The following is a 55,477-nucleotide window of genomic DNA, read 5'->3' as shown; positions in this document are numbered from 1 at the left end:
CTCCTCTCACACTACTTCTCGTTGATCTTTTACATGATTCGCCCGTTTGCGGGAAGATGGCGCACCGTTTTTGCGCCAGAAAGCTTTTGAACAGGCGGGTTCGAGTGCAAGTAAAACAGCCCGCCGTTAATGAAGTGAACCTCGATGCGCGGTTCATACTGCCAGCGCAGCTCGTCCATTCGCCGCTGTTTTTCTTCTTCCGGCGTGCTTTTTTTCCACTCTTCCTGATTGATTTCTTCCCGTGGTGTCACCTGAATGCCATTTGCACGTAAAAAGTCGAGGATTCGCCCGCCAGATGAGCGGTATTCGTCAATGGTTTGCGCTGCTTCGACAACAGGCTCCGCGACAGGAGGAGCTTCTGTTTGCGGGAGGGGAACGATGGCTTGCGCTGCTTGCGGCTCCTCGGCTTTTTCCGCTTCTTCGTCGTCCGCATCAGCCTGCTCCGCTTGCGGCTCCCGCTTCGCCAGTTCTTCGTAGTAGGCGGCGAGAATGTCCAGTTCTTCCGCCAAGCGGGCTTTTGCCTCGGCAGCCCACGCTTGGTCTTCCTTGGCGATGACCGCTTCGGCTTCCTGGCGAGCCATCTGGAGCGCATCCTCTACGGAAATTTTCCGATCAAGCGTATAGAAATAGTCCGGGATGGCAGGGGAGAGCGGCAACTGAAACAAGTACGTCGAAAAGTCGTGCACGACCCGCGGCTGGTGCAGGTTGACCCCGAGGTAGAGCATGAGATCGCGCCGCTTGTCGCACAGAAACGACACTTTTAGATTGATGCCCAGCCACGGAACGAGCGGCGTAGAACGGCGTTTGCCCGTGGCGGGGAGCGAAGCGGTATTTTGCTCGTACATGCAGACGAATTGACCGTGCTTTTTCGCCGAGGCAAAAATTTGCTGCATGCGCCCGGCGCCGAGGTGCAGGTGTTCGGCACGCAGCCCATCCGGCATGCGGTCGGGATGAAAGGCGAAGGTGAGCACGAGCGGCTGGTACGCCAGATTCATTTTGTCGACCCAGCTCCAGTAAAAAGGCCGGTTGCCGATATCTTTGTCGACCTCGACAGGCAGTTTGACCGTCAAGTAGTCGGGGTGGGATTCGACGATGTGAGCAGAAAAAGTCGCGAGATAGCGCTCTACGAATTGCCTGACCTGGTTGGCTTGCATCAGGGAACCTCTTTTCTTGTTGGCTAGTTGGGGGCATCCAGACTACTGCTCGGCGGCTTCCGAGAGAGCAGGGGCGACGTGCGGCTGGCGGCTTGCGCGAATCGCGTGCCCCATGTTGTCCAGCTTCAAAGCCATTTCGCGCGTGGATGCGGAGTCCATAATAATTTGCGTCAAGTTTTCTTCCAGCGAGGAACTCAGGTTGAGGCGTTCGACGATATCATCGAGTTCGCCGATGACCATTTCAAACAGATCGATTTTTTCGTACAGCAGTTTGAGAATATGTTCTTCGATCGTCCCGACCGTGGACAGATTGTAAATGTGCACATCCCGCTTTTGCCCGAGACGGTGAACGCGGCCGATTCGCTGTTCGACACGCATCGGGTTCCACGGCATGTCGTAGTTGATCACCTGATTGCAAAATTGCAGGTTGATCCCTTCGCCGCCTGCTTCTGTCGCGATCAGCACTTGTGCGCGGTTTTGAAACAGATCGGTCATCCAGTCTTTTTTGCTGCGCTTGAAGCCGCCGCGAAACGGCACAGAGGTAATTCCGTGGTCATGCAAATATTTTTGCAAGTAATTTTGCGTGGCCCGATATTCGGTGAAAACGATCACTTTGTCGTTGATCTGCTGAATCAGCTCGACCGTTTTGGCCGCCTTGGAATGCGTCTCGATCCGCTTGATCATCTCCACCAGTTCCAGTATTTGCGCCCGCAGCAAAGACTCCTCGCTGGTGCGTTGATGCATGTTGTACAGCGTCATGAAGGAGGCTTCCTTGCTGGAGCAAACCTCGCGCTGGAGCGTGATGAGAGCGAGCGAATTGAACAGCCCGGTTCCCGTCTTGTACTGATCGTGGACAAAGCGCGTGACGCCCTCGTACAGCTTCATCTCCTCCTGCGTCAGCTCGATGGGAATCGACTGCACGCGGCGGCTGGTGAACTGGATGCCGCCGTCGCTTCGCTTGTTGCGAATCATGACCTTTTCGATTTCTTCGCGCAATTTTTCGCTGTTTTTCGATTGGCGCTTTCCCTCGACGTAATTGGTGGAAAACGACGTCGAGTGGCCCAGATGCCCCGGTTTGAGCAAATTGATCAGGTTGTACAGCTCGTCCATCTCGTTCTGGATAGGGGTGGCGGTGAGCAGCAAACAGTATTTTTTGCGAATTTCCTTCACGAATTGATAGTTTCGGGTTCGCTTGTTTTTGAGCTTGTGCGCTTCGTCGATAATGAGCATGTCGTAGTCGATATCGAGCACATGGCGGCGATGCGGGTCGCGTTTGGCCGTGTCGATGGAGGCGACGACGACTTCGTGCTGACGCCACATGTACTCTTTTTTTTGCGCGACGGCAGGAATGCCGAATTTTTGTTGCAGTTCTTTTGTCCACTGAATGACGAGAGAGGCGGGAACGAGGACGAGAATTTTTTTCGCCAAGCCTCTGACCATGTATTCTTTCATGATCAACCCTGCCTCGATGGTCTTGCCCAATCCGACTTCATCCGCGAGAATCGCGCGGCCGCGCATGTCATTCAGCACGCGTTCCGCCGTCTGGAGCTGATGGGGAAAAGGCGAGAGCAGCGGCAAGTAGTTCAGGCATTGCAAAGAATCGAACTCGCGAACCGCCATCGCTTCTTCTGCTTCCAGCGCCAGCTTGAACAGCTCCCACTTGTCCCATGGACCATCTTCGTGCAGCCGCTCGGTCAGCGGCGATATCCAGCTCGTGTCAAATGAAACAGGAACATTCGGCATATACGTTACTCCTTTACACAGCTCTGCCATAACTTTCATGCGTTTTAATAAAAAACTTAACATTATGGGTAATGTTCATCACTTTGTTAAGTATTTCTTGATCTGACTGTTAATTTGCATATTTTCAACTGTCGACTCTCATGGTAGGATATAGAGGAAGTTCGTTCATTAGTATGGAAATCATAGCAAAAACTTATGTATGACCATCTAACCAACGCGAATGATAGTAGCAGGGAGAGACTGCGTGAACCACTGCAGCGCCGAAGGAGCAAGCCGGTAACGGTGAATCTCTCAGGCAAAAGAACCTCTACTGGACGCAACTCTGGAGAGAGCTCGCATGTCGAGCCACCAAAGGGGAAACTTGCAAGCCCGGTGATCCCCGCCGAGCTTGATTGGCAAGGTAACTCTCAGGTACCAAGGACAGAGGAGGAGAAATGGGCACCTTTCTTTTGGTGTACCCGTTTTTTCGCCTCTGTTTTTTCATGGGGAAAAATGCCGACTATCTGCCTTTAGGAGGTGCCACACATGTCCAATCTGAAAAGAACGCCACTGTTTGATTCCTATGCAAAATACGGCGCCAAAACAATCGACTTCGGCGGTTGGGAGCTGCCTGTACAGTTTTCCAGCATTGGTCAGGAGCATGAAGCTGTTCGCACGAAAGCAGGTTTGTTTGATGTATCCCACATGGGAGAGGTGGACGTAAAAGGCGAGAGCGCGCTCGAATACTTGCAGCGCGTGACAACCAACGACGTTTCCAAGCTGGCAGTGGGACAAGCTCAATACAGCGTGCTTTGCTACCCGGACGGCGGTACGGTCGACGATTTGCTCGTTTACAAATACGCAGACGACCATTACCTGCTTGTCATCAACGCTGGCAATATTGACAAAGACTATGCATGGCTGCAGGAGCACCTGATTCCGGGCGTCACGATCGAAAATATCTCGCCGCAAACGGCGCAGATTGCGATCCAGGGGCCTTTGGCTGAATCGATTTTGCAAAAGCTGACCCAAACGGATCTGTCCCAAATCGGCTTTTTCCGTTTTGAGCGCGATGTAGAGGTTAGCGGTATTCCGGCATTGGTATCCCGTACAGGCTACACGGGCGAAGATGGCTTCGAGATTTACTTGGCTGCGGATCGTGCGGCAGAGCTGTGGGACGCCCTGCTTGAAGCAGGCAAAGAAGACGGTCTGGTTGCTTGCGGACTGGGTGCGCGTGACACGCTGCGCTTTGAAGCCAAGCTGCCACTGTACGGTCAGGAACTGAGCAAGGACATTACACCGATCGAAGCGGGTATCGGCTTCGCGGTGAAGGTAGATAAAGCAGTGCCGTTCATCGGCCAAGAGGTGTTGAAAGCGCAAAAAGAAAACGGCGCGCCTCGCAAGCTGGTAGGGATCGAGATGATCGATCGCGGCATTCCGCGCACGCACTATCCGGTCTATGTCGGAGAAGAGCTGGTAGGAGAAGTGACCACAGGGACACAATCCCCGACCTTGAAGAAAAACGTTGGTCTGGCCCTGGTCAAAAGCGAGCACACGGCGATTGGCACAGAGGTTGAAGTGGAAATTCGCGGAAAACGACTGAAAGCTGTTGTTGTTGCCGCTCCTTTTTATAAACGTGCGAAATAACCAAGCATAAGCCCACAATACATCCTATTTGAGGAGGACAACGTTCGTGAAATACCGCTACCTGCCCCAAACTGATCAGGACAAGCGCGAAATGCTCGAAACTCTGGGCATTTCCAGTGTAGAAGAACTGTTTGCAGACATTCCGGAAGAGGTGCGTTTCAAAGGTGCGCTGAACATTCCAGAAGCTCTGTCCGAGCCTGATCTGGTCAAATACTTCACTCGCCTGGCTAACAAAAACGTCAACTTCAGCACACACGTCAACTTTTTGGGTGCTGGCGTTTATCAGCACTATGCGCCAAGCACAGTCAACCACATGCTGCTCCGCGGAGAATTTTTCACGGCTTATACGCCTTACCAGCCTGAAATCAGCCAAGGCGAGCTGCAAGCGATTTTTGAATTTCAGACAATGGTGTGTGAACTGACAGGAATGGAAGTAGCGAACTCCTCTATGTACGACGGAGCGACTTCCTTGGCAGAAGCGGCTATGATGGCGGCTGGTCACACTGGAAAAAAGCGCGTCATCGTTTCCCGCGCTGTGCATCCGGAAGCGCGCGGCGTTCTGAAAACATACGCGTACGGTCAAGGCGTAGAGCTGGTTGAAGTCGGCATCAACAGCGATGGCGTAACCGACACACAAGCTCTGGAAGCGCTGATTGACGAAAACACAGCGGCTGTGATCGTGCAATATCCTAACTTCTTCGGAAACGTGGAAGACTTGGCAGCAGTTGAGCCGATTGCTCATGGCAAAGGCGCCCTGTTCGTCGTTTCTTCCAACCCGCTTGCACTGGGCGTATTGGAAGCGCCAGGCAAACTGGGCGCTGACATCGTAGTAGGCGACATGCAACCGTTCGGTATCCCGGCATCGTTTGGCGGACCGCACTGCGGATATTTTGCGACGACGAGCAAGCTGATGCGCAAAATGCCAGGACGCATCGTCGGGCAAACGAAAGACGAGAACGGCAAGCGCGGTTTCGTACTGACGCTGCAAGCTCGTGAACAGCATATCCGTCGTGAAAAAGCGACTTCGAACATTTGCTCCAACCAGGCGCTGTTGGCACTGGCGGCTGCGATCACCCTGACTGGACTCGGAAAACAAGGCGTACAGGAAATGGCGATGATGAACCTGCAAAAGGCGCATTACGCGAAGCAAGCCCTGCAAGCCAAAGGGCTGGAAGTCGTCTTTACTTCCCCGTTCTTCAACGAGTTCGTGGTCAAGCTGTCCAAGCCAGTAGCAGAAGCCAACAAGCAACTGCTCCAGGCAGGAATCATCGGCGGCTACGATCTGGGGCTGGATTACCCTGAATTTGCAGGCCACACCTTGCTCGCAGTAACCGAGCTTCGGACCAAGGAAGAAATCGACACATTGGCGGCTGAATTGGAGGCGATCACACGTGCGTAACGACCAGGAGAAAGCACTGATTTTTGAAATGAGCAAACCGGGCCGTGTGGGCTACAATCTGCCGGCATTGGATGTACCGGAAGTAGAGGTCGCAAGCCTTTTGCCAAAGCACCTCATTCGTGAAACCCCTGCTGAATTGCCAGAGGTATCCGAGCTGCAACTCGTTCGCCACTACACCGAGTTGTCCCGTCGCAACCACGGGGTAGACAACGGCTTCTACCCGCTCGGTTCTTGCACGATGAAATACAATCCGAAAATCAACGAAGACGTGGCTCGCTATGCCGGCTTCGCGCAAACTCACCCGTACCAGCCGGAAGAAACCGTACAAGGCGCACTGGAGCTTTTGTACAACCTGCAAGAAGAACTGGCTGAAATCACCGGAATGGACGCCGTTACCCTGCAACCGGCTGCCGGAGCGGCAGGCGAGTGGACGGGTCTGATGATGATCCGCGCTTACCATGAAAGCCGTGGAGAAGCTCACCGTACAAAAGTAATCGTGCCGAACTCCGCGCACGGTACAAACCCGGCGTCTGCGGCTGTAGCAGGTCTGGATACCGTTACGATTGCTTCTGACGAGCGCGGTCTGGTAGACATTCAAGCTCTGCGCGATGCGGTTGGCTCTGACACGGCAGCGCTCATGCTGACCAACCCGAACACGCTCGGTCTGTTCGAGGAAGACATCGTCGAGATGGCGAAAATCGTCCACGAAGCAGGCGGCTTGCTGTACTACGATGGAGCCAATGCGAATGCGATCCTCGGCATTGCCCGTCCAGGCGACATGGGCTTTGACGTCGTGCATCTCAACTTGCACAAAACATTTACCGGACCACACGGCGGCGGCGGCCCTGGTGCAGGACCAGTCGGCGTGAAAAAGGTTCTCGAACCATTCTTGCCAACGCCAATCGTGGCGAAAAAGGAAGACGGCAGCTTCTACTGGGACAGCAACCGTCCGGAATCGATCGGCCGCGTAAAAGGCTACAACGGAAACTTCGGCATTCTCGTTCGCGCTTACAGCTACATTCGCACGATGGGTCCAGAAGGTTTGCTGCAAGTTTCGCAAAATGCGGTGCTCAGCGCCAACTACATGATGCGTCGTCTCGCTACGGCGTACAACCTGCCGTTTGACCGCGTCTGCAAGCACGAATTTGTCTTGTCTGGCGTGAACCAAAAGAAACTCGGCGTGCGCACGCTGGATATCGCAAAACGTTTGCTCGACTTCGGCTACCATCCGCCAACGATCTACTTCCCGCTGATTGTCGATGAGTGCCTGATGATCGAGCCGACTGAAACCGAGACAAAAGAAACGCTCGACGAGTTCATCGACGTCATGCTGCAAATTGCCCGCGAGTGTGAAGAAACACCTGAGCTTGTACAGGAAGCTCCGCACACGACCGTGGTAAAACGTCTGGATGAAGCGACTGCGGCACGCAAGCCGATCCTGCGCTATCAGCCACAAGCTTAATAACTCTCTTTGGGAAAAGCCGCCTTTTTACAGGGCGGTTTTTCTTTCCGAATGATGCTATCATGAACAGATGGGGTTGATCCGACTTTCGGGGAGAGAAGACAAACATGAGCAAACGGATAGTATTTACTGGCGGCGGGTCTGCCGGGCACGTCACGCTCAACCTCGCCCTCATCCCGCATTTTTTGCAGCGGGGCTGGGAGGTGGCCTACATCGGCTCGACAGAGGGGATTGAGCGGGAGCTGGTCGAGAAGCTGGACGGCGTGCGCTACATCGGGATTGCTACAGGCAAGCTGCGCCGATATTTTGCTTGGAAAAACTTCACGGACCCGCTGCGTGTGAGCAAAGGGGCTTGGCAGGCGTACCGTTTCCTCGCTGACTGGAAGCCGAACGTAATCTTTTCCAAGGGCGGCTTCGTCTCCGTCCCGGTTGTGTTCGGCGCCTGGCTGAATCGGCTGCCTGTCGTCCTGCACGAGTCTGATTTGACGCCAGGACTGGCCAATCGCCTGTCGCTGCCTTTTGCCGACAAAGTATGCGTGACTTTTCCTGATACATTGAAGCATCTGCCAGCAGGCAAGGGAATGCACGTAGGAGCCATTGTGCGCGAGGAACTGAAAAAAGGCCGAAAAGAGCAAGGGCTGGCCCTGTGTGATTTTTCTCCGGGGAAGCCTGTGCTGCTCGTCATGGGCGGGAGTCTCGGGGCAAAACGTTTGAACGAAGTGATCAGGGGAACGCTCGATGAGCTGCTCAAACAGTATTCCATCGTACATATTTGCGGCAAAAACCAACGGGACGAAAGCTTGCAAAAGAAAGGCTACAAGCAGTTCGAGTACGTCCAGGAGGAGCTTCCCGACCTTTTGGCGATGACGGATTTGGTCGTCTCGCGCGCGGGTTCCAATGCGATTTACGAGTTTCTCGAACTGCAAAAGCCGATGCTGCTTGTGCCGTTGTCTCTTGCAGCCAGCAGGGGAGATCAGTTGTTGAACGCACGTTCATTTGAGCAGCAAGGCTTTTGTGCCGTCTTGCAGGAAGAGGCGCTGAACGAGGCGAGCTTTTTGCAAGCGTTGAAAAGCCTTGCCGAAAAGCGAAGCGCCATCGCGGAAAAGCAGCGCGTCGCGATCGGAAAACCAAAAGACGCCTTGGCGCAAGTCGTCGCGATCATCGAGGAAGCGGCTCATTGAAACAGCGCATCCAAGTCTTGCCGCCCTTTTGGGAGAAGCGTACAATGAAATCGTTGTGAGAAGGAGGTACATACATATGGAACAGTGGCGCTATGTCGTAACGGAGCCGATGTCTCCGGCGATGAATATGGCTGTAGACGAAGCGATTTTGCAACTGCACAGCGAAGGCAAGGTACCGCCGACCGTTCGTTTTTATACGTGGGACCCGGCTACTTTGTCGATTGGATATTTTCAAAAGGCGATCAAGGAAATCAACCTGGAGGAAGTACAGCGGCGCGGACTTGGCTTTGTGCGCCGGGCAACAGGCGGACGCGCCGTTCTCCACGATCAGGAGCTGACGTACAGTGTGATCGTGTCCGAAGATCATCCGCGGATGCCATCTGGCGTGACAGAGGCTTACAAAATCATCAGCCTCGGATTGCTGCACGGCTTCCAGAACCTGGGGCTTGCCGCAGAGATGGTGTCGCTTGCCAGCGAGGAGGAAAAAGAAAAGTACAACTCGCCAGGCTCGTCTGCTTGCTTTGACTCGCCATCGTGGTATGAGCTGGTCGTCGAAGGCAAAAAGGTAGCGGGCAGTGCGCAAACGCGTCAAAAGGGAGTCATCCTCCAGCACGGCTCGATCTTGCTCGATATGGACGTCGATTTGCTGTTCTCGCTGCTGCATTTCCCGTCGGATCGCGTCAAACAGCGGATGATGGACAGCTTCCGCCAAAAAGCGGTGACGATTAACGAAGTAAGCCCGCGTCCTGTCAGCTTGCAGGAAGCGATCGAGGCATTTTCCAAAGGCTTTGCCTCCGGTCTGGACGTCGAACTGGTGCCGTCCGCACTGACAGACGAAGAGCGGGCGCTGGCAGAGGAACTCGCCGCCACCCGTTATGCGACAGACGAATGGAACTTGCGCCGATAGACGATAGCCGACAGGTGACAAACGTACAGAAAAAAGCTCGCCAGTGTGAACAATCGCTGGTGAGCTTTTTCGTTTTCCATCTGTTTCGTACGGTTAGACGAGTACGCTGTCGTGAATGTGCTGTTCAAACAAAGCTTGCAGCCTGGATGTAACCGAACCTGGCTGACCGTTGCCTACCGCTTCGCCATCGACGGAGATCAGCGGCATGATTTCTGCGGTCGTGCTGGTGAGGAACAACTCATCCGCTTGTTTGAGGAAGGCGATGTCAAACGGCTTTTCGTGAACAGCGATGCCGTTTGCCTGGGCCAGATCGATGACGACCTGACGGGTGATGCCGTGCAGGATCAGGTGATCAGCCGGATGCGTGTACAGCACGCCGTCTTTTACTGCGAAAAGATTGGACGAACTGCATTCGGTAATGATCCCGTCGCGGTGCAAAATCGAGTCCTGTGCGCCTTTGTCCTTGGCGTACTGTTTGACGAGCACGGCTCCCAATAGATTGAGAGTCTTGATATCACAGCGCAGCCAGCGAATGTCTTCTACGAGGGAAGCGGTCCAACCCTTTTTCAAATCGTCGACTGGCCGAGCTTTGGGGCGCACGAAAGCCATGATGACCGGAGTGATGGCACTTGGGATGTCGTGGACGCGAGGAGCGGCGCCGCGAGAAATTTGCAAGTACAAGGTGGCATCGTCCTGGTCGGTAATGTTGTTTTTCGCCATCAGCTCTTGAGCCAAATCGGTCAGTGATTCCGGGCTCCACGGCAGCTCCAGCTTGATTTCCCCCGCGCTGCGGAACAGGCGGGTCAAGTGGGCGTCCCATTGATACATGCGCCCTTTATAGATTCGTACGACTTCATAGATGCCGTCCCCGAAGTTGTATCCGCGATCTTCCGGATGAACCGCTGCTTGCCCCTCTTCCACCCATTTGCCATCTACATAAAGCATGGTGAGTCCTCCTCTACTGATTCCAGCCGCTTTTTTCCAACGGTTTTTTATTTGATTCAACATTAGCAAATCGTACCTCTCAGGGTCAATTTGAAAAGCGGATTTCCGCTATCAATAATTTAGCAAGGAGAAGCGTTCATCTATTAACTTTTTAAATGGGCGGCTCCTTTCCGACAAATCGACGAGTTCCTCGTGTCGCTGTGCATGTCCAGGCAGATTTGGGCAGAAGGAGAACGAAAGCTGTCCGCCGCTGACGGCGCGTGCTGGTATTTGACTAACTATTCTGACTAGACGCTTGTGGAGCAGTCTGTCCATAATAAAAGCAAAGAGCGCCAGGAAGAGGGGAGAACGCCATGCGATCCGTTGGTTATTGCGCACTAGGAGCACTGCTTGTTTGCGGGAGTTTGCTGTCCTTGCCCTTCTCTTCGCAACAGGCATATGCGAATCAGGTTCAGACAGATGCAGAGCTGTTGTACAGCCATGTAGAGCGCTTGGCGAAAGCAGCGAGACCGCCTGCGACCGAGTCGGAGTTCGCAGCAGGGGTATACGTGGAGAATCTGTGGCGCGCCTATGGCTATGAGACAGAACTCCAGCCTTTTTATTACCATACATACAAACGCCCAACGGTCTTGTCGCTTGCGATCGACGACTGGAAGCGCAGCTGGGCGATCAAAGGATTGACTTTTGCCCAGAACGGGACGGCAACAGCGGACATAGTCGATGTCGGCTACGGACGCGCCAATGATTTTGCCAATGGAGCGGCGAGAGGGAAAATCGCGCTGATCAAGCGGGGAGAAATTCCGTTTGGCGAAAAGGTCAGACAGGCAGCGGCAGCAGGAGTGGTAGCGGCGATCATCTGGAACGATCGCGAGGGGGAGTGGAAGGCGACACTGGGCGAGCCGCTGGACATGTCCGTTCCGGTCATCGGCTTGTCACAGGCGGACGGCAGCCTGCTGCAAGAGCGTTTGCGGGATCAGCAGCCGCTGCGCGCAACCGTGAAGGTAGACGGAAGCCAGACGAGCAGACATACGTCCTATAATTTCATCGCGACGAACAAAGCGACAGCCGCAAACACGGAGCGCCAGGTACTCCTCCTGGCGAATCATGACTCGACCGCATCGTCCGCAGGAGCCAATGACAACGCATCCGGCGTAGCCGTCTTGCTTGAAGTGGCGCGTCAACTGGCCGAGAGCCGCTTGGATGCGCAGGTGAAGCTGGTCAGTTTGGGAGCGGAGACAGCCGGGGAACGGGGCGGGCAGGCATTTTTTGATTCACTTGCGGCAAAAGACAAGGCGAAGATCGTGGCTGCCATATACGTGGATGCAGTGGGCAGGGACGGTCAACTGACCGCAGTGCCTGCACAATCGACCTCCACGCAGACAGGCAGCGTGTTCACGCAAGCCGGCGTGCAAGCAAGCGCATTGGAGCAAGTGGGCGCGCGTCAGCGAAAAGAGCTGCAATTGCTTGCCGGGACAGGGATTCCGGCGGTCTTGCTTACACGTCTGCCAGCGCAGGAAGAAGCGAAGGACGGGCTTGTCCAGATTCAAAAAGAGCAGCTTGCGCAAGCGGCGAAAGTCATTTCATCTGTGGTCGGCAGCCTGACCGACTCTACTGCTCCTGCCGAACCGCGTCCGTCCGTGCAAACGGGCAGACAGCAGGAAGCGGGAGAAGATCTTCAATAGGCTTGGTTGAGGCTTGGTTGCGAGCGCATCGTAAAAACGAAGGCAAACGCAGGGCGTCCAGGAAAAGACACGGGGCGCCTTTTGTGTGCAGACGATTCTCGCCATCGCCCTCGCAAAAACTCCCGGCAAACTTTTTTCGATCAGCGGGGGATTTTGCGAATTTGTCGAAAAATGTGGAATAACAAGTCATAGCCACCCATTGGAAAAAAGTTTATAATTTTTAAGAATCCTAAAAAATTTCGTCCATTGTATATTGTTGCAGTTACATATTTCTGAAAATTATATTCAATCCAATCCATGCTAGTTACGATGATCCATCCTACACAGCAAATATTCAGCAAAGAACAGCGGAGGTTGTGATGATACCAATAGGCTCAAGTCATTTCGCCCTTTCCTTAACTCTCATCATCGGTTGGATTCCACTCAGTGTCTTTTTGCTCTACCTGTACCCCAATAAAATCAATGTGTGGTCGTTCTGCTTGTTGAACCTGCTGTATGCGCTTATGCTTGTACTCCAGTTCTATCGCATGTACAGCCAGATGAGGGAAAAGGATAGCCGGAAGCAGGAAGAAATCACGCGAATGAGAATCGAGCTGGATGAGACGAAGGAGCTGCTTGATGCCTTGCTGCAACAAACTCCAGACGCTGTTTCGATCGTGGGTCGGGACGGGAAATTCATTCATGTGAACAAGGCGTCAGTCGAACAATTCGGCTACAGCGCGTCTGATTTGCTGGGCAATGCCATTCCTTGCGTGCCGCAGGAGCATATCGCAGAAATGGAGCGGTGCCACAGCGAAGTGCTGAACGGGAAGTCCATCGTCGGCTACGAGACGGTTCGCGTCCATCAAAGCGGCTCGCTGATGCACGTATCGCTGTCATACGGCCCTGTTTTGGACAAAGCAGGGAAGGTCAAAGGGATCATTTGTTGCTCCCGTGACATAACAGAGCGAAAGCGGATGGAGCAGGCTCTGCAAGACAGCCAGGCTCATTTCCGTCTGATCACCGAAAACATGACCGAAATGATTTACCTCGTAAAGTGGGATGGGACGGTTGCGTATGTCTCTCACGCGCACACGACATTTTTGGGGTACTCCAGCGAGGACATGATCGGGATGGGGCCAGCCGTCATCGACAAGATCATTCATCCGGAAGATCAAAAAAAGGTCAGCGATCTGTTCCGGCTGAGCTGGCGAAAGGAAGAAGAGGCGAGCGGGATTTATCGGCTGCGGCATAGCCAGGGGCACTGGGTCAACGTCGAGTCGCGCTTCAAGCCGATCAGCAACAGCGATGGAGTGGTGGACAGCATGTTGATCGTCTCGCGTGATGTGTCCGAGATTACGAAAACGAAAGAGCTGTTGCGCCAATCGGACAAGCTGTCTGCGATCGGTCAGCTGGCGGCGGGAATCGCGCATGAAATTCGCAATCCGTTGACATCGCTGCGCGGGTTCATCCAGCTGTTGAATGCTTCTATAACAGGCGTGCAACGCAACTACTGCCAAATCATGCTGTCCGAGCTGGACCGGATCAATCTGATTGTCAGCGAGCTGCTGGTGTTGGCGAAGCCGCAAGCGGTGAGCTTTCAGCAAAAAGACTTGTCGGTGATGATCCACAACGTCCTGTCCCTTTTGGAAAGCCAGGCGAACTTAAAAAATATCCAGATGTACGCTTCGACTGAAAAAGCGATGCCGCCAATCGCTTGCGAAGAAAACCAGATCAAGCAAGTGCTGCTCAACATTTGCAAAAATGCGATGGAAGCGCTCCCCGATGGCGGCGAGATCTACGTTCAGAGTCGGCGGATCAGTGAGGAGCACATTCAGGTCAGCATCCAGGACAACGGCTGCGGGATTGATCCGGAGCGAATCCCGCGCCTGGGAGAGCCTTTTTATACGACGAAAGAAAACGGAACGGGCCTCGGCCTGATGGTCAGCCAGCGCATTTTGGAGGATCACGGCGGAAGCCTGCAGATCGAAAGCGAAAAGGGCAAGGGAACGACGGTGAACATTTTGCTTCCCGTATGTGTGCCAAGCGTCCATCAGGTCTGACGTTTCCAAATAAACCAGCCAATCAAAAACAAGCCGCAGTAAGTAGCTCCGCTTGCCACGACAGAGACGCTCCAGGGCAAAAAAAGCGGCAGCAGGGCGAACACCCCGACCAAAAGCAGCATCACGAACAGAAGCGGTGGCATTTGCAGCTGATGGCGCAGGATCACAGGCAAGGCGAGCGAGTGCAGGAGCAAGGCGGAAAGCACGCCACCCTGAATCAGGGCCAAAATCGCGAAAAGCCAGTTGCCAGCGGGCAGCAATCGGGACGATATCAATTGCACAGGCGAGAGTGAAGTATGAATATCATGCCAGTGAGACAGGAAAATCGCTTGACCGAGCAGCAAAAATAACAAGGTGATCCCCGTTCCGATGCCGACGCCCAGACGAACGGCATTCGGCTGATCGGTTCGTCCCGCTACGGGCAGCAAGACGACAAGCGCAAGCAAGAGATGCAGCGCGAGGAAAAAAACGGCGTGAATCACCCAGCTTCCGTTCATTTGGTAGCCGAGGCCAGGGATAGGGACATGGGGTTGGCGGAGGAAAAGCAGGGCGAAAAACAGCAGACCTGCGCCTAAACAAATGCCTGACCCCGTTACAATCCATTGCCAGCGCTTGAAGAGGAAGCTGATCGTCACGATGAGAGACAATAAGACGAACCAGACAGACGACAGCCCTGGGATGAGCTGGGCCGACTGCTGACCGAGCATGACACCCACGTATGCCAGCAAAAAGAGATGGGTAATCATCGACAGGCTGGAAGCAAAAGCTTCACCGAATAAGAACAGGTACAGCTCATAGAGCGAACCGACTTGATGGCGATGGCAATAATTCAGCAGCTGGAGGCAGATCCACCCGATTCCAATGCCTGCGAGGGCGATGCCGACCGTGCCCCAGGAGCCAAAATAGGTAAAGAAACGGAGCCACTCATAACCGCCCAGATAGTGTCCTCCCAGCGCGGACCCTGCAAACAGAATGGCGATTTGCCAAGCGACTTTGTCCATAGGCATCATCCTTATTCCCAACTTGCTACATGTGTATGTCCAAGCAAGGCTTGTTCAGAACCGGGAATATTAAACAGACTTATTCATTTACAAAGTATGACGATGTGGATTATAATGAAAAATAAACCAGTTAAGCAGATTGCATGAGGTGACTCCAAGATGAAAATTGTAGGAATAGCGGGAAGCATGAATAGCAACAACTCGACAACGAAGCAAGCGGTAGCGATTGTTCTCGATGCAGCGAAGGCTGCAGGTGCTGATATTGAAATGATTCATCTGGCAGACTGGAGCTTGCCGATTTACGACGACCGGGAAGACGCGACGACTTATCCGGAAAGCGTCCATCGTTTCGTACAAAAAATTTCTGAGGCGGATGGACTTGTGATCGGCTCGCCTGAATACCACGGCACGATTACCGGAGCATTGAAAAATGCGATCGACTTTTTGGAAGGGCGCCATCTGCGCGATAAGCAAGTGGCTCTCATCGGTGTTGCCGGGGGCAGCATGGGAGCGACGAACACGGTCAATACGCTCCAGTTGATCATGCGCAATTTGCATGCGTGGCCGTTGCCCGCAAGTCCGAGCATTCCGAGCGCTTACAATGCGTTTACGCCAGAGGGCAAACTGAAAGATGAACGGTTGCAAGCCCGGATGGAAGCGCTCGGACAGCAACTGGTGCAATTTGTCCAAATGATGAACCGCGAAACAGAAAAACAGCCACAATAGACAGGTTTCTCTTGCTAATCGTTCTCATTTAAAGGTATTATATTTCTACGTGCCTTTTTTGGCCGGAAGAAATATGGTTTGAAATGAGGGGTTCACATGCCGACGCCGAGTATGGAAGACTATTTGGAACGTATTTACAGCTTAATTGAAGAAAAGGGCTATGCTCGTGTCTCCGATATTGCTGAAGCGTTGGAAGTACATCCCTCTTCGGTCACGAAAATGGTTCAGAAGCTGGACAAAGACAAATATCTCGTTTATGAAAAATACCGTGGCCTTGTGTTGACGCCAAAAGGGAAAAAGATCGGGAAGCGTTTGGTGGATCGCCACAGCCTGCTGGAAGAGTTCATGCGGGTCATCGGCGTTGACGAAGAACATATTTATCAAGATGTCGAGGGAATCGAACATCATTTGAGTTGGGAATCGATTACATGTTTGGAATATCTTGTTCAATATTTTCAACAAGAACCGAGCCGGATGGAGGATCTCCGTCGCATCCGGTTGGAAGATGAGCAAAAAGAAGAATAGGTATCCAAAGAGCGCAGGCTGACATGGCTTGCGCTTTTCTTTTTTGGTGAAAATGATGTTTTTTAATCGTATGGGAAAAGCTGTCGCCTTATATTTTAGTGAAGGGGGGCGACAGGGTGAAAGCGGACGCGGTTTTTGAAGGCGGTGGTGTGAAGGGAATCGCTTTTATCGGAGCCTTGCGGGTCATGGAGGAAAACGGCTATACGTGGGAAAAGCTGGCGGGCACTTCGGCAGGCTCGATCGTAGCCGCTCTGCTCAGTGCAGGGTATACGAGCCATGAGCTGAAGCCGATTTTTGACGAGCTGGACTATCTGCACTTTTTGCATCGGGCGGGGATTGGCAGATTGCCGCTCATCGGGCCGATCCACGAACTGATCGTGCGGGAAGGCGTCTATCGTGCGGACAGAATGGAGCTGTTCATTGAAGACTTGCTAAGGCGCAAAAATGTGCGTACATTTGGCGATTTGGCTCCGGGCAGGCTGAAAATCGTCGCTTCTGACGTGACCTCGGGGAAAATGACGGTGCTGCCTGACGACCTTACTCGCTACGGGATTGACCCGGACAGCTTTTCTGTGGCAAGAGCAGTCCGCATGTCTTCCTCGATTCCTTTTTTCTTTCAGCCTGCCCAACTGAAAAGCGGCAACGACACCCATTATATTGTCGACGGGGCACTGCTTAGCAATTATCCGATCTGGCTGTTTGACGTCCCCGGGATACCGCAATGGCCGACCATCGGTTTTCGGCTGTCCGACGATCAGAGCAAGCGGGAGACGAAAAAAATTACCGGGCTGTTTTCGTTTTCGCGCGGCTTGCTTGCCACGATGCTCGACGCCCATGACAGGCTTTACGTCGAAAAAGCACAGGCGGTACGGACCGTTTTCATTCATACGCTCGGCGTTCGGACGACACAGTTTCAGCTTTCCAAGGAAATGCGGGAGAAGCTGTACGCGTCCGGGGAAGCCGCAGCCCAACAGTTTTTGCAGCGCTGGGACTTCGAAGAATATGTCAAAGTATTCCGCATTTCCTCTCCCAAGCATCTGGTGTAGCGAAGAGGAGCAAAACGAAAAAACAGGTTGCCAGCAACGGCGACCTGTTTTTCTTTTAATGGGACATATTGTTTGGCGAGTTCTCGTTCTGCTTTTCTTTTGTTTTGCCTTTGTTGCCATCGATCACGCGGAACGGGTGATCTTTTCTGGAGGCCGTCGGTTGCTTTTTGTGCGCTTGTCGCATCACCGGAGGTTTTGGTTTCACCTTTTGTTGCTTTGGCTTGCCAGGTCCAGGACTTTTCGAAAAAAAGGAGCCCGTGCGCAAATAGTTGCGTACGATCAAAAACAGCGCCACAGACAATCCCAGGATGATCAGCGTATTGATCGGATCACTGATGAGCGTCAATAAAAATCCGTAAATGGCGAGCAGCACAATAATCAAAATCACGGGTGGTATGCGACGTAACATTGGCCTCACCTCAATGGGAATAAGAATGCCTCACGTTATCCGGTCGTAGCCATTTTCCCTTGAACATGCTGAAGGTCCAGCTCCCGCATCTTCTGGAAAGAAGCGATGGCTACTTCGACCTGGCTGTCATCCGGTTCACGCGTTGTGATTTTTTGCAGCCAGAGACCTGGATAGCCAAGGTAGCGTAACACAGGAGTATCACGGAGCTTGTTTGTCCATTGCAAGACTTCATAGGAGACCCCGATGACCAGCGGCAACAGGACGATCCGCTGCACAACACGCTCGGTCAAGGAGTCGTAGCTGAACAGGGAGTAGATCACAACGCCGACAAACACGGTGAAAATGAGAAAACTGCTACCGCAACGATAATGCAAGGTGGAAAATTTTTGCACATTGGCTACTGTTAATTCTACCCCTGCTTCGAAGGCGTTAATCACTTTATGCTCCGCTCCGTGATATTGAAAGAGCCTTTTGATCAGGGGAGCCTTCGCGATGGCAGTGATGTAGCCGAGCAGCAAAATGATTTTGAAGCCGCCTTCCGCCAAAGTTTGGGGCACCCCATCCGGCACCCATTTTCCCAGGAGAAAATCGGCGAGAAATACGGGAACGAGGGTAAACACAAATTTACCGAACAAGAAAGAGAGTACACCGACCAGGGCGACCCCCAGAATCATCGTCAGCTTGGAAGGACCTTCACTGACTTCTTCGCCGGATTCCATGTTGAACCGCTCCGAGGCGAAGTTCAGATGTTTGGCCCCGTTGGCGCTGGCTTCGATCAGGCCGACCAGCCCGCGAATGAACGGAATTTTTTTCAGTGGGGTAATCCATTTATATTCCGTACGCGGTGCTTCAAAATACTCAATTTCATGATTTTTTTTGCGAACAGCTGTTACAGTCATCGATTTGCCGCCGAACATAACACCTTCGATGACGGCCTGACCGCCGTAGCTGGGTACGTTTTGTTGAGCCACACTATCACCTTCCTTACCCTCCATTTTAACGGAAAGCGAGCCTTGAAGCTACAAGGAGTTCATGCTGTGCCAAGAAATGTAAACAGTTAGTGAAAAACATGGGAACAGCACATACTATCTGTGAGGTGATAGGTATGGTAGCAGGCAAAGCCACGCGAAGAAACAAAGAGCTGTTGGGCAAGCCGAGAGAGCGGGGAACGGCGGAGCGAAAGGCGGCTTCCGTCAGCAAAATCGTCGAGCTTGCTTTTTGGGGCACGATTTTGTGGGGGGTGATCCGCATGCTCGCCCACTTTTTGAATTTGACTCCGTACGGACTAGGTGCTTTTGCCCGGCCTTTGCTCAGCGGATACGAGGAGAATAGCCTGATGGGCAACTCCTTGGGAGCGATTGTTCTGTTCGTGGAGACGATCCTGGCAAGCTTTTTGTTCTCCCTCTTGTTCGGCCAGATGCGGGCATGGTGGATCGGCCTGCTCTACGGTGCGATTTTGCTTGCGATTGCAGGATTCTTCTTTCGCATCGGGAATTGGGAAGTAGGCACGCTTAGTACAGAAGGAGCCTGGTACTTGTCCTATGGATTGTTCATTGGCATGACGCTTGTTCTGGAACAATCCGACGAAGAGCAGTGGGGCGGCAAAGACAAAGAGCGATAGGGGACCGGGTTGTCCCCTCTGCATCTGCCGTTTGCAAGATTCGAAATGTTGGCCGATTTTTGTCGCCTACTGTTGTACAAGGAGAGGCTTGTGGTAAAATGTTTCATTAGTAAAAAAACTTTTTGCGAAAACAGACGGGGAGGGAAGACAATGGCTTCCGTTTTGCTTTTGAATGGCCCCAATCTCAACTTGCTGGGAACGAGGGAGCCTGACGTATACGGAAGGGAAACGCTGGAAGATCTCGTCGCGAAGCTGACTTCTGTCATGGATGAGCTTGGGGGCAAGCTTGAACATTTCCAGTCCAATCACGAGGGCGCTCTGATCGACGCGATTCATCAGGCGAGAGGCGTGCACGACGGCATTTTGATCAATCCCGGCGCTTTCACGCACTACAGCTATGCGATCCGCGATGCTCTGGCAGGCGTGGCAATCCCGACCATTGAAATACATATTTCCAACATTCATACGCGCGAGGAATTTCGTCACCATTCCGTGATTGCACCCGTTACGATAGGGCAAGTAGTCGGTCTGGGCATGGACGGATACGAATGGGCGCTGCGGGCGCTCGTCCGCAAAATCGAGAACAAATAACGGTTTGGCAAAGCGAAAGGGGAACTGGTTGTCATGAAACAACGTTTGGACAAATTGCGTGAAGCGCTCTCCCAAGTAGGGGCGAATGCTTTCATCACGGAAAAATCGGAAAATCGCTTTTATCTGAGCGGTTTCACTGGCTCCACCGGCTGGGTGATCGTCACGGAAACCGAAGCCTTTTTGGTTACGGATTTCCGCTATGTCGAACAGGCAGAGGAGCAGGCACCTGATTTCACTGTCGTCAACAACGAGCGAAAAGCGGTCGAAGCGATTGGCAAGCTGCTACAGGAAAAAGGCATCAAGCGTCTCGCTTTTGAAAGCAGCGTTTCCTTTGGTACATATCAGGAGTGGAGCAAAGGCTTTGCCGGGGTAGAGCTGGTTCCAACGAGCGGACTGCTGGAAAAAATTCGCATGTTCAAAGAAGAGTCGGAAATGGTCATCATCCGTGAAGCAGTGGGAATTGCGGAGGCGGCTTTTGCACATATTCAAGGATATATCCGTCCTGGCGTACGCGAAGTAGACGTTGCTTTGGAATTGGAATATTTCATGCGCAAACAAGGGGCGACAGGGTCTGCGTTCGACATGATCGTTGCATCCGGCGTGCGCGGAGCATTGCCGCATGGACGAGCTTCGGAAAAAGTGATCGAGGCCGGAGAAATGGTTACGCTCGACTTCGGTGCAGCGTACAAAGGCTACAACTCCGACATTACCCGCACGCTTGCTGTCGGCGAACCTAGCGCCAAAATGAAAGAGATTTACGATATCGTCTTGCGCGCACAACTGGCCGGACTGGAAGCCCTGAAACCGGGAGTGACAGCAAAGGCAGCAGACGCCGCTACGCGTGACCTGATTGCAGCGGCTGGCTATGGCGATGCCTACGGACACAGCGCGGGTCACGGTCTGGGCATCGAGGTGCACGAACTGCCGGGCTTGTCTACCGTAAGCACCTTTGTCCTGGAGCCAGGCATGCTTGTCACGATGGAACCGGGTATTTATGTGACGGGACTCGGCGGAGTGCGAATCGAGGACGACGTTCTGATCACGGCGGATGGGCATGAGAACCTCAACAAGTCTACGAAAGAGTTGCTCATTTTGCCCGTGTAATTTATACTAATCTACGTTATTGATTGATTTGGGAGGACAACGATGATCTCTGTAAACGACTTTCGGACCGGTTTGACGATCGAAGTGGACGGCAACATTTACACCGTGCTTGAGTTCCAACACGTAAAACCAGGAAAAGGTGCGGCTTTCGTACGCTCCAAACTGCGCAACCTGCGCAATGGCAACACGACAGAAATGACTTTCCGCGGCGGCGAAAAAGTAAACCCTGCCCGCATCGAATCCAGCACCATGCAGTATCTGTATGCGAGCGGTGACGATTACACTTTCATGAACACCGAAACGTATGAGCAATTGACGTTCACTCGCAAACAAATCGAGCGCGAGCTGCGTTTTCTGAAGGAAAACATGAACGTGCAAATCATGCAGTACAACGGTGAAACAATCGGAATCCAACTGCCAAACACAGTTGAGCTGGTTGTTACTGAATGTGAGCCAGGCGTTAAAGGCGATACCGCTTCCAACGTTACGAAAAAAGCAACGCTGGAAACTGGCTTCGTGGTAAACGTTCCTCTCTTCGTAGAAGAAGGCGAGCGTTTGATCATCGATACGCGTTCAGAAGCTTACGTTTCCCGCGCGTAACTTGCAAGATCGTCTTGGAAAAAGCTGTGCCCTCCCGGGTGCAGCTTTTTTTAGTTGCGCATGAGCCTCGGCGTTGCCACAAAAAAAATCCCGCTTTTCCGAAAGCGAAAAGGGGATTTCAGCGGTCTGCTGTTTTTTGGCCTTGCTGCTCAGTGGGGCCAGCGCCCTCCGAACCACTCCCACAGCTTTAACACAAAGGCAGTAATCCCGGCAGCCATCAGCGGGCCGACGGGGATGCCGCGGAAAAACACAATACCAATGATCGACCCGATCACCAGTCCGACGATCATATGCGGCTCAGCCCGGAGCAAATCCAGTCCCTTGCCGTTCATCCACGTCGCAATCGCGCCGCCAGCCAGCGCTGTAAGGCCCACGACCGTAGTGAACAGCGGCGTGACGTCTTTCCACGATATTTTCTCACTGGCAAACGGCACCAGTACGGATATCGTCAAAAAAAGCAGGCCAAGCTCCAGACCTCGGCGTTCGACCGTGGGGAAAAAGCGTTCCAAGGCCGTCAGCTTCAGCACCAAAAGAATGCTGGCCGCCGTCGCGATTATCGGTGAACGGCCAATCAGTCCTATGACGATCAGGATGACGAGCATCACTTCTCCAGACATCATCATTGGCATCAAAACCCCTGTCCCTGTTCTCCTTTCACTCTATGAGACAAGGTGTGGGAGTATGCGTTTGTCCTTGACGTAGGGCACGAGCGTGTAGCGGTCAACCTGTGCGCAAAAACGCAAGTCGTCGGCAAAATGGTGCGAAACGAGGCGCTTGCCCGTGGTAGTTTGCAGCATTTGTTCGCCAAGCTTATCTGCATAGTATAAATAGCTTGCTTTCAACGCTTCGCCGAGATCGCAAATCTGCAGGTGGGCCAAAGCTTTTTGCGCCTGGACGATCATCAGCCCTGCCGCGAGTCCATCTTCCAGGGCAAATTCAGAACGCGTCCCTGCGCAGTAAAGTGTCACATCGAGATGATACGTGAGCGCGTGGCGAATGCAGGCCGTCGCGTTCAAAAAGCAGCCGACGAGCAGCGCGGAGGCTCGCTCCGCCTTCTGAATGGCGCGAGTGCCGTTCGTCGTCGTGAGGATCAGTCGTTTGCCCGGATTTTTGGCCGCGGAGATTTCCGTCGGGGAGTTGTTGCAATCAAAGTCGGGTATTTTGCGGCAATGTCGCTCGCCAGCCAGGATGCAGTCAGCGGCTCTGAGCGAGTTCGCTTGCCCGATCGTTTCAACGGGAACGACGCAGACAAAGCCGTTGCCCAGCGCGGTGACAATCGTACTGGATGCGCGCAAAACATCGATCACAATCACAACATGATTGCTGATTTGGTCAAAGCGAATTTCCTCGACCGTGGGCACGACCTCTATTCGCACGGGGCAGACCTCCCTTCCGCAAGCATCAGGGCGGTGTCTCCGCGAAGTCCGCGGCGGAGCGTCTCGACCGACAAGACGTCCGTGCAGGCGATGTTGCCGAGATTGACATCGACACCGAGAGACTGAATCAGGCACACTTGCTGGTCTTTTTGCGGCGCTTCCCAAACGAGCCGCTCCGCGTTTGCTTTGGCGGCACGGACGACATCCAGAATGAATGACTGTTCGATCTTGCCGTTTCCGTCAAAGACGCCGACCGTTCCGCTTTCGCGTGCTTCGACGATGACGTGGCTGGCGCCTGCCTGCAAGTCAAAGGCGAGTGTCTCCAAAAGCTCGTTGCGCTCGGCGCGATAGCCTGCCGACTTTTTTCCTACCTCCGTATACACGACAAGCCCTGCGTCCACGGCCCGTTCAATCGCTTCTCTGCGCTGCTCAAACGATAGCGGGAACGTCCCGTCTGAAATCTCAACCGCTGAAAATCCGAGCGAACGGATTTGTTGCATGTACGCCTTGATCGTGCTCTGCTGAATGGCAATCTCAAAAAAAGTTCCGCCTGGCATGATGTGCAAGCCCAAGGCGGTTGCCCTGGAAAGCTTTTGCTGCAACACGTTCGGCGGATACAAGGCCGTTGTGCCAAAGCCGAGTTTGTATATATCGATATAAGGAGAAGCCAGTTCCAGCAGATCGCAGTAAGCGGTCAGCCCCAGCCCTTTGTCAATTACCATGGTCAACCCCTTTTGGCGGGGCTTCGCTCGCTTGTGCCCGAACGGATTCGCCCAGCTCGCGGGCATAAACGGATGCTCACAGTCTACCATGCAAGTTCCTCATTTCTTCTAGGCGTATGGTTCAGTGTATGCCCACCGTGGAGGAGGAGTGAAGAAGAAAGGCAGTAGGCGATTGCCCACACGAGTGCTGAAACGAACGGGTACAGGCATAGAGTGAACGGAGGGGAGGACGAGACGGTATGTGGGAAAAAGCGATTATGGGGATGGCTGCGCTGCGGATTTTGTCAGGCAGCATCGAGATTGTGGCTGCCTTGCTCATTTTGAAGGTCAATCAGGTCGAAAAGGCACTGCTCATAAATTCGGGCTTGGCGATCGTAGGGCCTGTGATTTTGATTACCACGACGACGATCGGCCTGCTCGGCATGTCTGATCGGGTCAGCTTTGCAAAAATCGCCTGGATTTTGCTCGGTATCTCCTGCATTTTGATCGGAGTGCGCAAGTGATGTCCAATTCCTTCCATTGGTAATGAGCGCCTCATCTGGGAATGCTAGTGCAAGAGACGAATGGGAGGGATTGGCATGCTTGAAACGATGGCGAACCGAATCGCCTATTTGCGCGGGCTGGCAGATGGCCTGGATGTGGGCGAAAAGAGTGCAGAAGGCAAAATTATGACTGAAATGATCGAGATCATGGACGAGGTGTACGCCCAGTTTCGCGAGCTGCACGCCCGCGTGGAAGAGGCGGAGGATTATGTAGAAGCGCTGGACGAAGACCTCGAAGACGTGGAACTCTATCTTTTCGAGGATGACGAGGCGTTGTACGAAACGATAGAGGATGACGACGATGTCGACTACGCCACCTACTATGATCTCGACGACGATGAAGATGCTGCGTTGTACGAGTCGGATGACGATACGCACTTGGCGACGGGCTACGATTTTTCCTGCCCGCACTGCCAGAAAGAGATTCACTTGCGAGAAGGTACCGATGACGACGGCTACAGTCATTACGTCATCGAGTCGGCTTCGGCCCAGCGTGACTATCAGCCGGTCAATCCGACGTAATAGAGCAGGCTCACAGCTTGTCCCAGCGCGCCACGAAAGCGCAGGGGCAAGCTTTTTCTATCTCCGGCTACTTTTTAGCATAAACCTCGTCCAGCCGCGCATAGGATGGAGGTAAGTCAATGTGGACAAACGAGAGTCAGCCACAAAAAGGAGGGTACCAGATGTGAGAGAGATCATGGCGATTTTGCCAGAAGCCATTCGCGCGATTTTGACTGCTCTTCCCTCCGCGGTCAAAGAGCATCTGGAAGAGATACGGCTTCGGCAAAATCAGCCGCTGGAAGTACGATTCGGTCAGCAATCCAGCTACGTGACGCAAGCAGGTCAGCTTACCTCCACTGCGAGTAAAGGCTGGATTTTTTCCGCAGATCAGGCAGTCAAGCTGCTGAGTCAGGTAAGCCAGCATTCTTTGTACGCGCTGGAGGAGGAGCTGAAGCGAGGCTACATTACGGTGATGGGCGGTCATCGCATCGGCATCGCAGGCAAAGTGGTGCTGGAAAAAGGCGATGTCAAAGGCATCCGGGACATTACCAGCTTCAACATCCGGATCGCCCGGGAGAAAAAAGGGGCGGCGCAAAAAGTGATGCCCTACTTGTTTGAAGGCGGCAACGTACTGAGCACACTGGTGATTTCTCCGCCGCAATGCGGGAAAACGACTCTTTTGCGCGACATGGCCCGCTCCCTCAGCTACGGCAGCGAGTGGTCTTCCAGTCGCAAAGTCGGGATCGTGGACGAGCGTTCCGAGCTGGCAGGCTGCCTGGAGGGCGTGCCGCAAAGAGACGTCGGCCCGCGCACAGATGTACTGGATGCATGCCCGAAAGCAGCAGGAATGATGATGCTGATCCGCTCCATGTCTCCTGATGTGCTGATTGTGGACGAGGTGGGGCGTGCGGAGGACGGGGATGCCGTATGGGAAGCGATTCACGCAGGAGTCGCAGTCATCTGCTCGGCTCATGGCGCTGATCTCAATGAAGTCGCTCGTCGCCCGATGCTCGGCAACCTCGTCCGGCACGGCGTGTTTTCCCGCTATATCGTCCTCAGCCGAACGAAAGGCGTAGGCACGATCCAGGCGATCTATGACCGAAGCATGAAGCCGCTGGAAAAGGAGAAGGTTGCATGGTCAAGCTGATTGGCGCGGTGCTCATCCTGTTCTCGGCCTCCATGGTCGGCTGGCAGATCGGCAGGTATTACGCCTATCGTCCCGTGCAGCTTCGCGCGCTTTTGGTCGCCCTGCAAATGCTGGAGACCGAGATCGTATACGGCATGACGCCGCTGCATCGCGCTTTTGTCAAAGTCGGTCGCCGGGTTTCCGAGGAAGTGGGCAGGCTGTTTCTTTACGCAGCAGAGCTTCTAGTCAGCGAAAAGGCGCCATCGGCAGAAGATTCCTTGCAGCAGGCAATGGGGAAGTACTGGGCACAAACCGCATTGCGCAGACAAGAGCGAGAAGTGCTGGCGAGTCTGGGGCAGGTTCTCGGATCATCCGACCGGGAAGACCAGCAGAAGCATTTGCGCCTGGCAGTTACCCATCTTAGGGGGCTTGAGGAAGAAGCGCGCGCCGAGCAGGCAAAATACGAGCGCATGTACAAAAGTCTCGGTTTTCTGGGTGGTCTTCTGGTCGTCATCCTGATGTTCTAAAGGCGAGGTGTTCACAGTGGATTTTGATTTGACACCTGTTTTCCAGATCGGAGCGGTAGGGTTCATCACAGCGATCTTGCACACGGTCCTCAAACAGGCGGGAAAGGAAGATATTGCGCACTGGGCGACACTGGTCGGATTCATCATCGTCCTGTACATGGTGTCCCACTACCTCGGCGACCTGTTCTCTGAGGTGAAACGCGTCTTCCTGTTCAACTGAGGAGGGGCTTTTCGATGGAAATCGTACAAATCGTTGGACTCGGACTGGTCGCTACCATTCTTGCCTTGGTGATCAAAGAGCAAAAGCCGATGTTCGCTTTCTTGTTGGCGATTGCGAGCGGTGTCATCATCTTTTACTTTCTCGTAGGCAAAATTGCCGAAGTCATTCGCATTCTGGAAAAGCTGGCCGTTCAGGCAGATCTGAACCTGGTGTTTCTGGAAACGATATTAAAAATCATCGGAATTGCCTACATTGCCGAATTTGGGGCGCAAATGACCCGTGACGCTGGACAGGGGGCGATTGCCTCCAAGATCGAGCTGGCGGGAAAAGTGCTGATTCTGGTCATGGCGGTACCGATTATCCAAATCATTATCGAAACAGTGATCGACTTGCTGCCGGCGTGAGAGAGGAGGGGTGTCTGTGGCGCAAACTGGCAAACTGATCCTGTTGTGGCTCATCCTTTTCATCTATCTGTCGCCTGGCCCTGGCACGGTCCATGCCGCCGGAGCAACCACAGCCAACCCGATCAACCAGATTGTCGAGGAGCAAGTGGATCACTTGCAGCTGGAGCGTGTCGAGCAATATTGGCAACAGCTTCAGCGCGAGTATAAAGGCTATTTGCCCGATTTGAAATCGCAAGGCTTCATCCAGATTTTGATGCAGCAAGAGGAACTGACGCTGTCGAGTGTGTTAAAAGGGATGGGCAAATTCGTCTTTCACGAAATTTTGATGAACGGCAAGCTGCTCAGCTCGATCATTATCATCACGGTTTTTGCCATGATTTTGGAGACGATGCAAAACGCCTTCGAGCGCAACGCCGTATCCACCGTCGCCTATTCGATTGCTTACCTCGTCCTGATGGTGCTCGCCATCAACAGTTTTCACGTCGCGATCACATATGCCAAAGACGCGATCAACAGCATGTCTGATTTCATGCTCGCGATGATTCCGCTCGTGATTGCCTTGCTGGCCTCGGTCGGGAACCTGGCGACGGCCACCATGTTTCATCCGCTGATCATTTTCATGATCAACATCAGCGGCATGATGATCACGTACGTCGTCTTTCCGCTCCTGTTTCTGTCCGCGATGCTCTCGATCGTCAGCCTGTTTTCCGAACGGTACAAGGTCACCCAGCTTGCCACCTTGCTGCGAAACATCGCCATGGGGGTGCTCGGCTCCTTCCTGACGATTTTTCTGGCGGTGATCTCCATTCAGGGGGCGACCTCGGCTGTAGCTGACGGCGTCACGCTGCGGACGGCGAAGTACATTACAGGCAACTTCATCCCGATCGTCGGCCGAATGTTTTCCGATGCGGCCGATACGGTTCTGAACGCTTCGCTTCTGGTCAAAAACGCAGTCGGCTTGGCTGGAGTCGTCATTCTCATCATCTTGTGCGCTTTCCCGGCTCTCAAGATACTGGTTTTGGCCCTGATCTACAATTTGTCATCGGCTGTGCTGCAACCGCTGGGGAACAGTCCGATCATCAGTGCGCTCGGCACGATTGGCAAAAGCCTCCTGTTCGTCTTCGCCGCACTTGCGACAGTGGGATTGATGTTCTTTCTGGCGATTACCATCATTATTGCGGCAGGCAACATCTCCATGATGGTCCGGTAGGTGATGACATGACATGGTTAACACTCTGGCTCAAAAAAATCATCCTGCTCGTTCTTTTGGCCGCTTTTCTCGATCTGATCCTGCCCAATACGACCTTGCAGCGCTACGTCAAAATGGTGATGGGTCTGATCTTGCTTTTGACGATCATCTCCCCGGTGTTCAGCCTGTTCAGTCTGTCGCAGGACGATCTCGCCCTCAGACTTGATCGCTACCAGCAAAATTTGAACAAGCCAGCCGCTGTCGAATGGAAGAAAATGACTGACAAGCTGCTTGGTCAACAAAACGAACAGATGACAGCTTATGTGCAGGCACAGGTGGCATCTGCTGTAAAGGCGAGAATCAAAGCCGATTACGGCGTGGAAGTTGTCGATGTCGAGGTTGTGATCGACCAGAAGAAGCAAGGCGAGCCGACCTTGTCCCGGATGGAGTTGGTGATTGGCGAAGCTGACAGCGGCAAAAACAGCAACGACCCGCAGCAAGTCCAGCCGGTCAAGCCGATTACACCGATTGCTCCGGTACAAGTCACAGTCGGGGAGCCGCCGCAAGAACAGCAAGAAGTGGCTGTTTCAGCCCCGGAAGCGAACCCGCTGGCGAGCAAAATGGCCAGCGACCTCGCAGAACAGTGGGGGCTATCCAAAGAACAGGTGATCATCAAGGACGAGACCCGGGAAAACGAAAAGCAGTAATCACGCTGTCGACACAAGCGAGGTGAGCAACATGCTGGAAAAGCTGAAAAAATTGTGGGAAGGAAACGGCAGCAACAAAAAGCTCAAGCCATTGCACTATTTTATCGTCGTACTTGGAATCGGGATTGCTGTCATGATCTTGACAGATTTTCTGAAAGTCGAAAAAGATCAGCCTCTCGGGTTCTCGATCAACCCTGGCGAGACGTCGCCGCAGCCAACAGGCGACGGATCAGCTCCGGCGCTGGGCGGTTCACCCGCACCGGACATTATCGCCGAATATGAAAACATCTACGAAACCCAGCTTCGGGAAATCCTCGCGAATGTAGTCGGCGTGGGAGAGGTCGAAGTCATGGTCAATCTGGAATCGACGCCAGAGATTGTCGTGGAAAAAAACACCAATGTCCGCTCTTCCGTGAACCAGGAGATGGACAAGGAAAAGGCAACCCGGAATCAGAGTGACCAATCGCGCGATGCACAGGTCGTGATCGTCCAAGGCGGCAAGCAAGACCAGCCCGTCGTCGTCAAGACGTTGAAGCCGCGCGTCCGGGGAGTGCTCGTAGTGGCCAAAGGGGCCGACAACATCCAGGTGAAAGCATGGATCACCGAAGCTGTCCAAAAAGTTTTGGATGTTCCCGCTTACAAAATATCCATTTTGCCCAAAAAAGGGTAGGAGGTAATGACAAATGATTCTGCGCAAGCAAACAGTGTGGTTGTTGACAATGCTGGCTGTCATGGTTGTACTCTCCGGGTACTACCTGGTGAAGGGGCCGCAGGAACAGGTTCCGACCTCCGGACAAGAGCAGGCCGTCCAGAAGCAGGAGCAAATCTCCGGCGTGGAAGTAGAAACCAAGCAAGTCGAGCAAGCTCCTGGCGCTGCCGCCGTTGACGCTAAAAACGGCAAGCAGGAAACAACGACGGCTCCGGCCACTCCGACCGCACAAACACCGGCGCCTGAAGAAGCGAAGCAAACTTCCGGCAATGCCGTGCTCCCCGTAGCGGATACAGCAAGCGAAGTGTTCCAGGGCTTCAAGCTGAACCGGGAAGCGCAAACCGCGCAGCAAAAAGACGAGCAGCTGGCGATCATGAACAATTCCGAAGCAACGCCCCAGGCGGTAGCCGAAGCGAAAGCCAAGTACGATGAGCTGTCCACGCTGGAGACGGCCACGATGAACGTCGAAGAGATGCTCAAAGCGAGCGGCTACAAGGACGCGGTCGTCCTCGTCCAGAACGACAAAGCGACTGTCATCGTGCAAAAAGACAAGCTGAGCGCAAACGAAGTGGTGGAAATCATTGCGCAAGTCAAGCAGCAATTGAATCTCCCGGCAACGAACATCCAGGTCCAGTTCCAGACGTCCTGAATGGCGAAGGCAAGCTGACCTTCGCGTTATAACGGGTGCCGTAAGTGGGCATGATGGTAAGGATTTTCTCGCTTCTTCTTGGCAGGAAGCGGGGAAATCCTTTCTTGACGTGATATGGGCAACAGGCTACCATGGATTTATGGTTTGCCAAAAAGGATACATATGGGACTCCCCGATCCTCTATTGAAACAAACGAAGGAGTGCTTTTTCGTCATGAAAATTCATGAAATCCGAGAAATTATTAAGCTGATTGATCAATCTTCCATTAATGAATTTAAGCTGGAGACAGAAGGGGCAAAAGTGACCCTGCGAAAATCCAGTGGTACAGAGACAGTAGTAGTGACTCAGCCTGTCGTACAAGCCCAGGTAGCGGCTCCTGCTGCGCCAGTGCAAGCGGCAGCCCCAGCAGCTGTACAAGCAGCTCCTGTTGCCGTGGAAGCGCCTAAGGCAGCTGCAAGCGCTCCGGCTCTTGACGATGCGAACCTGCACAAGATCGTTTCCCCGATGGTTGGAACGTTCTACAGCGCTCCGGAACCAGGCAAGCCTCCTTACGTCCAAGCGGGCGACAAAGTGAATGCGAGCAAAGTGGTCTGCATCGTGGAAGCGATGAAGCTGTTCAACGAAATCGAAGCAGAAGTAAGCGGCGAGATCGTCAAAGTGCTGGTGGAAGACGGCCAGCTCGTTGAGTACGGTCAAGCGCTGTTTTTGGTGAAGCCAGAATAAGGTGGGGGAGAGCGAAATGTTTCAAAAAGTATTGATTGCCAATCGCGGGGAGATTGCTGTACGGATCATCCGGGCATGCCGCGAGCTGGGCATTCGTACGGTCGCTGTCTACTCCGAAGCGGATCGTGAAGCGCTTCATGTGAAAATGGCCGACGAAGCTTACTGTATTGGTCCAAAAGCATCCAAGGAAAGCTACCTGAACATAGCAAACATCATGAGTGTCGCGACCAAGGTAGGGGCAGACGCCATCCATCCAGGCTATGGATTTTTGGCTGAGAACGCCGACTTTGCGGAGATTTGCACGGCATGCAACATCACGTTTATCGGTCCGGATCCAGAAGCCATCGTAAAAATGGGGGACAAGTCCACCGCAAAAGATACGATGAAAGCGGCTGGAGTGCCGACTGTTCCGGGAACAGAAGGGCTGATCGAAGATGTGGAAAGCGCCGTCGTGACAGCGAATGAGATCGGCTATCCGGTAATGGTCAAGGCTACTGCGGGCGGCGGCGGACGCGGCATGCGCGTGGCAGTCGACGACGAAGATTTGGAAAAGGCGATCCGTCAGGCGCAAAACGAAGCGAAAACCGCTTTCGGCAACCCGGGCGTCTACCTGGAAAAATTCGTGGAAGGCCCGCGTCACGTGGAAATCCAGATCATGGCCGACAAGCATGGCAACGCGGTTTATCTGGGCGAGCGCGACTGCTCCATCCAACGCCGCCACCAAAAGCTGATCGAGGAAGCTCCATCGCCTGCCTTGAGCGAGGAAACACGCAAGCAAATGGGCGAGGCAGCCGTTGCTGCTGCCAAGGCGGTAGCTTACCACGGAGCGGGTACAGTCGAGTTTTTGCTGGACAAGCACGGACAATTTTACTTCATGGAAATGAACACGCGTATTCAGGTAGAGCATCCGGTGACCGAGCTGGTTACTGGCTATGATCTGATCAAGGAACAGCTGACGGTCGCAGCCGGTCAACCGCTGTCTTTCAGCCAGGAAGACATCAAGCTTGACGGCTGGGCGATCGAATGCCGGATCAACGCAGAGAACCCGGCGAAAAACTTCATGCCGTCACCTGGACGCATCACCGAGTACTTGCCACCAGGCGGCTTCGGTGTGCGTGTGGACAGTGCTGCGTACGCAGGCTATTCCATCCCGCCGTACTACGATTCCATGATCGCCAAGCTGATCGTTTGGGGCAAGGATCGCAACGAGGCAATCGAACGCATGAAGCGTGCGCTCGGCGAATTTGTCATCGATGGCATCACCACGACGATCCCGTTCCATCAAAAAGTGCTGGAGCATGAAGTGTTCGTAAGCGGTCATTTTGACACCAAGTTCCTGGAAACCTACGAATTGAACCTGGACGAAGAATAAACAGGGCTGATTTGTAAAAAAACGGTGCGCTTGGTATAATGAATTACAAATCTAAAGGGAGGTGCGAAGCATGGAAGAGTTTACTCCGGATTTAGATAGAACAGAGCTTGGTAAAGTCCAGATCGCTCCCGAGGTACTGGAAGTGATCGCCGGCATGGCTGCGTCCGAGGTTGAAGGCGTAGCGCAAATGAGCGGCGGTTTCGTAGGGGAGATTGCTGAAAGATTGGGCCGTAAAAATATAGCTCGCGGCGTTCGTGTGGAGGTTGGCTCCCGCGAAGCGGCAGTGGATGTTTCCATCATTGTCAAATACGGACACCGCATTCCAGACGTCGCTCGTAATATTCAAGATAGTGTGCGCAATGGAATCGAAGGAATGACCGGACTTTCTGTTGTGGAAGTAAACGTACATATCGTCGATGTAGAGCTGAAAGCCGAAGAAAAAGCACCGGCGGCGCCTGGAGTCGAAGATTACCAGCGTGTGCGCTAAGCAGCACCGGATGGATGCCCCCTTTTCACAGGGGGCATTTTCCTCATTCCAATCAGTTGTTTCGCCAAGCCTTGGCTCATGGCGAAGCGTTAGCCTTTGATTGAGCCTTGTTTGTCTCCTTTCAAACATGGCGTAAAGGAGAGATGCATGTGAACTTGTTTGACCGCTTTATTTTGACGATTTACAGCTTTGCGCTGATCGTTTTGTCCTGCATCGCGATTGCGGCCACCAGCGGATTGGTCTCATCTGCTTATTTTGAGCCTTATGTGGATCAAATGCTTGAGGGTACGAACATTACGTATCTCATCGTCGCGATTATTTTCCTCATTGTGAGCCTTCGCTTCTTTTTCAGCTCGTTTCGTTCCAACAAGCCAAAAGTGGATCGCGGCATTCGCCAGCGCAGTGATTTGGGCGAAGTCAACATTACGATTCAGACGATCCAAACGATTGCGGAGCGCGCTGCCCGACGTGTAAAAGGCGTGCGCGACATGAAGACGACAGTCAAAGCGCTGGAAAGCGGGAACATCATTACCCTGCGTGTTTCTGTGGATGGCGAGACACCTTTGCCGGAGTTGACGCAAAAGCTGCAAGCGGATGTGAAAGAGCAGGTCGAAGGAATTGCTGGTGTCGTGATTTCCGAAGTAGCGGTTGTGGTGACGGAAGTGGCTCAGCAAGAAAACTACGCGGCTCGCAAGCGGGTAGAATAGAAGGTGAAGTCCATGAAATGGGAGTTAATGTGGGAACACAAGGGGAAGCTAATGGGGATTTCTGCCGGACTTTTTTTCGGCATCATCTACCTTCTCGTCGGATTTTGGGATACACTGGTCTTTGTTGTGTTTGTCGGAACCGGCTATTACATCGGTCGCAAGCTTGACCATAAGGAAGACTTGCGCGAAATACTGGATCGGATTCTGCCTGGCAAGTTTCGGTAACAAGAACGAGGGGAAAACTCCCCTGCTGACTTTAATTAGTAGGTGAATGGTATGAAGCGAAGAACAGCACGAGAAAAAGCAGTCCAATGCTTGTTTCAGATCGATATGGCCGAGGTGCCAGTAAAAGAAGCAATCGATCTGGTCATGGAAGAATCCGAGGAAAACGCGCAGTATTTGCGCTACTTGCTCGATGGAGTTTTGACCAACATGGCGGACATCGATGCAGAAATCAAAAAGTATTTGCGCGGCTGGCAGCTGGAGCGTATTGCCAACGTTGACCGCGCCATTTTGCGCCTTGCTTTTTATGAGATCATGTTTGAAGCGGATACGCCTGACAAGGTAGTCATGAACGAAGCGATCGAAATCGCGAAGCTGTTCAGTGACGATGCCTCCTATCGCTATATCAACGGTGTATTGGCGAGCTTCTTGCAATCCCGTGAAACGCAAAAGGCATAACAGGCAGGAGATACAAGCATGAGTAAGGTAATGTTGGGCATTGATACGAGCAATTACCGGACATCGCTGTGCTTGGCTCAGGAAGACGGCCGAATTGTTGCAGAAGCAAAACGCCTCCTCAAAGTGAAGGAAGGCAAACGCGGGCTGCAACAATCCGAAGCCGTCTTTCAGCATGTGATGAACTTGCCGGAATTAAGCGAGCAAATGAAGTGGAACGAGTATGAGATCGAAGCGATTTGCGTCAGTGAAAAGCCGCGGCCTGTCGATCAGTCGTACATGCCTGTGTTCAAGGTGGGAGAGGGCTTGGCCAAATCGCTGTCCACCTACCTGCGTGTTCCGCTGCATCTGACCACCCATCAGGAGGGGCATATCGCAGCGGGCGAGTACACAGCCGATGAGCGGCCAGGACAAGATCGCTTTTTGGCTGTCCATCTGTCAGGGGGAACGAGTGAGTTGCTGTTGTGCGAGCGTCACAGTGCCGGATATGCGATTGAAAAAATCGGCGGCACGATCGATTTGCACGCAGGGCAGTTGGTCGATCGGATCGGAGTGGCGCTCGGGATGGCATTTCCTGCCGGGCCGTACTTGGAGCAATTGGCAAAAGAGTCGACGGGGGAATTTCGCATTTCCTCTGCTGTGGACGGTTTGACCTTCAGCTTCTCCGGGCCGGAAGCGTCCTTGCTGCGCGCCATTGAGCGCGGCGAGACGAGCCATGCGGATATTGCGCGGGCAACCGAGCAGTGTATCGCCAACACGCTGGAAAAAACATTGCGGCACGCTGTTGAGCTGGGGCATCCAAGGGACATACTGATTGTGGGCGGGGTAGCTGCCAATCAGTACATGCGCGAGCGCCTGATCAAACGTTTGCAGCATCCGGCGGTAAAAGCCAAGCTGTATTTTTGCGACCCTGTTTACTCCGGCGATAACGCCTACGGAGTGGCAATGCTTGGGTGGATGAAGCAAAAGACGAACATTAAATAATGATAAACTTTTTATGATTCGGCTTTACAGTTGCAAACGAAATCGGTACACTAATGGTATCGACGTTTAAGAAGGAGGCTTTTTCTCCATGACTGCAACCATTCTCCAAGGAAAAGAAGTAGCAAAAAGCATTCGCGAAGAACTCGCGGTTGAAGTGGCGGAACTGAAAAAACAAGGACTTGTCCCTGGACTGACTGTTGTGCTTGTGGGTGATGATCCCGCATCGCATTCGTATGTACGCGGAAAATCGAAAGGCTGCGAGGAAGTCGGCATCCGTTCCGAGCTGATTCTCAAGGAAGCTTCGACGACAGAAGAAGAGCTGCTGGGCATTATTCGGGATTTGAACGAAAATCCGAACGTTCATGGGATTTTGGTTCAACTTCCTCTGCCAGCCCATATTTCGGAGAAAGCGGTCATCGCTGCGATTCATCCGGAAAAAGATGTCGACGGTTTCCATCCGATCAACGTGGGCAACATGGTGCTCGGCAACGAAACATTGCTGCCTTGCACTCCGCATGGCGTCATCGAGCTGATCAAGCGGACAGGCACGGAGATTTCCGGCAAGCACGCCGTCGTCATCGGCCGAAGCAACATCGTCGGCAAGCCGGTATCGCTTTTGCTGCAACAGGAAAACGCAACTGTGACCATGTGCCATTCCCGCACGCAAAACCTGGAGGAGTTCACGACGAAAGCGGACATCCTCGTGGTAGCGACAGGCCGGGCGCATATGATCGGAAAAGAGCATGTAAAGCCGGGCGCAGTTGTCATCGACGTAGGGGTAAACCGGATCGATTCCGGGAAGCTCGTCGGGGACGTCAAATTTGACGAAGTGCAAGAGATCGCAAGCTTTTTGACTCCGGTACCTGGCGGTGTTGGCCCAATGACCATCACCATGCTGTTGAAAAACACGGTTGTGGCAGCGAGAAAGCAAGCGCAACTTTAGAGGAACGACTGAGGGAATGGATAGGGCCTGCGCTTTATCCATTTCTTTTTGCATGCGTATACGAAAAGTCAATCAGACCAGGGCTTGAACAGAGGAGGGGCACATGGCTGCATCAAACATTTTGTCTGTCAGTGATCTGAACCGCTACATCAAGCTCGTCCTGGAAAAAGAGACGAACTTGCAAGACGTCTGGGTGAGGGGAGAAATCTCCAACTTCACGCATCACGCAAGCGGGCACATGTACTTTACCTTGAAGGACAACACATCGCGGATCAAGGTCGTGATGTTTGCCAGCTATAACCGCTTCTTGCGCTTTTTGCCCAAGGATGGAACGAAGGCGATCGTGCGCGGCTCCATCTCCGCTTTTGAACGGGACGGAGCGTATCAGCTCTATGCAAAAGAAATGCAGCCGGACGGTCTTGGCTCCTTGTATCTCGCTTTTGAGCAGTTGAAAGAAAAGCTGACCAAAGAAGGCTTGTTTGCTGCTGAGCGCAAGCGGACACTGCCGCGCTTTCCGAAAAGGGTCGGGGTCGTGACATCCCCGACAGGAGCGGCGATTCGCGATATTTGCACCACCATCCGCAGACGGTATCCGCAGGCGGAGATTGTCCTGTCGCCTGCCGTCGTGCAAGGGAAAGATGCCCCGGCATCGATCGTTTCGGCGATTCGGATTATCAATCAGCACCCTGACATCGACGTCTTGATCGTCGGCAGAGGTGGAGGCTCGATTGAAGAATTGTGGGCTTTCAACGATGAAAACGTGGCGCGGGCGATCGCCGGGTCGCCGATTCCGGTCATTTCCGCAGTCGGACATGAGACGGATGTGACGATCGCGGATTTTGTGGCAGACGTGCGGGCGGCGACGCCAACCGCAGCGGCAGAGCTTGCTGTCCCGCATTATTTGGAGTGGGTGGAGCGCGTTCGCCAGCTTGAAATCCGGATGCACAGGGCGGTGCGCAATCAGCTCGCAGAAGAGCGTACGCGGCTGGATCGGTTGAGCGGTTCGTACGCGATGCGGCAGCCGCAGCGCAGGCTGGAGGAAGCGGCAGAGCGGCTCGATCGGACGTATATGCGAATGCGCCAGGCGATGAAGCATTTGATGGAAAGAAGGCGGGAGCGCTACACGCGGCTTTCCGAACAGATCAAAAAATATCGGCTGTCGGATCAGGTCGGGGAGAGAAGGAAAGCGGTTGCGTCGATTCGCGCGCGTCTGGATGAAAAAATGCTGGCGCGGCTGAACCAGAACCGGATGGCTTTTGCTTCAAGGGTAGCCACTCTGGAGGCGCTCAGTCCGCTGGCGGTTATGAAGCGCGGCTTTTCGCTGGTGTACACGAATGATCAGCTGGTGAAGTCCGTGGAACAATTTGCCCCTGGCGATCAGATCGTGGTACGATTAATTGATGGCAGTGCTACGGCACGGGTGGAACAGTTGAATCGGGAGGAGAAGCGCAATGGCTCGCAAGAAAACGGACCAAGAGACTGACATGCAGTTCGAAGAAGCGATGAAGCGGCTGGAAGAAGTCGTCGGGAAGCTGGAAGAAGGAGACATCCCGCTGGAGGAAGCAATTACGCTGTATCAAGAGGGCGTCACTCTCTCGCGTATTTGCGGACAGAAGCTGGATGCGATTGAAGCCAAAATCATTCAGCTGGTAGAAGAAGACGGCCAACTGAAGCAGAAGGCTTTTCGTGTGGAAGGGGAATAACGACATCGTGGATACATTCCAATCGTATTTGGCGGAAAAAACAGCCTACATTGAACAACATCTCACGCCTGCCCTGGAGCAGGAAGGCGTCCCGACCCATTTGTACGAATCCATGAAGTATTCACTCATGGCAGGCGGCAAAAGGCTTCGTCCGATGCTCGTTCTCGCTGTGCTGGAAGCGCTGGACAAACCGATGGAGCGCGGCGTTCCTTTTGCCGTTGCCCTGGAGATGATTCATACATACTCGCTGATCCACGATGATCTGCCAGCGATGGATGACGATGACCTGCGCCGTGGAAAGCCGACCAACCACAAAGTGTACGGAGAGGCGACCGCGATTTTGGCGGGCGATGCCCTCTTGACGCGCGCCTTTTCTCACGTAGCGGAAGCCTATCAGGAGCGGACAGATGTGACATCTGCGACGATTGTCAAACTGATTGCCGAGCTGGGCAAGCGCGCAGGCGCGACAGGCATGGTGGGCGGGCAGATGGCCGACATCGAAGGAGAGAGCAAGCAGCTCGATCTGAAGCAGTTGGAGTTCATCCATCGCCACAAGACAGGCGATCTGCTCGTGGCAGCGCTCAGGGGCGGAGGCTATTTGGCGGAAGCGAGCGAAGCGCAGATGGATGCTTTGACCCGCTACGGCGTCTGCATCGGACTGGCTTTTCAAATTCAGGATGACATCCTCAACGTGGAAGGGGACGCGGCAAAGCTGGGAAAAGCGGTTGGCAGCGACGCGGACCGGAACAAATCGACCTATCCTTCGCTGTTGGGACTTGCTGAGTCCAAAGAAAGGCTGTCTGCTTTGATCGCGGAGGCAAAAGCGGCTCTCGCCATTGCAGGCATCGAGCATTCCGCATTGAGCCCTTTGGCAGATTACGTTCAAAACCGCAACAAGTAAATGAAATGATAGGCAAAAAGCTGGCATCCACGTGGGGTGCCAGCTTTTTTCTATGACAAGCGTCTCGCTTTTTTCATGAAATTGGCTGTGAGCGCTTGCGGTAAATAAAGCGGTCATGACCGTTCTGTTTTCTTGTGATTACAATTGCTTGTCGTCTATACCGTTCAGCCACGTCTCGATTTCACCGATGACCGACTGAATGCAACCGTCTTCAAACGGCGAGTACAGCTTCGCAACCTTCACCAGTTCCGTGAACGATTTGCTGCCGCCCTCTTTGCACAGCGTCAAGTAATCGGACCAAGCTTGTTCCGGGTTTTCCTGTGCCCGTTTCCAGAACTGGAAGGCACAAATTTGCGCCAATGTGTAATCGATGTAGTAGAACGGATCGCGGAAAATGTGTCCTTGCTGTTGCCAGAAGCCGCCTTCCTCCAAAAACTCGTTCTCGTCGTAATTGCGGTACGGCAAGTATTTGCGCTCGATTTCGCGCCAGGTGCGTTTGCGCTCCGCTGGAGTCATCTCCGGCTTTTCGTAGACGGCATGCTGGTATTCGTCGACCGCGACGCCATACGGAATGAACAGCAGCGAGCCGCTTAGATGCGAGAACTTGTATTTGGCGGTATCGTCCTCGAAGAACAGCTCCATCCAAGGCCAGGTCAAAAACTCCATGCTCATCGAATGAATTTCGCACGCTTCATACGTCGGGAAGTGGTACTCCGGTACTTCGTAACCGCGGCTGACGTACACCTGGAAGGCGTGGCCCGCTTCGTGGGTCAGCACGTCGATATCGCCGGAGGTGCCATTGAAATTGGCGAATATGTACGGCAGCTTGTACTTGCTCATGTAGGTGCAATATCCGCCTGTCGCTTTGCCCTTTTTGCTGAGCAAGTCCAGACATTCATTTTCCAGCATGAAGTTGTAGAAAGCATCCGTTTCCGGAGACAGCTGTTCGTACATCTTTTTCCCGTTTTCCACGATCCAGTCCGGGGAGCCTTTTGGCGTCGGATTGCCCGTAGCGAAGTCGAAGGCCAGATCGTAATACTTCATAACATCGACGCCAATCCGTTCGCGTTGACGTTCGACCAGCCGAGCGGCTACTGGCACGATTTGTTCCTCCACTTGACGGCGGAAGTTGGCCACCATTTCGGCGTTGTAGTCCGTCCGGTTCAAACGCGCATAAGCCAGTTCCACAAAGGTGGTGAAACCGAGCTTTTTGGCGATCCGGTCGCGAACTTTTACCAGATTGTCGTAGATGCGGTCCAGTTCTTCGGTATGCTTGCTCAGAAACTCGTACTTCGCTTCGTTTGCTTTCTTGCGCATGTTTCTGTCCGTGGACGTCTGGAACGGAAGCAGCTGCGGAAGCGTGCGCTCTTCGCCTTCAAACATGATTTTCGCCGAGGCGATCAGGGCAACGTACTGGCTCGCCAGACGGTTCTCTTCCTGCAAATCGGCAACAACTTCAGGAGAGAAGGTGCGCAGAGTTGTCTCGGCAATGCGGAAAAGCTGGGCGCCCCATTTTTGTTCCAGCTCGGAGCGGAAAGCGGACTGGGTGATGGCGGCGTAGTAACGTGAAATGATCCCTTGATACACAGGGCCTGCTTCATCCCAATAGTCTTGCTCTTCTTTGTAAAAAGGGTCCTCCGTATTGATCGTATGGCGAATTTGCGCCACTTCTCGCGCAGATTCCACCTCTTGCCGCAGCTCGTTCAACTGTCCCATTACCTTGTCTTGCTCTTCAAAGCTGGCCGCTTGTTGAAACGCTTCCAACAGGCTGGAAAATCGTTCTTCGACATTTGCCATGTCGACGCGTGTGTACGGTATTTGCGAGAACTTCACGGGAGTCCACCTCGATTTCTTGAATTTGAATGATCCATTTTATTTTACCAGAATGTAGCAGGAAATTGTGTGCAAGATTGCGCTTGCTGATCAAAAGTGGTGTTTTTATGAAGAAACCGTTATAATGAATCAAGTTGAATTTCAGCGGAGTTTAGGCTTCGGGCAACACCGAAGAAGCCTAGTTTTCCATGGGGTGGATTGAAATGCAGCATGCACAATCGCCGGAGAACGAACAGTGGAAAGTGAGGAATACCAATGCTGCTTACTACCATAAATGATCCTCAAGACCTGAAAAAGTGCACTTCGCAGCAGTTACATACGCTGGCATCCGAAATCAGGCAATTTCTCGTCGAGACGCTCTCCCAGACAGGCGGCCACCTTGCGCCCAACCTCGGAGTAGTGGAGCTGACGCTTGCTTTGCACTACGTGTTCAACAGTCCCAAGGACAAGCTGATTTGGGATGTCGGGCATCAGGCATACGTACATAAAATGTTGACTGGCCGCCGGGAGATGTTTCCGACTTTGCGCCAGTACAAAGGGCTGTGCGGCTTCCCGAAAATGATCGAAAGCCCGCATGACGTCTGGGAAACCGGACACAGCAGCACCTCCTTGTCGGCAGCGATGGGGATGGCAACGGCCCGCGATTTGAAAAAAGAAAAAAACCATGTCGTGGCGGTTATCGGCGACGGCGCGCTGACGGGTGGAATGGCGCTGGAAGCGTTGAACCATATCGGTCACGAACGCAAAAATGTCATCGTCGTGCTGAACGACAACGAAATGTCGATTGCTCCGAACGTAGGCGCCCTGCACAACTACCTGGGCAAAATTCGCTCCACGGAAAACTATCAGTGGGCGAAGGACGAGGTTGAAGGGCTGCTGAAGTCCATTCCGGCTGTCGGCGGCAAACTGGCATCGATTGCCGAGCGCTTCAAAGACAGCATGAAGTATTTGCTCGTGTCCGGCGTTCTATTCGAGGAGCTTGGCTTCACGTACATCGGGCCGATCGACGGTCACAACATGGATCTTTTGGTCGATACGCTGAAAACGGCGAAGCAGACCAAAGGGCCGGTACTGATCCACGCGATCACGAAAAAAGGCAAAGGCTACGCGCCAGCCGAAGCGGATTCCGTGAAGTGGCACGGCATCGGCACGTACAAGATCGAGTCTGGAGACACGCCAAAATCCGCTCCGACGTACACCTCGGTGTTTGCCGATACGATGATCGAGCTTGCTGCCGAGTACAAGTCGCTGGTGGCGGTTACTCCTGCCATGCCAGCAGGCTCCGGCCTGATTCCGTTCGGACAAAAATACCCGGATCGCCTGTTTGACGTAGGGATCGCGGAGCAGCATGCTTGTACCTTTGCGGCTGGCCTTGCGACACAAGGCTTGAAGCCAGTGCTTGCGATCTACTCGACTTTTTTGCAAAGAGCGTACGACCAACTGATTCACGACGTTGCCCGGCAAAAGCTGAACGTGGTGTTTGCCGTCGACCGCGCAGGACTCGTCGGTGCAGACGGGGAGACGCATCAAGGGATGTACGACATTGCCTTCATGCGCATCATTCCGAACATGGTCATCATGGCACCAAAAGACGAAAACGAGCTGCGTCACATGATGAAAACAGCGATGGAGTACGACGGGCCGATTTCGTACCGTTATCCGCGTCTGCCGGCTCGCGGCGTGACGCTCGATAAAGAGTTGCAAGCTTTGCCGATCGGGAAGGCTGAAATCATTCGTGAAGGGAAAAAGGTAGCGATTTTGTCCTTTGGCCATGTATTTGAGATCGCGGAGCAGGCGGTCAACCAGCTGAATGCGGAAGGAATCAGACCGATGCTGGTAAACGCCCGCTTTTGCAAGCCGCTGGATGAGGAGTTGCTGTTCAGGCTGGCGAAGGAAGGCTACGACATCGTGACTGTGGAGGAAGGCTCGGAGATGGGCGGATTCGGCAGCGCGGTTATCGAATGTTACAACCGGGCGGGCTACTATGGCATGAATGTGCAGATCGTAGCTGTCCCTGATTATTTTGTAGAACACGGCAGTGTAAAAGAACAGCGTCAAGAGGTTGGGCTGACAGCGGAGAACATCGCTTCCCGTGTACGCGCCTTGATGCCGATATCGAAGGGTGTACTGGAAGCATGAGCGTGAGAAAAGAACGAATCGACGTTTTGCTCGTCGAGCGAGGTCATTACGAGACTCGGGAAAAAGCAAAAGCAGCCGTGATGGCGGGACTGGTTCAAGTGGCCGGGGAGCGATGTGACAAGCCCGGCACGAAATTCACCGAGGATGTCGCCATCACGGTCAAAGGCGAGGTTCATCCGTACGTCAGTCGCGGCGGACTGAAGCTGGAGAAGGCATTAAAAGTATTTGGCATCGACATGACGGACAAAGTCATGATGGACATCGGCGCTTCCACAGGCGGGTTTACGGACTGTGCCTTGCAAAATGGCGCACGCCTCGTCTATGCAATCGATGTCGGCTACGGACAGCTCGCCTGGACGTTGCGCCAGGATGAGCGGGTTGTCGTCATGGAGCGGACCAATTTCCGCCATATGGACCCGGACGCTTTCGAACAGGAACGTCCGGATGCCGCTTCGATTGACGTGTCGTTTATTTCGCTCCGGCTGATTTTGCCTGTCTTGTACCGTTTTTTGAAGCAGGATGGCGATGTCGTCGCGCTGGTCAAGCCGCAGTTTGAAGCGGGCAAGGACAAGGTCGGGAAAAACGGCATCGTCCGCGAACCGCAAGTGCATGAAGCGGTGCTGACAGACATCGGCCAGTTCGCCAGCGGCCTCGGATTTGCGCTGAAAGGGCTGGACTTTTCTCCGATCACAGGGGGAGAGGGCAATATTGAATTTGTTATGCATGTGACCAAAAGTGCTGGCGGCATGAACGCCGAAGAATGGCTGAAGCTCGTCAGCGATGTGGTCGCGCAGGCTCATGCCAAATTAAAATAGGGACAAAAAACAAAAGCCTCGGGAGTTTTGTTGCAAACGAGGCTTTTTATTTATGCATGAAAAGTTGTATACTTGTATAAGGATTTCCAACCAACCAGTTTGGGGTGGACCATGTGAAGAAGATAGGAATTATTGCAAACAAAGGAAAGCCCGAGGCCAGAATTGTGGCGCGGGAGCTTGTCTACCTCCTGGAGGTCAGGGGAGCGAATGTATTGCTGGACGAGACGATTGCATCTGATTTAGGGCGCGCGGAATTGGGCGCTCCGATTGAGGAGATCGGTAACCATGCCGACCTGGTTTGTGTGCTTGGCGGCGACGGGACCTTGCTCGGCATCGCACGCAAGCTCGCAGGGAGATCGATCCCCATTTTCGGGATCAATCTCGGTACATTGGGCTTTTTGTCAGAAGCAGAGCCGGAGCACTTGCCGCTTGCCGTCGACAATTTGCTTTCAGGCAAGTACGACATTGAGGAACGGGCCATGCTGGAAGCAGCTCTCGTCCGCAAAGGCAGCACGCTTGGGACATACACAGCGATGAATGATATCGGGATCGCCAAAGGGTCTTTTTGCCGCATCATTCAATGTGCTGTTTACTTGGATGACGAATATGTCGCAACTTTCAGCGGCGATGGTGTCATCGTGTCGACTCCGACAGGGTCGACAGCGTATTCCTTGTCGGCTGGCGGGCCTATCGTCGCCCCGAATGTGGATATGCTATTATTGACTCCGGTAGCGCCGCATTCGCTGACAGCGCGGCCAATGGTGCTGTCTGGCAACCAGACGATTCGCGTGGAAGTCGACGCCATCCATCAGGAGATGGGGCTGTCGATTGACGGACAGTTCGGCTATCGGCTGGAGGGCGGCGATCATATTTACATTAAAAAGTCTCCGTACGTCACACCGCTGATCAAGTGGAAAAAGGGCGGCTTTTTTGAAGCAATACGCACGAAACTACAAGGTGAATGGGAGTAATCCATATGAACAAGGGGCAACGACATATCCGTATTCGGGATATCATCAGTAACCAAGAGGTAGAAACTCAAGACGAACTGGTGGAGCGTCTGCGCGCTGCTGGATTCAACGTCACGCAGGCGACCGTATCCCGAGACATCAAGGAATTGCATCTGGTAAAGGTGCCACTCCCTGATGGGCGATATAAATATTCCATGCCTGCTGAACAAAAGTTTAACCCGATGCAAAAGCTCAAACGGATGATGGTCGACTCCTTCGTCAGCATTGACCAGGCAGACCATTTTATCGTGCTGAAAACCCTTTCCGGTCATGCAAATGCGGTAGCCGAGCTGATCGACAACCTGCCGTGGGACGAGATCATGGGAACGATCAGTGGAGACAATACCATTTTGATCATTTGCCGTTCCAAGGAAAATACAGCGGAAGTCACAAAGCGTTTCATGGAAATGCTGTAGAAGGTGGTCGCAACAGATGCTAGTGGAACTCTCTATCCGAAATTTTGCCATCATTAAATCGGTTACGGTCTCGTTTCAACGCGGGTTGAACATCCTGACAGGGGAAACCGGCGCCGGAAAATCGATCATCATCGACGCGCTCGGACTGCTGCTCGGTGGTCGTGCGTCCGCAGATTTTGTGCGCTACGGCGAGCTGCGCGCAGAGGTGGAAGGGCTGTTTGAACTGCCTGCGGGCCATCCTGCGCTTGCGGTGTGCGCCAGCGTAGGTGTGCAAGTGGAGCAAGACGGCATGCTCGTCGTCCGCCGGGACATTTCCAACCAGGGAAAAAGCATTATTCGTCTGAACGGCCAACTGGTGACGCTTGCCATGCTGCGCGAGCTTGGGCCTTGGCTGGTCACGGTTCACGGCCAGCACGACACGCACATGCTGATGCAGGCGGACAAGCATATCAACTGGCTGGATGCGTACGGCGAAGTTGCTTTGGGAGCGGCGAAGCAGGAATACGGCAAACTGTACTCCTCCTACCGGAAAACGCGACAGGATCTCGAACGGATGGCCCGCAACGAACGCGAGCTGGTACAGCGCATAGACCTTTTGCAATACCAGCTTGACGAAATCGAAAGCGCTTCGCTTACTCCGGGTGAGGACGAGAAGCTGCTGCAGCAGCGCAAAAAGTGGATGAACATTGAGAAGGTTTACGCGACCGTCCAGGACGCCTACCGCTCGCTGCACGGCGATCAGAAGGGCATGGATTGGCTCGGTCACGCCATGGGAGAGCTGGAGCGCGGCGTGATCTACGAGGAGCAGCTTGCGCCGATTTTGGAGACGGTGCAGTCTGCGTATTACCAGATTGAGGACGTGGTGCACAAGCTGCGCCAGCTTTCGTACCATCTGGACTTTGAACCGGAGCAGCTGGCAGAGGTGGAGCGCAGGCTCGACCAGATTCAGTCCTTGAAGCGCAAGTACGGAAAAAGCGTGGATGACATTTTGGAGTATGCAGCGACCATCTCCGACGAGCTGGACGAAATGCATCACTACGAGGATCGGTTGCAACAGGTGGAAAAACGGCTGCAGGAGCTGGCGGCTGATTTGGCTGTCGAGGCGCTGGAGCTGTCCGTCATTCGTCAGGAATGCGCCACGAAGCTCGCGCAGGAAATCGAGCAGCAGCTGAAAGAGCTGCATATGGAACGGGCGCGTTTTGCCATCGACGTCAGACAAACCCCTGATGAAGAAGGCGTTGAAATCGAAGGCATCAAGCGGCTCGTGGATGCGAATGGCATGGATCAGATCGAGTTTTTGATTTCGCCAAACCCGGGGGAACCGCTGCGGCCGTTAGCGAAAATCGCTTCTGGCGGGGAGCTGTCCCGCGTCATGCTGGCGATCAAGACGATCCTGGCTGGAACCGATCAGGTCGAGACGCTGATTTTTGACGAGGTAGACACGGGAGTCAGCGGCAGAGCGGCCCAGGCGATTGCGGAAAAGCTCGCCCGCGTCGCGCAAAAACGGCAAGTGCTGTGCATTACGCATTTGCCGCAGGTAGCTTCCATGGCGGATGCGCATTTTCTGATCAAAAAGGAAATGAGCGAAAACGAGACGAAAACGATCGTGACGAAGCTGTCGGAAGAAGAGACCGTGACAGAGCTTGCCCGCATGCTGAGCGGGGCAGAAGTAACGGCAAAAACAGAAGAGCACGCGCGGGAAATGATTTTGCTCGGGCGGGAAAGAAAGGCTGTCAACTAAGCTTTGGTTGGCAGTCTTTTTTATGGGCAAAAAGATTGCAGTTGGCTAACAAACATGAGTCAATTTCCTGACATAATCCGCTTGGCTGGGGGCAACATTAAAGGTACACAAGGTGGAGGTGTCTCTTTGTAGGTGTAGGTAGGGAACGGTAGGAGTGATTGCTGGTGATCCGACAAAACAAAAGAAAATGGATGGGAAGTCTCCTTCTCCTCATCACGGCGCTTGTCGTGAGTTCCACCCCGTTTCGCGATCTGTCCTCCTTTCCCCGCGAATTGCGCTTGATGGAAGGGTCTCTGGAAGAACTCAAGGTCTCCGTGCCGGTGATGGGCACGCTAATCAACAGCAATCCCGACATTTTGCACGTCAACGGGACGGAAGCGCGCGAAGTATCCGTTGATCTGAGCCAGCCTATGTCCGTAGAGCCGCGCAGAGCTGGGGAAGCACAATTGCAAGTAAAATGGCGAAACATTCCGCTGACAGCTGTCAAAGTAAATGTGCTGCCGGATTTGCGTCTGTACCCTGGTGGACAGTCGATCGGGGTCAAGCTGCAAACGGCGGGGGTGTTGGTTGTCGGTCATCATCTCGTGGACAATGGCAAAAGCAAGTCTTCCCCTGGCGAGCAGGCAGGTATTCACGTCGGCGACATGATTGTCAAAATGAATGATCTGTACATCAATGACATGAATGAAGTCAAAAAGCTGATCAACGAAGCCGGAAAAAAGAATAGCACGGTACAGCTTTTGGTCGTGCGCGGAAAAGAAAAGCTGAATCTGACGCTCCAACCGGCAAAAGACCAAAAAGACGGGGAGTACCGGATGGGACTGTACATTCGCGATTCGGCTGCCGGAGTAGGCACCCTGACCTTCTACGATCCCAACTCCAAAGCGTACGGAGCACTGGGGCACGTCATTTCCGACGTCGATACAGGCCAGGCTATCGTAGTCGGTGATGGGCAAATCGTGCAGGCAAGCGTGACGTCCATCGAAAAAGGGCAGAGCGGCAATCCCGGAGAGAAATTCGCCCGCTTTTACAACGAAAGCGAAGTGCTGGGGAACATCACCAAAAATACACCGTTTGGCATTTTCGGCAAAATGAAGGACGAACCGAAGCGCAGCTATTACCGCGAGCCGCTCCCGGTAGCGCTTGCCGAGCAAGTCGTGGAAGGCCCGGCGAAAATCCTCACCGTCGTCGAAGGGCAAAAGGTGGAGGAGTTCGATATCGAGATCGCCAACGTCATCAAGCAGCATTTTCCGGCGACAAAAGGCATGATCATCAAGGTAACGGACAAACGCCTGCTGGAAAAAACGGGTGGCATTGTCCAGGGGATGAGCGGCAGCCCGATCATTCAAAATGGAAAAATCGTCGGAGCGGTCACGCACGTCTTCGTCAACGACCCGACATCCGGCTACGGCTGCTACATTGAGTGGATGCTGCAGGACGCAGGCGTGCAGGTGCGCAATGCGCCGCAATCGAACGCCAAAACCGGGCAGGCTGCCTGAGAATACGAAAAGACGAGCCGTCACGCCAATCAAGCGAGGCGGCTAATTTCATGCTGTCAAGTCTCTCTGCTCGACATGTATAACCTTCCACTGGAACAAAGCCAGCTTGCATGGTAAAGTCGTGGAGGCTCTTGACGAATGAAGGAAAAAGGAAGGTATTCTTTGTCGAAATATCAGTAAAATCATTCAATCTTTCGTCATAGGCAGGAATGAATATGCCTTTGTCGAATTATTTTTCTCAGAGAAAAAGATGGTATGGACTTATCGTTTGTAGAAATGAAAACCTCTAGAACGCCACCTTCTTTCCAAAAGACCGTCCATTGTTAGGAGGAACGACCTTGAGCAAGATTGAAGTGTTGTTGGCAGATGATAACCGAGAATTTGTAAGCCTGTTAGAAGAGTATATCAGCAGCCAGTATGACATGAACGTCATTGGTGTCGCGTACAACGGCAATGAAGTTGTGCGTTTGCTGCAGGAGCGAGTACCGGATGTACTGATTTTGGACATTATCATGCCCCACTTGGATGGCCTCGCCGTCCTGGAGCAAATCCAAGCTATGCGGTTAAGCCCGCAGCCCAAAATTATTATGCTGACAGCATTCGGACAGGAAGAGATTACGAAAAAAGCGGTTGAACTGGGAGCTGCCTACTACATCCTCAAGCCGTTTGACATGGAGGTTCTTGCGCAGCGCATTCGCCAGATCATCACAACGAAGCCAGCCTCCTCCTTCGTCACATCGGTGAAGCCACAGTCCACCCTGCAAGTGCGGGGCCGCAACCTGGACGCCAGCATTACGAGCATCATCCACGAAATCGGAGTGCCCGCACACATCAAAGGCTATTTGTATTTGCGCGAAGCGATCACGATGGTGTACAACGATGTCGAGCTGCTCGGTTCGATCACAAAAGTCCTGTACCCGGACATCGCCAAAAAATTCAACACAACGGCAAGCCGCGTAGAACGCGCCATCCGCCACGCAATCGAAGTCGCCTGGTCCCGCGGGAATCTTGACTCTATTTCCAGCCTGTTTGGATACACGATTTCGAACACGAAGGCGAAGCCGACCAACAGCGAGTTTATTGCGATGGTGGCGGATAAGTTAAGGATTGAGGCGAAGATTAGTTGAGGCAAGCGAGATAAGGGTTTCAACTTCTCAAGGGCTATTGCAAGATGGCTATACAGATAAATATCGAAGCGAGCCAGCAATTCAACTTATACCACTCCTTTATTGAAAAATAATAAGGGAGTGATATTTTTTATTGTTTCGACTGTTCTTAAAGCTGAGTTTGAGTAAACGAAGATTGTGAAGAAAGTCTAATCTGCAAATACACCAAGTGATACGGTGCCGCTCGAAAATTTGTGTCTGACGTCTTTCCACGAATAGCACCTCGCTCACATTAGAGAAGGTGCTCGACTTGTTTAATTCTTGGTTCTTTTGATTGCTTGTCTGATACCCAATGCAGCAAAACCAATAATGAGCAGGATAGACCATATAGGGGCAGAGAAAGCTTTACGGCCGCCCAAAGCGATTCCGATGTTACCCATTGACTGTCACCTCCTCTCGCGTAGGATAAGCGAGTACATCAGGCAGTGTCGAAATGAAATGCTTCCAGCCTTCTCTGATTGCAGCATTGGACAAGTACACCAAGAGTTGCTGCCGGAAACCACTGCTAATTAGGAAAAGTAAAGTGTTTCTGTAGAACGATACTCTGTCGTTGAAGCACTTTATTTGATGATAATTCTCCAAGTTTTGAATGAGATTGCCGACGATAGGGATGTCATAAACACTTCCGAAGTGCTCTTCTAAATCCGACCAGTATGCTTTAAGCAAGGCAATAAGCTCATAGCTTTCTCGATAGTCATGTTCATCGGATTGTCTGACTGCGTTCTTCCAACTCATGAGTTGCAGCCAGTTATTTGTAGATTCAAGAATGATTTCATTCATGATTTCTGATCCGATATTCGATGATTGGTTAAAAGCGCGAAGCATTTCTTGTGTGATGACTCCGTTCTTGATAATGCCAGCAATCAGTTTACTTACAAGAATGTAACGCTTTGCGTTTTCTTGAGCTTTGGTCCTTTGTTTCTCTTCAAATTGTCTTGTTGGTCGTCCAATTGATTTAGGAGCTTTAGCAACTTCGTCGTTAGCTAGATTATTTATGATGCCTAGATAATCAGGGTGCGTGGTGTAGTCTGCAATCTCCTCAAATGCGTTCATGATTCGCGTATGTGACTCGATTAGTCGAGCTTTAAGCTTGTCCCATCGAACTGGATAACCTCTCCAATATAGGATGAATATATAGTCCTTTTGGTGCTTATACAATCTGCTTAATTTAAGTTCATGGATAAATATGATGGCAGCTAATGTTTGCTCATCATAATGGCTAACGACACCTTGAGAGAATCCTAAGCTAACTCGATTTCCTACAATTAGTCCGTATTCGACGTATCGTTCAATCATGTTACTGCTTATTGATATCCCACAATTTCTTACACGTTCCAGTAGTTCCTCTTTTAACATTATTCTCACCTCTTGAGTTGATTGTAGCCTGCACAAAAATTGAAAACAATGGAAGGTCAATGCGGAAATGAACATCAATCGCATAAATTAAAGCAACAGCATCATGCAAGTGATGTTGAGGGGGCTGGGAAAGAGACAATCATTTTACCATTGAAAGAGGAAGAAAATACATTGAGAGAAGAACAGGCTGGGCAAGACGGACTCGATCAAAATAAAAGCATTGCTTTACAAATTGATGCAAAAGAACAGATTTATGTGACCTTGCACGTGCCGTAGACTCTGTGATTTAAATTATAAAGACTTTTTTGATCAGGTAAAAAAGTGTTGTATCCTCCAGATCCTACCGTTAGAGTAAAAAAAAAAATTTAATGCAGGACGAATTATTTACGCTAACGAATAATTATGAGGGATCAGATAGGGAATATAGAGTTTTGGATCGAAGGAGAGAGCGTTATTGGTGAGAGTGAGTTTAAAGACTGTGCGGTCAGAGATCACTATCAGGCTAAAATGGAACATGCCCTGCATACGATGTTTGAGCAACATCAAGTATTTCTAAACAGAATTCACTTTGTTACATCAGTAACGAAAAGGCATAGAGAAGATGCAATTAAAAGAACAAGGCTCTTCGACCAAATGTTTGATTTTACTGCCGACAGAACAATTACGCTGAAGGGAAATATTTCACTAACTCAATTGAAAAATGCAGTAGGTGACATACTTCCTTTAACGCTTCTACATTGCGGTCGTTCCAATATTCTTTACGTACAGTTGGTTAGTTGTACGGATGATGAATTTACTTATCCTGATTATGGATGCAAGTGTAAAACGAACAACTACAGATTGTATCAATAAAGCATTGGTTTGGTTGCCCTAGAGAAAGATGTTGAGACCTTCTTTGGATACAATAATCCATAAATTTATGCTGAGAGAACCATTCTTAGGGGATGGTTTTGTTTTAGTTCTGTCGAAATATGTCGCAGTTATTCGCTTGTTGTTAAAAAAACTGCATCTTATGATGTAAAAAAACAACAAACTAGAACGACTAGAGGTGTACGAATGAGTGTAAAAAAGCGAACGATTTGGAAAATGCTCTGATTAATTTAGTGGTATTAATCATTTTAGGCATTTCAGGTTATGTGTATCTGCAAACACAATCAATAACAGCTGCCGCAATCATTTTTGGCATATTACTGGTGATAGCGATGGGCGTTAGATTCTGGATTGATTCTGTTGCACAGGAAAGGCTTAGACGCTCTGGAATTGCAGATATAGATAAAATGGATGGTAGGCAATTTGAACATTACCTAGGATTGTTATTCAAATCACAAGGATACAGAACGACAGTGACAAGGGCAGCAGGCGATTATGGAGCTGATCTTATTCTTGAAAAAAATGGGCAGAAGGTAGTCGTTCAGGCGAAGCGGTACAGCAAAAATGTTGGCATTGAAGCCGTGCAACAAATCGTAGGCTCGCTGGCTCATTATGGTGCAAATACGGCTTGGGTTGTCACGAATAGGGATTTTACAGATGCAGCATACAAGCTTGCTGCATCCAATGCAGTCAAATTGATAAATCGGCAAGCTTTGATTGAAATGATATTGCGAATGAATCCTGCTGCAAAACCTAACCCCAAGAAGGTGATGGCACAGTTGCCGCAAAAACAGATGAAGTGCGAACGCTGTGGCAGTCAAATGGTTTTGCGAAAAGGGGCAAAAGGCGAGTTTTATGGGTGCAGCGGTTATCCAAAGTGCCGGAATACACAGGTTGTTTAGTGCACTTGCAATTATTTGATTAGATAGGATTTTATTTGATTGCAGAGATTGCTTGAATGGTTTTATTTTTCATGTAAGACCAAGTTGCAGCAATTGAATTGGAGGACAAATGGAATTATGGCGCAGCCTAGACCTTGGCTTGATGAAATTATTGATGCTCTTACTGAACTAGGGGGGCATGCAACACTGAATGAAATTGCTGAAAAAATACTTGAAAGAAATATTATGGATTTTGAAGCTAATCCTTCGTTTAGAGAAAGGATACGAGGAACAATTTACAATCATTCAAGCGATGGAACATACTACAAAGGAGAGGTTGGTGGAAAAAAAGATATTTTTTACTCAGTCAATGGAATTGGGAAAGGGCACTGGGGGTTGCGAGGCTATGAACCAACGGAAAGCTCTGTTGATGTAACAGAAGATGATATAGGGTTTGTAGAGGGGAGAAAGAAATTACGACAGCATATTATTAGAGAAAGAAATCCTCTAGTAATCAAAATAGCTAAAGAGCGATATAGAGAAATACATGGGAAACTGTTTTGCGAGGTTTGTGGATTTGACTTTTATGAAAAATACGGAGAATTAGGGGAAGACTTTATTGAAGGACATCACACAATCCCAGTATCGGAACTTGAGGAAGGTCAGCGAACTAGGATTGAAGATATAGCAATTGTTTGTTCTAATTGTCACAAAATGCTTCATCGGAAAAGACCATGGCTCTCAAAGGAGGAACTTCGAGAGATAATACATAAAGAATGAAGCAGACCACAAAACAAACAATTTGCAAATTTTTCAAATAAACCAATATTATATATCAAACAAAAACGCCAATTTACTCGAGTCAGAATTCGGCGTTTTTGTTTTTACAAAAAACAACCTGTATCGCTCTGGAGAATACTGTAAAATAGAATGAAACAAACCATCCCCCAAAAACGCACCCAAAAAAGGAGCAAACATGGCAACCTACTTCCCTACCATCGTCCTGCTGCTCGGTGTGATCGTCACGATCTTTACCGTGAAATTTCCCGCCTATCGCCAATTGACCCTGATCAGCGGAGGAGCATTGTCCTGCGTCGTTGTGATGATCAAGCCCGATTTTTGGCCGCTGGGCCTTGGACTGCTCATCGTCACCTACCTTGTGGAAGGTTGGAAGCTCTACCGGAACAGGAACAAAGGAAAATAATCCGCCGCGAACTGCCGCAGTCGCTTGAACGACACGAAGAAGTATGTACAATAGAAAACATACAACCCACTAAAAGCGAGGAAGGTGTTGCAACATGCGCAATTTAGATGAAATTCTCGCATTTAACCGTGATTTTGTAGCGAATCGTGAGTATGAAAAATACCAGACAACCAAGTTTCCCGACAAACGCTTGGTAGTTCTCTCCTGCATGGACACGCGTCTGGAGGAGTTGCTGCCGAAGGCTATGAACATGCGCAACGGCGACATCAAGCACGTAAAGAGCGCGGGGGCGATCGTATCGCATCCGTTTGGAAGTATTATGCGCAGTATCCTTGTGGCGATTTATGAACTGAATGCCGAGGAAGTGATCGTCGTCGGCCATTACGACTGTGGGATGAGCGCCATCGACAGCAAGCGCACCATGGCGAAGATGCTGGAAAAAGGCGTTTCTGAGCAGACTTTCTCTACGCTGCAACACGCAGGAATCAATCTGCACAAATGGCTCCACGGGTTCGACCGGGTGGAGGACAGCGTGAGAAACAGCGTGGAGACGATTAAAAAGCATCCGCTGCTGCCAGCCAATGTCGATGTCCACGGATTGCTGATCGATCCGGCGACAGGCCGCCTGGATGTTGTGGTGAATGGCTACGAGCGAACGGAAGCTAGTGAATGATCCCAAGCTTGTCACGGTCTCAAGGCGGACCTTTTTACAGCGTTCGATGAAGTGGCTGGGTGGCTTGATTGGAGTCGGTCTGGCTGCTGGTACATACGGATATGCATGGGAGCGAACCTGGCTGCAAATCGAGCGGATGACACTCCGACTGCCCAGACTGCCAGACGCCTTTAACGGCTGCAAGCTGATCCAGTTCAGCGACGCGCATCTGGGACACTATTTCAAGCCGGAGCAATTGCAAGGCATTGTCGACCTGATCATGCGCGAGCAGCCGGATATCATTTGCTTTACGGGCGATATTGTCGATGAAGAGACGCGCCCCTTTTTTGCCGCTATCCCCATCCTGGCGCAGCTTCAGGCGCCGATGGGGAAGTTTGCGGTATTGGGCAACCACGATTACCGGGCGGGTCAGCAGCACGGGATTCGCCAAGGGTGGATATCTGCCGGGTTTGCAGTGTTGGACAACCGCAATGTGGCTATTCGCCAAAAGGCAGACACCTTGTACATAGCGGGAATAGACGATGCTCTAAATGGTGTGCCGGATTTGCCGAAAGCGCTGGTCGGGATTCCCGAGGGAAGCAGCGTAATTTTGCTCGCCCATGAGCCGGATGTAGCGGACGAAGCGGCGTTGTATCCGATTGATTTGCAATTGTCTGGACATAGCCACGGCGGGCAGGTGCGGTTGCCTTTTGTCGGGCATGTCTTGACGCCCAAGCTTGCGAACAAATACGTCAACGGCTTGTATCTCGCGGGCGAAAGCAACATGCAAGTCTATGTGAACAGAGGGCTGGGCACGACGATTTTGCCTGTCCGGTTTTTGTGCAGGCCCGAGCTGACCGTGTTGACTTTGCATCAATAAGCATCTTTGATCCATTGGACGAACTGCTGAAAAGCGTCGTCCTCTTTTTTTTGATGCAAATAGGCGATGAGCGTCGGGCGC

The 55,477-nt window shown here is 52.3% G+C and carries 61 protein-coding genes and 2 riboswitches (1 of these 63 cut by a window edge); of the genes, 48 read left to right on the top strand and 13 right to left on the bottom strand.

Translation table 11 applies throughout. From position 1 onward, the window contains the following. Positions 1 to 29: 29 nt before the first annotated feature. Both IRJ17_RS21140 and IRJ17_RS21135 read right to left on the bottom strand, forming a co-directional pair. Complete coding sequence (locus IRJ17_RS21140) at positions 30 to 1,154, bottom strand: YqhG family protein (protein WP_122965809.1); 1,125 nt, start codon at positions 1,152 to 1,154, stop codon at positions 30 to 32. Between the two features lie 42 nt (positions 1,155 to 1,196). Further along, positions 1,197 to 2,897, bottom strand: a complete 1,701-nt coding sequence (locus IRJ17_RS21135) for a DEAD/DEAH box helicase (protein ID WP_173595755.1) — start codon at positions 2,895 to 2,897, stop codon at positions 1,197 to 1,199. Between the two features lie 220 nt (positions 2,898 to 3,117). Beyond that, positions 3,118 to 3,214: riboswitch (glycine riboswitch) on the top strand. Next, positions 3,215 to 3,331, top strand: a riboswitch (glycine riboswitch). A 91-nt stretch (positions 3,332 to 3,422) separates the two neighbouring features. Between IRJ17_RS21135 and gcvT the strand changes: the two genes are divergently transcribed. The 5 genes from gcvT to IRJ17_RS21110 all read left to right on the top strand — a co-directional run bounded on the left by gcvT (position 3,423) and on the right by IRJ17_RS21110 (position 9,472). Next, positions 3,423 to 4,523, top strand: coding sequence for a glycine cleavage system aminomethyltransferase GcvT (gene gcvT / locus IRJ17_RS21130; RefSeq protein WP_122965811.1), 1,101 nt, complete (start codon positions 3,423 to 3,425; stop codon positions 4,521 to 4,523). A gap of 46 nt (positions 4,524 to 4,569) precedes the next feature. After that, positions 4,570 to 5,922, top strand: a complete 1,353-nt coding sequence (gcvPA, locus tag IRJ17_RS21125; RefSeq protein WP_173595756.1) for an aminomethyl-transferring glycine dehydrogenase subunit GcvPA — start codon at positions 4,570 to 4,572, stop codon at positions 5,920 to 5,922. After that, positions 5,915 to 7,384 carry an aminomethyl-transferring glycine dehydrogenase subunit GcvPB gene (gcvPB, locus tag IRJ17_RS21120; RefSeq protein WP_122965813.1) on the top strand — a complete coding sequence of 490 codons (1,470 nt, stop codon included), beginning with the start codon at positions 5,915 to 5,917 and terminating at the stop codon, positions 7,382 to 7,384. The genes gcvPA and gcvPB overlap by 8 nt, the downstream gene beginning before the upstream one ends. Before the next feature lie 107 nt (positions 7,385 to 7,491). Next, on the top strand, positions 7,492 to 8,565 hold the full coding sequence (locus IRJ17_RS21115; protein ID WP_217021745.1) for an undecaprenyldiphospho-muramoylpentapeptide beta-N-acetylglucosaminyltransferase: 1,074 nt from the start codon (positions 7,492 to 7,494) through the stop codon (positions 8,563 to 8,565). Positions 8,566 to 8,641: 76 nt separating this feature from the next. Continuing rightward, positions 8,642 to 9,472 (top strand): lipoate--protein ligase family protein, encoded by an 831-nt coding sequence (locus IRJ17_RS21110; RefSeq protein WP_063226803.1) that lies wholly within the window; start codon positions 8,642 to 8,644, stop codon positions 9,470 to 9,472. Positions 9,473 to 9,565: 93 nt separating this feature from the next. On the opposite strand, the gene dat is transcribed toward IRJ17_RS21110, so the two are convergent. Then, on the bottom strand, positions 9,566 to 10,417 hold the full coding sequence (dat, locus tag IRJ17_RS21105; protein ID WP_242771811.1) for a D-amino-acid transaminase: 852 nt from the start codon (positions 10,415 to 10,417) through the stop codon (positions 9,566 to 9,568). A 353-nt stretch (positions 10,418 to 10,770) separates the two neighbouring features. Here dat and IRJ17_RS21100 point away from each other — a divergent pair, with 353 nt between their 5' ends. Together IRJ17_RS21100 and IRJ17_RS21095 are read left to right on the top strand one after the other, a co-directional pair. Next, entirely contained in the window at positions 10,771 to 12,099 is a 1,329-nt protein-coding gene (locus IRJ17_RS21100) for a M28 family peptidase (RefSeq protein WP_242771809.1), read from the top strand. A gap of 359 nt (positions 12,100 to 12,458) precedes the next feature. Further along, positions 12,459 to 14,141, top strand: a complete 1,683-nt coding sequence (locus IRJ17_RS21095; RefSeq protein ID WP_242771807.1) for a PAS domain-containing sensor histidine kinase — start codon at positions 12,459 to 12,461, stop codon at positions 14,139 to 14,141. Here IRJ17_RS21095 and IRJ17_RS21090 read toward each other — a convergent pair. Beyond that, positions 14,132 to 15,142, bottom strand: coding sequence for a hypothetical protein (locus tag IRJ17_RS21090; protein WP_242771805.1), 1,011 nt, complete (start codon positions 15,140 to 15,142; stop codon positions 14,132 to 14,134). The genes IRJ17_RS21095 and IRJ17_RS21090 overlap by 10 nt on opposite strands. 159 nt (positions 15,143 to 15,301) lie before the next feature. Between IRJ17_RS21090 and IRJ17_RS21085 the strand changes: the two genes are divergently transcribed. The 3 genes from IRJ17_RS21085 to IRJ17_RS21075 all read left to right on the top strand — a co-directional run bounded on the left by IRJ17_RS21085 (position 15,302) and on the right by IRJ17_RS21075 (position 17,439). Continuing rightward, positions 15,302 to 15,868, top strand: coding sequence for an NADPH-dependent FMN reductase (locus IRJ17_RS21085; RefSeq protein ID WP_242771803.1), 567 nt, complete (start codon positions 15,302 to 15,304; stop codon positions 15,866 to 15,868). Between the two features lie 96 nt (positions 15,869 to 15,964). Next, complete coding sequence (mntR, locus tag IRJ17_RS21080; RefSeq protein WP_063226809.1) at positions 15,965 to 16,393, top strand: transcriptional regulator MntR; 429 nt, start codon at positions 15,965 to 15,967, stop codon at positions 16,391 to 16,393. Positions 16,394 to 16,509: 116 nt separating this feature from the next. After that, a complete protein-coding gene (locus IRJ17_RS21075) occupies positions 16,510 to 17,439 on the top strand; it encodes a patatin-like phospholipase family protein (protein ID WP_173595762.1) in 930 nt (309 codons plus the stop codon). A gap of 55 nt (positions 17,440 to 17,494) precedes the next feature. Here IRJ17_RS21075 and IRJ17_RS21070 read toward each other — a convergent pair whose 3' ends face one another. Both IRJ17_RS21070 and IRJ17_RS21065 read right to left on the bottom strand, forming a co-directional pair. Continuing rightward, positions 17,495 to 17,848, bottom strand: coding sequence for a hypothetical protein (locus tag IRJ17_RS21070; RefSeq protein WP_063226811.1), 354 nt, complete (start codon positions 17,846 to 17,848; stop codon positions 17,495 to 17,497). Between the two features lie 35 nt (positions 17,849 to 17,883). Beyond that, positions 17,884 to 18,819, bottom strand: coding sequence for a DUF1385 domain-containing protein (locus IRJ17_RS21065; RefSeq protein ID WP_167470360.1), 936 nt, complete (start codon positions 18,817 to 18,819; stop codon positions 17,884 to 17,886). 134 nt (positions 18,820 to 18,953) lie between these two features. Here IRJ17_RS21065 and IRJ17_RS21060 point away from each other — a divergent pair, with 134 nt between their 5' ends. The 4 genes from IRJ17_RS21060 to efp all read left to right on the top strand — a co-directional run bounded on the left by IRJ17_RS21060 (position 18,954) and on the right by efp (position 21,764). Next, the gene (locus tag IRJ17_RS21060; RefSeq protein WP_122965823.1) at positions 18,954 to 19,469 is read left to right on the top strand and encodes a YqhR family membrane protein; all 516 of its coding nucleotides are present in this window, start codon (positions 18,954 to 18,956) and stop codon (positions 19,467 to 19,469) included. 150 nt (positions 19,470 to 19,619) lie between these two features. Beyond that, positions 19,620 to 20,060, top strand: a complete 441-nt coding sequence (gene aroQ, locus IRJ17_RS21055) for a type II 3-dehydroquinate dehydratase (protein WP_122965824.1) — start codon at positions 19,620 to 19,622, stop codon at positions 20,058 to 20,060. Positions 20,061 to 20,093: 33 nt separating this feature from the next. After that, a complete protein-coding gene (locus tag IRJ17_RS21050) occupies positions 20,094 to 21,164 on the top strand; it encodes a M24 family metallopeptidase (RefSeq protein ID WP_122965825.1) in 1,071 nt (356 codons plus the stop codon). Between the two features lie 42 nt (positions 21,165 to 21,206). Then, complete coding sequence (efp, locus tag IRJ17_RS21045) at positions 21,207 to 21,764, top strand: elongation factor P (RefSeq protein ID WP_122965826.1); 558 nt, start codon at positions 21,207 to 21,209, stop codon at positions 21,762 to 21,764. 149 nt (positions 21,765 to 21,913) lie between these two features. On the opposite strand, the gene IRJ17_RS21040 is transcribed toward efp, so the two are convergent. From IRJ17_RS21040 to comA, 3 genes are read right to left on the bottom strand one after another with little or no spacing between them, the layout of a single operon-like run. Continuing rightward, the gene (locus tag IRJ17_RS21040) at positions 21,914 to 22,384 is read right to left on the bottom strand and encodes a DUF441 domain-containing protein (RefSeq protein WP_063227107.1); all 471 of its coding nucleotides are present in this window, start codon (positions 22,382 to 22,384) and stop codon (positions 21,914 to 21,916) included. A gap of 39 nt (positions 22,385 to 22,423) precedes the next feature. After that, positions 22,424 to 23,140, bottom strand: coding sequence for a 2-phosphosulfolactate phosphatase (locus tag IRJ17_RS21035; protein WP_122965827.1), 717 nt, complete (start codon positions 23,138 to 23,140; stop codon positions 22,424 to 22,426). Next, positions 23,131 to 23,952, bottom strand: a complete 822-nt coding sequence (comA, locus tag IRJ17_RS21030; RefSeq protein ID WP_122965828.1) for a phosphosulfolactate synthase — start codon at positions 23,950 to 23,952, stop codon at positions 23,131 to 23,133. Before comA ends, IRJ17_RS21035 begins: the two co-directional genes overlap by 10 nt. A 149-nt stretch (positions 23,953 to 24,101) precedes the next feature. On the opposite strand from comA, the gene IRJ17_RS21025 reads away from it, so the two are divergent. The 21 genes from IRJ17_RS21025 (at position 24,102) to IRJ17_RS20925 (ending at position 38,934) form a co-directional block, all read left to right on the top strand. Next, positions 24,102 to 24,365 carry a YqhV family protein gene (locus IRJ17_RS21025; RefSeq protein ID WP_122965829.1) on the top strand — a complete coding sequence of 88 codons (264 nt, stop codon included), beginning with the start codon at positions 24,102 to 24,104 and terminating at the stop codon, positions 24,363 to 24,365. 75 nt (positions 24,366 to 24,440) lie between these two features. After that, complete coding sequence (locus IRJ17_RS21020) at positions 24,441 to 24,926, top strand: CD1247 N-terminal domain-containing protein (RefSeq protein ID WP_122965830.1); 486 nt, start codon at positions 24,441 to 24,443, stop codon at positions 24,924 to 24,926. A gap of 163 nt (positions 24,927 to 25,089) precedes the next feature. Continuing rightward, positions 25,090 to 26,052: a stage III sporulation protein AA gene (gene spoIIIAA / locus IRJ17_RS21015; RefSeq protein ID WP_122965831.1), complete on the top strand. Its 963-nt coding sequence runs from the start codon at positions 25,090 to 25,092 to the stop codon at positions 26,050 to 26,052. Continuing rightward, a complete protein-coding gene (gene spoIIIAB / locus IRJ17_RS21010; RefSeq protein WP_122965832.1) occupies positions 26,040 to 26,558 on the top strand; it encodes a stage III sporulation protein SpoIIIAB in 519 nt (172 codons plus the stop codon). Before spoIIIAA ends, spoIIIAB begins: the two co-directional genes overlap by 13 nt. Positions 26,559 to 26,574: 16 nt before the next feature. Further along, positions 26,575 to 26,778 (top strand): stage III sporulation protein AC, encoded by a 204-nt coding sequence (gene spoIIIAC, locus IRJ17_RS21005; protein ID WP_005827263.1) that lies wholly within the window; start codon positions 26,575 to 26,577, stop codon positions 26,776 to 26,778. Between the two features lie 14 nt (positions 26,779 to 26,792). Beyond that, positions 26,793 to 27,182, top strand: a complete 390-nt coding sequence (gene spoIIIAD / locus IRJ17_RS21000) for a stage III sporulation protein AD (protein ID WP_063226823.1) — start codon at positions 26,793 to 26,795, stop codon at positions 27,180 to 27,182. 16 nt (positions 27,183 to 27,198) lie between these two features. Next, positions 27,199 to 28,392, top strand: a complete 1,194-nt coding sequence (spoIIIAE, locus tag IRJ17_RS20995; protein ID WP_122965833.1) for a stage III sporulation protein AE — start codon at positions 27,199 to 27,201, stop codon at positions 28,390 to 28,392. An 8-nt stretch (positions 28,393 to 28,400) separates the two neighbouring features. After that, a complete protein-coding gene (gene spoIIIAF, locus IRJ17_RS20990) occupies positions 28,401 to 29,078 on the top strand; it encodes a stage III sporulation protein AF (RefSeq protein ID WP_173595764.1) in 678 nt (225 codons plus the stop codon). Positions 29,079 to 29,109: 31 nt separating this feature from the next. After that, positions 29,110 to 29,748, top strand: a complete 639-nt coding sequence (spoIIIAG, locus tag IRJ17_RS20985) for a stage III sporulation protein AG (RefSeq protein WP_173595765.1) — start codon at positions 29,110 to 29,112, stop codon at positions 29,746 to 29,748. Between the two features lie 13 nt (positions 29,749 to 29,761). Further along, complete coding sequence (locus IRJ17_RS20980) at positions 29,762 to 30,436, top strand: SpoIIIAH-like family protein (RefSeq protein WP_122965836.1); 675 nt, start codon at positions 29,762 to 29,764, stop codon at positions 30,434 to 30,436. 213 nt (positions 30,437 to 30,649) lie between these two features. Continuing rightward, positions 30,650 to 31,159, top strand: a complete 510-nt coding sequence (gene accB, locus IRJ17_RS20975; RefSeq protein ID WP_122965837.1) for an acetyl-CoA carboxylase biotin carboxyl carrier protein — start codon at positions 30,650 to 30,652, stop codon at positions 31,157 to 31,159. Positions 31,160 to 31,175: 16 nt separating this feature from the next. Next, positions 31,176 to 32,531: an acetyl-CoA carboxylase biotin carboxylase subunit gene (accC, locus tag IRJ17_RS20970; protein WP_122965838.1), complete on the top strand. Its 1,356-nt coding sequence runs from the start codon at positions 31,176 to 31,178 to the stop codon at positions 32,529 to 32,531. Positions 32,532 to 32,601: 70 nt separating this feature from the next. Further along, the gene (locus IRJ17_RS20965) at positions 32,602 to 33,018 is read left to right on the top strand and encodes an Asp23/Gls24 family envelope stress response protein (protein ID WP_242771801.1); all 417 of its coding nucleotides are present in this window, start codon (positions 32,602 to 32,604) and stop codon (positions 33,016 to 33,018) included. A gap of 143 nt (positions 33,019 to 33,161) precedes the next feature. Continuing rightward, the gene (amaP, locus tag IRJ17_RS20960) at positions 33,162 to 33,725 is read left to right on the top strand and encodes an alkaline shock response membrane anchor protein AmaP (protein WP_173595766.1); all 564 of its coding nucleotides are present in this window, start codon (positions 33,162 to 33,164) and stop codon (positions 33,723 to 33,725) included. Between the two features lie 12 nt (positions 33,726 to 33,737). After that, complete coding sequence (locus IRJ17_RS20955) at positions 33,738 to 33,950, top strand: DUF2273 domain-containing protein (protein WP_122965841.1); 213 nt, start codon at positions 33,738 to 33,740, stop codon at positions 33,948 to 33,950. 51 nt (positions 33,951 to 34,001) lie between these two features. Beyond that, the gene (gene nusB / locus IRJ17_RS20950) at positions 34,002 to 34,406 is read left to right on the top strand and encodes a transcription antitermination factor NusB (RefSeq protein WP_122965842.1); all 405 of its coding nucleotides are present in this window, start codon (positions 34,002 to 34,004) and stop codon (positions 34,404 to 34,406) included. A gap of 18 nt (positions 34,407 to 34,424) precedes the next feature. Beyond that, positions 34,425 to 35,387: a tRNA (adenosine(37)-N6)-threonylcarbamoyltransferase complex transferase subunit TsaD gene (locus tag IRJ17_RS20945; protein ID WP_173595767.1), complete on the top strand. Its 963-nt coding sequence runs from the start codon at positions 34,425 to 34,427 to the stop codon at positions 35,385 to 35,387. An 88-nt stretch (positions 35,388 to 35,475) separates the two neighbouring features. Further along, positions 35,476 to 36,330, top strand: coding sequence for a bifunctional methylenetetrahydrofolate dehydrogenase/methenyltetrahydrofolate cyclohydrolase FolD (folD, locus tag IRJ17_RS20940; RefSeq protein ID WP_122965844.1), 855 nt, complete (start codon positions 35,476 to 35,478; stop codon positions 36,328 to 36,330). Between the two features lie 103 nt (positions 36,331 to 36,433). Further along, the gene (gene xseA, locus IRJ17_RS20935) at positions 36,434 to 37,813 is read left to right on the top strand and encodes an exodeoxyribonuclease VII large subunit (protein WP_242771799.1); all 1,380 of its coding nucleotides are present in this window, start codon (positions 36,434 to 36,436) and stop codon (positions 37,811 to 37,813) included. Beyond that, positions 37,782 to 38,033, top strand: a complete 252-nt coding sequence (xseB, locus tag IRJ17_RS20930) for an exodeoxyribonuclease VII small subunit (protein WP_005827293.1) — start codon at positions 37,782 to 37,784, stop codon at positions 38,031 to 38,033. The genes xseA and xseB overlap by 32 nt, the downstream gene beginning before the upstream one ends. Before the next feature lie 7 nt (positions 38,034 to 38,040). Beyond that, positions 38,041 to 38,934 (top strand): polyprenyl synthetase family protein, encoded by an 894-nt coding sequence (locus IRJ17_RS20925; protein ID WP_173599155.1) that lies wholly within the window; start codon positions 38,041 to 38,043, stop codon positions 38,932 to 38,934. A 138-nt stretch (positions 38,935 to 39,072) separates the two neighbouring features. Here IRJ17_RS20925 and IRJ17_RS20920 read toward each other — a convergent pair whose 3' ends face one another. Further along, on the bottom strand, positions 39,073 to 40,767 hold the full coding sequence (locus IRJ17_RS20920; RefSeq protein ID WP_173595768.1) for a M3 family oligoendopeptidase: 1,695 nt from the start codon (positions 40,765 to 40,767) through the stop codon (positions 39,073 to 39,075). A 255-nt stretch (positions 40,768 to 41,022) separates the two neighbouring features. Between IRJ17_RS20920 and dxs the strand changes: the two genes are divergently transcribed. The 7 genes from dxs (at position 41,023) to spo0A (ending at position 49,514) form a co-directional block, all read left to right on the top strand. Continuing rightward, positions 41,023 to 42,906 carry a 1-deoxy-D-xylulose-5-phosphate synthase gene (dxs, locus tag IRJ17_RS20915; protein ID WP_242771797.1) on the top strand — a complete coding sequence of 628 codons (1,884 nt, stop codon included), beginning with the start codon at positions 41,023 to 41,025 and terminating at the stop codon, positions 42,904 to 42,906. Next, complete coding sequence (locus IRJ17_RS20910) at positions 42,903 to 43,721, top strand: TlyA family rRNA (cytidine-2'-O)-methyltransferase (RefSeq protein ID WP_122965849.1); 819 nt, start codon at positions 42,903 to 42,905, stop codon at positions 43,719 to 43,721. Before dxs ends, IRJ17_RS20910 begins: the two co-directional genes overlap by 4 nt. Positions 43,722 to 43,834: 113 nt before the next feature. After that, on the top strand, positions 43,835 to 44,692 hold the full coding sequence (locus IRJ17_RS20905; RefSeq protein ID WP_173595769.1) for an NAD(+)/NADH kinase: 858 nt from the start codon (positions 43,835 to 43,837) through the stop codon (positions 44,690 to 44,692). Positions 44,693 to 44,697: 5 nt separating this feature from the next. Beyond that, positions 44,698 to 45,147 (top strand): transcriptional regulator AhrC/ArgR, encoded by a 450-nt coding sequence (gene ahrC / locus IRJ17_RS20900; protein ID WP_122965851.1) that lies wholly within the window; start codon positions 44,698 to 44,700, stop codon positions 45,145 to 45,147. Between the two features lie 16 nt (positions 45,148 to 45,163). Then, positions 45,164 to 46,888, top strand: coding sequence for a DNA repair protein RecN (gene recN, locus IRJ17_RS20895; RefSeq protein WP_242771795.1), 1,725 nt, complete (start codon positions 45,164 to 45,166; stop codon positions 46,886 to 46,888). Positions 46,889 to 47,052: 164 nt separating this feature from the next. Further along, entirely contained in the window at positions 47,053 to 48,387 is a 1,335-nt protein-coding gene (spoIVB, locus tag IRJ17_RS20890; RefSeq protein ID WP_063226844.1) for a SpoIVB peptidase, read from the top strand. 338 nt (positions 48,388 to 48,725) lie between these two features. After that, positions 48,726 to 49,514 carry a sporulation transcription factor Spo0A gene (gene spo0A / locus IRJ17_RS20885; protein WP_005827306.1) on the top strand — a complete coding sequence of 263 codons (789 nt, stop codon included), beginning with the start codon at positions 48,726 to 48,728 and terminating at the stop codon, positions 49,512 to 49,514. 293 nt (positions 49,515 to 49,807) lie between these two features. On the opposite strand, the gene IRJ17_RS28220 is transcribed toward spo0A, so the two are convergent. Then, positions 49,808 to 49,933, bottom strand: a complete 126-nt coding sequence (locus IRJ17_RS28220) for a hypothetical protein (protein WP_278189451.1) — start codon at positions 49,931 to 49,933, stop codon at positions 49,808 to 49,810. Next, the gene (locus tag IRJ17_RS20880) at positions 49,926 to 50,909 is read right to left on the bottom strand and encodes a hypothetical protein (protein ID WP_242771792.1); all 984 of its coding nucleotides are present in this window, start codon (positions 50,907 to 50,909) and stop codon (positions 49,926 to 49,928) included. The genes IRJ17_RS28220 and IRJ17_RS20880 overlap by 8 nt, the downstream gene beginning before the upstream one ends. Before the next feature lie 39 nt (positions 50,910 to 50,948). Between IRJ17_RS20880 and IRJ17_RS20875 the strand changes: the two genes are divergently transcribed. The 6 genes from IRJ17_RS20875 to IRJ17_RS20850 all read left to right on the top strand — a co-directional run bounded on the left by IRJ17_RS20875 (position 50,949) and on the right by IRJ17_RS20850 (position 55,396). After that, positions 50,949 to 51,185 carry a hypothetical protein gene (locus IRJ17_RS20875; protein ID WP_242771789.1) on the top strand — a complete coding sequence of 79 codons (237 nt, stop codon included), beginning with the start codon at positions 50,949 to 50,951 and terminating at the stop codon, positions 51,183 to 51,185. Between the two features lie 803 nt (positions 51,186 to 51,988). Beyond that, complete coding sequence (locus tag IRJ17_RS20870; protein ID WP_242771787.1) at positions 51,989 to 52,681, top strand: restriction endonuclease; 693 nt, start codon at positions 51,989 to 51,991, stop codon at positions 52,679 to 52,681. A gap of 117 nt (positions 52,682 to 52,798) precedes the next feature. Next, positions 52,799 to 53,440 (top strand): HNH endonuclease, encoded by a 642-nt coding sequence (locus tag IRJ17_RS20865; protein ID WP_242771785.1) that lies wholly within the window; start codon positions 52,799 to 52,801, stop codon positions 53,438 to 53,440. A 196-nt stretch (positions 53,441 to 53,636) separates the two neighbouring features. Next, the gene (locus IRJ17_RS20860) at positions 53,637 to 53,864 is read left to right on the top strand and encodes a hypothetical protein (RefSeq protein WP_122965855.1); all 228 of its coding nucleotides are present in this window, start codon (positions 53,637 to 53,639) and stop codon (positions 53,862 to 53,864) included. Between the two features lie 94 nt (positions 53,865 to 53,958). Continuing rightward, positions 53,959 to 54,537, top strand: coding sequence for a beta-class carbonic anhydrase (locus tag IRJ17_RS20855; protein WP_122965856.1), 579 nt, complete (start codon positions 53,959 to 53,961; stop codon positions 54,535 to 54,537). Further along, a complete protein-coding gene (locus tag IRJ17_RS20850) occupies positions 54,506 to 55,396 on the top strand; it encodes a metallophosphoesterase (RefSeq protein WP_242771783.1) in 891 nt (296 codons plus the stop codon). Before IRJ17_RS20855 ends, IRJ17_RS20850 begins: the two co-directional genes overlap by 32 nt. On the opposite strand, the gene IRJ17_RS20845 is transcribed toward IRJ17_RS20850, so the two are convergent. After that, positions 55,390 to 55,477 carry the 3' end of a LysR family transcriptional regulator gene (locus IRJ17_RS20845; protein WP_173595774.1) on the bottom strand. 779 nt of this gene lie beyond the right edge of the window, so 88 of the gene's 867 nt are visible here — the last part of the coding sequence; its start codon lies off the right edge, out of view; the stop codon is at positions 55,390 to 55,392. The two genes, IRJ17_RS20850 and IRJ17_RS20845, sit on opposite strands and share 7 nt — an antisense overlap.

This window comes from Brevibacillus parabrevis, assembly GCF_022701015.1.
In the GTDB taxonomy this organism is placed as follows: domain Bacteria; phylum Bacillota; class Bacilli; order Brevibacillales; family Brevibacillaceae; genus Brevibacillus; species Brevibacillus parabrevis.
The sequence above is the reverse complement of the archived record's forward strand: the minus strand, read 5'-3'. Positions and strand labels throughout refer to the sequence as shown.

What these genes read in the sequence shown, in the direction of transcription:
- gcvT (WP_122965811.1), top strand. Translation starts at nt 3,423, where the DNA reads ATGTCCAATCTGAAAAGAACGCCACTGTTTGATTCCTATGCAAAATAC.
- IRJ17_RS28220 (WP_278189451.1), bottom strand. Translation starts at nt 49,933, where the DNA reads ATGGGTAACATCGGAATCGCTTTGGGCGGCCGTAAAGCTTTCTCTGCC.
- spoIIIAG (WP_173595765.1), top strand. Translation starts at nt 29,110, where the DNA reads ATGCTGGAAAAGCTGAAAAAATTGTGGGAAGGAAACGGCAGCAACAAA.
- spoIIIAB (WP_122965832.1), top strand. Translation starts at nt 26,040, where the DNA reads ATGGTCAAGCTGATTGGCGCGGTGCTCATCCTGTTCTCGGCCTCCATG.
- nusB (WP_122965842.1), top strand. Translation starts at nt 34,002, where the DNA reads ATGAAGCGAAGAACAGCACGAGAAAAAGCAGTCCAATGCTTGTTTCAG.
- IRJ17_RS21050 (WP_122965825.1), top strand. Translation starts at nt 20,094, where the DNA reads ATGAAACAACGTTTGGACAAATTGCGTGAAGCGCTCTCCCAAGTAGGG.
- IRJ17_RS21060 (WP_122965823.1), top strand. Translation starts at nt 18,954, where the DNA reads ATGGTAGCAGGCAAAGCCACGCGAAGAAACAAAGAGCTGTTGGGCAAG.
- folD (WP_122965844.1), top strand. Translation starts at nt 35,476, where the DNA reads ATGACTGCAACCATTCTCCAAGGAAAAGAAGTAGCAAAAAGCATTCGC.
- IRJ17_RS20865 (WP_242771785.1), top strand. Translation starts at nt 52,799, where the DNA reads ATGGCGCAGCCTAGACCTTGGCTTGATGAAATTATTGATGCTCTTACT.
- xseB (WP_005827293.1), top strand. Translation starts at nt 37,782, where the DNA reads ATGGCTCGCAAGAAAACGGACCAAGAGACTGACATGCAGTTCGAAGAA.
- IRJ17_RS21100 (WP_242771809.1), top strand. Translation starts at nt 10,771, where the DNA reads ATGCGATCCGTTGGTTATTGCGCACTAGGAGCACTGCTTGTTTGCGGG.
- dat (WP_242771811.1), bottom strand. Translation starts at nt 10,417, where the DNA reads ATGCTTTATGTAGATGGCAAATGGGTGGAAGAGGGGCAAGCAGCGGTT.
- aroQ (WP_122965824.1), top strand. Translation starts at nt 19,620, where the DNA reads ATGGCTTCCGTTTTGCTTTTGAATGGCCCCAATCTCAACTTGCTGGGA.
- mntR (WP_063226809.1), top strand. Translation starts at nt 15,965, where the DNA reads ATGCCGACGCCGAGTATGGAAGACTATTTGGAACGTATTTACAGCTTA.
- IRJ17_RS20860 (WP_122965855.1), top strand. Translation starts at nt 53,637, where the DNA reads ATGGCAACCTACTTCCCTACCATCGTCCTGCTGCTCGGTGTGATCGTC.
- dxs (WP_242771797.1), top strand. Translation starts at nt 41,023, where the DNA reads ATGCTGCTTACTACCATAAATGATCCTCAAGACCTGAAAAAGTGCACT.
- IRJ17_RS21070 (WP_063226811.1), bottom strand. Translation starts at nt 17,848, where the DNA reads ATGTTACGTCGCATACCACCCGTGATTTTGATTATTGTGCTGCTCGCC.
- comA (WP_122965828.1), bottom strand. Translation starts at nt 23,952, where the DNA reads ATGGTAGACTGTGAGCATCCGTTTATGCCCGCGAGCTGGGCGAATCCG.
- IRJ17_RS21085 (WP_242771803.1), top strand. Translation starts at nt 15,302, where the DNA reads ATGAAAATTGTAGGAATAGCGGGAAGCATGAATAGCAACAACTCGACA.
- IRJ17_RS20955 (WP_122965841.1), top strand. Translation starts at nt 33,738, where the DNA reads ATGAAATGGGAGTTAATGTGGGAACACAAGGGGAAGCTAATGGGGATT.
- IRJ17_RS20910 (WP_122965849.1), top strand. Translation starts at nt 42,903, where the DNA reads ATGAGCGTGAGAAAAGAACGAATCGACGTTTTGCTCGTCGAGCGAGGT.
- IRJ17_RS20965 (WP_242771801.1), top strand. Translation starts at nt 32,602, where the DNA reads ATGGAAGAGTTTACTCCGGATTTAGATAGAACAGAGCTTGGTAAAGTC.
- xseA (WP_242771799.1), top strand. Translation starts at nt 36,434, where the DNA reads ATGGCTGCATCAAACATTTTGTCTGTCAGTGATCTGAACCGCTACATC.
- IRJ17_RS21140 (WP_122965809.1), bottom strand. Translation starts at nt 1,154, where the DNA reads ATGCAAGCCAACCAGGTCAGGCAATTCGTAGAGCGCTATCTCGCGACT.
- IRJ17_RS21095 (WP_242771807.1), top strand. Translation starts at nt 12,459, where the DNA reads ATGATACCAATAGGCTCAAGTCATTTCGCCCTTTCCTTAACTCTCATC.
- IRJ17_RS20850 (WP_242771783.1), top strand. Translation starts at nt 54,506, where the DNA reads ATGGCTACGAGCGAACGGAAGCTAGTGAATGATCCCAAGCTTGTCACG.
- IRJ17_RS21110 (WP_063226803.1), top strand. Translation starts at nt 8,642, where the DNA reads ATGGAACAGTGGCGCTATGTCGTAACGGAGCCGATGTCTCCGGCGATG.
- IRJ17_RS21135 (WP_173595755.1), bottom strand. Translation starts at nt 2,897, where the DNA reads ATGCCGAATGTTCCTGTTTCATTTGACACGAGCTGGATATCGCCGCTG.
- efp (WP_122965826.1), top strand. Translation starts at nt 21,207, where the DNA reads ATGATCTCTGTAAACGACTTTCGGACCGGTTTGACGATCGAAGTGGAC.
- IRJ17_RS21040 (WP_063227107.1), bottom strand. Translation starts at nt 22,384, where the DNA reads ATGATGTCTGGAGAAGTGATGCTCGTCATCCTGATCGTCATAGGACTG.
- spoIIIAF (WP_173595764.1), top strand. Translation starts at nt 28,401, where the DNA reads ATGACATGGTTAACACTCTGGCTCAAAAAAATCATCCTGCTCGTTCTT.
- IRJ17_RS21020 (WP_122965830.1), top strand. Translation starts at nt 24,441, where the DNA reads ATGCTTGAAACGATGGCGAACCGAATCGCCTATTTGCGCGGGCTGGCA.
- IRJ17_RS20980 (WP_122965836.1), top strand. Translation starts at nt 29,762, where the DNA reads ATGATTCTGCGCAAGCAAACAGTGTGGTTGTTGACAATGCTGGCTGTC.
- IRJ17_RS20880 (WP_242771792.1), bottom strand. Translation starts at nt 50,909, where the DNA reads ATGTTAAAAGAGGAACTACTGGAACGTGTAAGAAATTGTGGGATATCA.
- IRJ17_RS21115 (WP_217021745.1), top strand. Translation starts at nt 7,492, where the DNA reads ATGAGCAAACGGATAGTATTTACTGGCGGCGGGTCTGCCGGGCACGTC.
- ahrC (WP_122965851.1), top strand. Translation starts at nt 44,698, where the DNA reads ATGAACAAGGGGCAACGACATATCCGTATTCGGGATATCATCAGTAAC.
- amaP (WP_173595766.1), top strand. Translation starts at nt 33,162, where the DNA reads ATGCATGTGAACTTGTTTGACCGCTTTATTTTGACGATTTACAGCTTT.
- IRJ17_RS21025 (WP_122965829.1), top strand. Translation starts at nt 24,102, where the DNA reads ATGTGGGAAAAAGCGATTATGGGGATGGCTGCGCTGCGGATTTTGTCA.
- accC (WP_122965838.1), top strand. Translation starts at nt 31,176, where the DNA reads ATGTTTCAAAAAGTATTGATTGCCAATCGCGGGGAGATTGCTGTACGG.
- IRJ17_RS20945 (WP_173595767.1), top strand. Translation starts at nt 34,425, where the DNA reads ATGAGTAAGGTAATGTTGGGCATTGATACGAGCAATTACCGGACATCG.
- IRJ17_RS20855 (WP_122965856.1), top strand. Translation starts at nt 53,959, where the DNA reads ATGCGCAATTTAGATGAAATTCTCGCATTTAACCGTGATTTTGTAGCG.
- IRJ17_RS21090 (WP_242771805.1), bottom strand. Translation starts at nt 15,142, where the DNA reads ATGGACAAAGTCGCTTGGCAAATCGCCATTCTGTTTGCAGGGTCCGCG.
- recN (WP_242771795.1), top strand. Translation starts at nt 45,164, where the DNA reads ATGCTAGTGGAACTCTCTATCCGAAATTTTGCCATCATTAAATCGGTT.
- accB (WP_122965837.1), top strand. Translation starts at nt 30,650, where the DNA reads ATGAAAATTCATGAAATCCGAGAAATTATTAAGCTGATTGATCAATCT.
- spoIIIAD (WP_063226823.1), top strand. Translation starts at nt 26,793, where the DNA reads ATGGAAATCGTACAAATCGTTGGACTCGGACTGGTCGCTACCATTCTT.